44 protein-coding genes are annotated in these 46979 nt (G+C 72.1%); 21 read left to right on the top strand and 23 right to left on the bottom strand.

Going from position 1 to position 46979, the window contains the following annotated elements:
* Positions 1-117: 117 nt before the first annotated feature.
* The gene (locus ACFVX6_RS17075; RefSeq protein WP_389692175.1) at positions 118-735 is read right to left on the bottom strand and encodes a flavin reductase family protein; all 618 of its coding nucleotides are present in this window, start codon (positions 733-735) and stop codon (positions 118-120) included.
* A gap of 115 nt (positions 736-850) precedes the next feature.
* Between ACFVX6_RS17075 and ACFVX6_RS17070 the strand changes: the two genes are divergently transcribed.
* Positions 851-1744, top strand: coding sequence for a hypothetical protein (locus ACFVX6_RS17070; RefSeq protein ID WP_389692165.1), 894 nt, complete (start codon positions 851-853; stop codon positions 1742-1744).
* On the opposite strand, the gene ACFVX6_RS17065 is transcribed toward ACFVX6_RS17070, so the two are convergent.
* Both ACFVX6_RS17065 and ACFVX6_RS17060 read right to left on the bottom strand, forming a co-directional pair.
* On the bottom strand, positions 1675-2676 hold the full coding sequence (locus tag ACFVX6_RS17065) for a GlxA family transcriptional regulator (RefSeq protein ID WP_389692163.1): 1002 nt from the start codon (positions 2674-2676) through the stop codon (positions 1675-1677). The two genes, ACFVX6_RS17070 and ACFVX6_RS17065, sit on opposite strands and share 70 nt — an antisense overlap.
* On the bottom strand, positions 2664-3314 hold the full coding sequence (locus tag ACFVX6_RS17060; RefSeq protein ID WP_389692161.1) for an HD domain-containing protein: 651 nt from the start codon (positions 3312-3314) through the stop codon (positions 2664-2666). Before ACFVX6_RS17060 ends, ACFVX6_RS17065 begins: the two co-directional genes overlap by 13 nt.
* Before the next feature lie 251 nt (positions 3315-3565).
* Here ACFVX6_RS17060 and ACFVX6_RS17055 point away from each other — a divergent pair, with 251 nt between their 5' ends.
* Complete coding sequence (locus ACFVX6_RS17055) at positions 3566-4351, top strand: VOC family protein (RefSeq protein ID WP_389692159.1); 786 nt, start codon at positions 3566-3568, stop codon at positions 4349-4351.
* A 66-nt stretch (positions 4352-4417) separates the two neighbouring features.
* On the opposite strand, the gene ACFVX6_RS17050 is transcribed toward ACFVX6_RS17055, so the two are convergent.
* From ACFVX6_RS17050 to ACFVX6_RS17035, 4 genes are all read right to left on the bottom strand, one after another.
* Positions 4418-5221: an enoyl-CoA hydratase/isomerase family protein gene (locus ACFVX6_RS17050; protein ID WP_389692157.1), complete on the bottom strand. Its 804-nt coding sequence runs from the start codon at positions 5219-5221 to the stop codon at positions 4418-4420.
* Positions 5222-5767: 546 nt separating this feature from the next.
* Complete coding sequence (locus ACFVX6_RS17045) at positions 5768-8002, bottom strand: acetate--CoA ligase family protein (RefSeq protein WP_389692155.1); 2235 nt, start codon at positions 8000-8002, stop codon at positions 5768-5770.
* A 324-nt stretch (positions 8003-8326) separates the two neighbouring features.
* The gene (locus tag ACFVX6_RS17040; protein WP_389692153.1) at positions 8327-8668 is read right to left on the bottom strand and encodes a DUF5713 family protein; all 342 of its coding nucleotides are present in this window, start codon (positions 8666-8668) and stop codon (positions 8327-8329) included.
* Positions 8669-8780: 112 nt separating this feature from the next.
* On the bottom strand, positions 8781-10019 hold the full coding sequence (locus ACFVX6_RS17035; protein ID WP_389692151.1) for a flavin-containing monooxygenase: 1239 nt from the start codon (positions 10017-10019) through the stop codon (positions 8781-8783).
* Between the two features lie 192 nt (positions 10020-10211).
* Here ACFVX6_RS17035 and ACFVX6_RS17030 point away from each other — a divergent pair, with 192 nt between their 5' ends.
* A complete protein-coding gene (locus ACFVX6_RS17030) occupies positions 10212-10676 on the top strand; it encodes a Zn-ribbon domain-containing OB-fold protein (RefSeq protein WP_389692149.1) in 465 nt (154 codons plus the stop codon).
* A gap of 217 nt (positions 10677-10893) precedes the next feature.
* On the opposite strand, the gene ACFVX6_RS17025 is transcribed toward ACFVX6_RS17030, so the two are convergent.
* Positions 10894-11571 (bottom strand): pyridoxal 5'-phosphate synthase, encoded by a 678-nt coding sequence (locus ACFVX6_RS17025; protein WP_389692147.1) that lies wholly within the window; start codon positions 11569-11571, stop codon positions 10894-10896.
* A gap of 91 nt (positions 11572-11662) precedes the next feature.
* Between ACFVX6_RS17025 and ACFVX6_RS17020 the strand changes: the two genes are divergently transcribed.
* Positions 11663-12169: a hypothetical protein gene (locus tag ACFVX6_RS17020; RefSeq protein ID WP_389692145.1), complete on the top strand. Its 507-nt coding sequence runs from the start codon at positions 11663-11665 to the stop codon at positions 12167-12169.
* 161 nt (positions 12170-12330) lie between these two features.
* Here ACFVX6_RS17020 and ACFVX6_RS17015 read toward each other — a convergent pair whose 3' ends face one another.
* Both ACFVX6_RS17015 and ACFVX6_RS17010 read right to left on the bottom strand, forming a co-directional pair.
* Positions 12331-13266 carry a D-alanyl-D-alanine carboxypeptidase family protein gene (locus tag ACFVX6_RS17015; protein WP_389692143.1) on the bottom strand — a complete coding sequence of 312 codons (936 nt, stop codon included), beginning with the start codon at positions 13264-13266 and terminating at the stop codon, positions 12331-12333.
* 95 nt (positions 13267-13361) lie between these two features.
* Entirely contained in the window at positions 13362-14573 is a 1212-nt protein-coding gene (locus ACFVX6_RS17010; RefSeq protein WP_389692141.1) for an acetyl-CoA acetyltransferase, read from the bottom strand.
* 294 nt (positions 14574-14867) lie between these two features.
* On the opposite strand from ACFVX6_RS17010, the gene ACFVX6_RS17005 reads away from it, so the two are divergent.
* Together ACFVX6_RS17005 and ACFVX6_RS17000 are read left to right on the top strand one after the other, a co-directional pair.
* Positions 14868-16106 (top strand): acyl-CoA dehydrogenase family protein, encoded by a 1239-nt coding sequence (locus tag ACFVX6_RS17005; protein WP_389692139.1) that lies wholly within the window; start codon positions 14868-14870, stop codon positions 16104-16106.
* Positions 16106-16579, top strand: a complete 474-nt coding sequence (locus ACFVX6_RS17000) for a nitroreductase family deazaflavin-dependent oxidoreductase (protein WP_250742710.1) — start codon at positions 16106-16108, stop codon at positions 16577-16579. Before ACFVX6_RS17005 ends, ACFVX6_RS17000 begins: the two co-directional genes overlap by 1 nt.
* Positions 16580-16699: 120 nt before the next feature.
* On the opposite strand, the gene ACFVX6_RS16995 is transcribed toward ACFVX6_RS17000, so the two are convergent.
* Positions 16700-17347, bottom strand: coding sequence for a TetR family transcriptional regulator (locus tag ACFVX6_RS16995; protein ID WP_250742709.1), 648 nt, complete (start codon positions 17345-17347; stop codon positions 16700-16702).
* Positions 17348-17647: 300 nt separating this feature from the next.
* On the opposite strand from ACFVX6_RS16995, the gene ACFVX6_RS16990 reads away from it, so the two are divergent.
* Positions 17648-18448 (top strand): VOC family protein, encoded by an 801-nt coding sequence (locus tag ACFVX6_RS16990; RefSeq protein WP_389692136.1) that lies wholly within the window; start codon positions 17648-17650, stop codon positions 18446-18448.
* A 52-nt stretch (positions 18449-18500) separates the two neighbouring features.
* On the opposite strand, the gene ACFVX6_RS16985 is transcribed toward ACFVX6_RS16990, so the two are convergent.
* From ACFVX6_RS16985 to ACFVX6_RS16975, 3 genes are all read right to left on the bottom strand, one after another.
* Positions 18501-20033, bottom strand: a complete 1533-nt coding sequence (locus ACFVX6_RS16985; RefSeq protein WP_389692134.1) for a hypothetical protein — start codon at positions 20031-20033, stop codon at positions 18501-18503.
* A gap of 159 nt (positions 20034-20192) precedes the next feature.
* Positions 20193-21671, bottom strand: a complete 1479-nt coding sequence (locus ACFVX6_RS16980) for a hypothetical protein (RefSeq protein WP_389692132.1) — start codon at positions 21669-21671, stop codon at positions 20193-20195.
* A gap of 279 nt (positions 21672-21950) precedes the next feature.
* On the bottom strand, positions 21951-23498 hold the full coding sequence (locus ACFVX6_RS16975; protein ID WP_389692130.1) for a hypothetical protein: 1548 nt from the start codon (positions 23496-23498) through the stop codon (positions 21951-21953).
* Positions 23499-23818: 320 nt separating this feature from the next.
* Between ACFVX6_RS16975 and ACFVX6_RS16970 the strand changes: the two genes are divergently transcribed.
* Both ACFVX6_RS16970 and ACFVX6_RS16965 read left to right on the top strand, forming a co-directional pair.
* On the top strand, positions 23819-26275 hold the full coding sequence (locus ACFVX6_RS16970) for a PQQ-binding-like beta-propeller repeat protein (RefSeq protein WP_389692128.1): 2457 nt from the start codon (positions 23819-23821) through the stop codon (positions 26273-26275).
* A 101-nt stretch (positions 26276-26376) separates the two neighbouring features.
* Positions 26377-26871: a peptidylprolyl isomerase gene (locus ACFVX6_RS16965; RefSeq protein WP_389692126.1), complete on the top strand. Its 495-nt coding sequence runs from the start codon at positions 26377-26379 to the stop codon at positions 26869-26871.
* A 103-nt stretch (positions 26872-26974) separates the two neighbouring features.
* Here the strand turns inward: ACFVX6_RS16965 and ACFVX6_RS16960 are convergent, their stop codons facing one another.
* Both ACFVX6_RS16960 and ACFVX6_RS16955 read right to left on the bottom strand, forming a co-directional pair.
* Positions 26975-28393, bottom strand: a complete 1419-nt coding sequence (locus ACFVX6_RS16960) for a BTAD domain-containing putative transcriptional regulator (protein WP_389692124.1) — start codon at positions 28391-28393, stop codon at positions 26975-26977.
* A gap of 287 nt (positions 28394-28680) precedes the next feature.
* Positions 28681-29100, bottom strand: a complete 420-nt coding sequence (locus ACFVX6_RS16955; protein ID WP_389692122.1) for a MarR family winged helix-turn-helix transcriptional regulator — start codon at positions 29098-29100, stop codon at positions 28681-28683.
* Positions 29101-29256: 156 nt separating this feature from the next.
* Between ACFVX6_RS16955 and ACFVX6_RS16950 the strand changes: the two genes are divergently transcribed.
* The 10 genes from ACFVX6_RS16950 (at position 29257) to ACFVX6_RS16905 (ending at position 38432) form a co-directional block, all read left to right on the top strand.
* Positions 29257-30717 carry an MFS transporter gene (locus ACFVX6_RS16950; RefSeq protein ID WP_389692120.1) on the top strand — a complete coding sequence of 487 codons (1461 nt, stop codon included), beginning with the start codon at positions 29257-29259 and terminating at the stop codon, positions 30715-30717.
* 471 nt (positions 30718-31188) lie between these two features.
* Positions 31189-31509, top strand: a complete 321-nt coding sequence (locus tag ACFVX6_RS16945) for a hypothetical protein (RefSeq protein ID WP_389692118.1) — start codon at positions 31189-31191, stop codon at positions 31507-31509.
* A gap of 28 nt (positions 31510-31537) precedes the next feature.
* Positions 31538-32749, top strand: a complete 1212-nt coding sequence (locus ACFVX6_RS16940) for an acyl-CoA dehydrogenase family protein (protein WP_389692116.1) — start codon at positions 31538-31540, stop codon at positions 32747-32749.
* The gene (locus tag ACFVX6_RS16935) at positions 32746-33663 is read left to right on the top strand and encodes a hypothetical protein (RefSeq protein WP_389692114.1); all 918 of its coding nucleotides are present in this window, start codon (positions 32746-32748) and stop codon (positions 33661-33663) included. The genes ACFVX6_RS16940 and ACFVX6_RS16935 overlap by 4 nt, the downstream gene beginning before the upstream one ends.
* Positions 33660-34667 carry a HesA/MoeB/ThiF family protein gene (locus ACFVX6_RS16930; RefSeq protein WP_389692112.1) on the top strand — a complete coding sequence of 336 codons (1008 nt, stop codon included), beginning with the start codon at positions 33660-33662 and terminating at the stop codon, positions 34665-34667. The genes ACFVX6_RS16935 and ACFVX6_RS16930 overlap by 4 nt, the downstream gene beginning before the upstream one ends.
* Before the next feature lie 31 nt (positions 34668-34698).
* The gene (locus ACFVX6_RS16925) at positions 34699-35727 is read left to right on the top strand and encodes a TauD/TfdA family dioxygenase (protein ID WP_389692110.1); all 1029 of its coding nucleotides are present in this window, start codon (positions 34699-34701) and stop codon (positions 35725-35727) included.
* A gap of 12 nt (positions 35728-35739) precedes the next feature.
* Positions 35740-35994 (top strand): acyl carrier protein, encoded by a 255-nt coding sequence (locus tag ACFVX6_RS16920; protein ID WP_389692108.1) that lies wholly within the window; start codon positions 35740-35742, stop codon positions 35992-35994.
* Positions 35991-37217, top strand: coding sequence for a beta-ketoacyl-[acyl-carrier-protein] synthase family protein (locus ACFVX6_RS16915; protein ID WP_389692106.1), 1227 nt, complete (start codon positions 35991-35993; stop codon positions 37215-37217). Before ACFVX6_RS16920 ends, ACFVX6_RS16915 begins: the two co-directional genes overlap by 4 nt.
* Positions 37214-38203, top strand: a complete 990-nt coding sequence (locus ACFVX6_RS16910) for a beta-ketoacyl-ACP synthase III (protein WP_389692104.1) — start codon at positions 37214-37216, stop codon at positions 38201-38203. Before ACFVX6_RS16915 ends, ACFVX6_RS16910 begins: the two co-directional genes overlap by 4 nt.
* Positions 38204-38228: 25 nt before the next feature.
* A complete protein-coding gene (locus ACFVX6_RS16905) occupies positions 38229-38432 on the top strand; it encodes a hypothetical protein (protein WP_389692102.1) in 204 nt (67 codons plus the stop codon).
* Positions 38433-38541: 109 nt separating this feature from the next.
* Here the strand turns inward: ACFVX6_RS16905 and ACFVX6_RS16900 are convergent, their stop codons facing one another.
* Positions 38542-39102: a hypothetical protein gene (locus tag ACFVX6_RS16900; protein WP_389692100.1), complete on the bottom strand. Its 561-nt coding sequence runs from the start codon at positions 39100-39102 to the stop codon at positions 38542-38544.
* A 77-nt stretch (positions 39103-39179) separates the two neighbouring features.
* On the bottom strand, positions 39180-39521 hold the full coding sequence (locus ACFVX6_RS16895; protein WP_389692098.1) for a putative quinol monooxygenase: 342 nt from the start codon (positions 39519-39521) through the stop codon (positions 39180-39182).
* A gap of 111 nt (positions 39522-39632) precedes the next feature.
* Between ACFVX6_RS16895 and ACFVX6_RS16890 the strand changes: the two genes are divergently transcribed.
* On the top strand, positions 39633-40241 hold the full coding sequence (locus ACFVX6_RS16890) for a hypothetical protein (protein ID WP_389692096.1): 609 nt from the start codon (positions 39633-39635) through the stop codon (positions 40239-40241).
* 26 nt (positions 40242-40267) lie between these two features.
* On the opposite strand, the gene ACFVX6_RS16885 is transcribed toward ACFVX6_RS16890, so the two are convergent.
* From ACFVX6_RS16885 to ACFVX6_RS16870, 4 genes are all read right to left on the bottom strand, one after another.
* The gene (locus tag ACFVX6_RS16885) at positions 40268-41902 is read right to left on the bottom strand and encodes a hypothetical protein (RefSeq protein ID WP_389692094.1); all 1635 of its coding nucleotides are present in this window, start codon (positions 41900-41902) and stop codon (positions 40268-40270) included.
* 102 nt (positions 41903-42004) lie between these two features.
* On the bottom strand, positions 42005-42805 hold the full coding sequence (locus tag ACFVX6_RS16880) for an enoyl-CoA hydratase/isomerase family protein (protein ID WP_389692092.1): 801 nt from the start codon (positions 42803-42805) through the stop codon (positions 42005-42007).
* The gene (locus ACFVX6_RS16875; protein WP_389692090.1) at positions 42802-43314 is read right to left on the bottom strand and encodes a Zn-ribbon domain-containing OB-fold protein; all 513 of its coding nucleotides are present in this window, start codon (positions 43312-43314) and stop codon (positions 42802-42804) included. The genes ACFVX6_RS16880 and ACFVX6_RS16875 overlap by 4 nt, the downstream gene beginning before the upstream one ends.
* Before the next feature lie 24 nt (positions 43315-43338).
* Positions 43339-44490, bottom strand: coding sequence for a lipid-transfer protein (locus ACFVX6_RS16870; RefSeq protein ID WP_243339290.1), 1152 nt, complete (start codon positions 44488-44490; stop codon positions 43339-43341).
* Positions 44491-44582: 92 nt separating this feature from the next.
* Here ACFVX6_RS16870 and ACFVX6_RS16865 point away from each other — a divergent pair, with 92 nt between their 5' ends.
* A complete protein-coding gene (locus ACFVX6_RS16865; protein WP_389692088.1) occupies positions 44583-46265 on the top strand; it encodes a FadD3 family acyl-CoA ligase in 1683 nt (560 codons plus the stop codon).
* A gap of 58 nt (positions 46266-46323) precedes the next feature.
* Here ACFVX6_RS16865 and ACFVX6_RS16860 read toward each other — a convergent pair.
* A partial coding sequence (locus ACFVX6_RS16860; protein ID WP_389692086.1) for an MMPL family transporter occupies positions 46324-46979 on the bottom strand: 656 nt, incomplete at its 5' end.

Raw genomic sequence — 46979 nt, 5'->3', positions numbered from 1 at the left:
GGTGGGCTGCTTCTGTTGTGTATATCTCACTGGTTCTTACAGGGGGGGCGCGGCCGCGAGCGGGGCCCCGGCCGACGGCCGGGGCCCCTCTCGCGGTGGGGCGGCCACCGCCCCGGGTCAGTCGGTGAAGCGGCCGAAGCGGCCCTTGTGGAAGAGGAGGGGCTCGCCCTCGCCGGCCGCGCCCATGGCCTCGACCCTGCCCACGACGATGAGGTGGTCCCCGCCGGTGTGCACGGCGTGGATCCGGCAGTCGATCCAGGCGGGCACCGCGTCGAGCTGCGGCGAGCCCGTGGCGGGGGCCGGGGTGTGGGCGACGCCGGCGAACTTGTCGGCGCCGCTGACCGCGAAGGCACGGCACAGATCGCCCTGTTCGGCGCCGAGGATGTTCACGCAGAACACCCCGGTGCGCGCGATGCGGGGCCAGGTGGTCGACGTACGGGCCACCATGAAGGTGACCAGCGGCGGGTCGAGGGAGAGCGAGGCGAAGGACTGGCAGGCGAAGCCGGCCGGACCGTCCTCGCCCTCGCCGGGCGGCGAGGTGATGATCGTGACCCCGCTGGCGAAGTTCCCCAGTACGGCGCGGAATTCGGCGGGGCTGACGGGCGCGCGCTCGTGTTCGCCGACGGCCCGCAGATCGGGGCGGGGCAGTGCTTCGACGGGCTCGGCCCCGGGCTCCGCGGCGGCGGAGGGGAGGGATCCGACTGATCTGAGGTATCGGACGACGGTGGCCGCCATCCCTGCGTGTCCCATCACATCTCCGATTGAAGCTGACGGTTCGTCAGATAGGAAGAGGAGTGTAGGGTCCACATCAATTGAACGCGTTCAACCGATGTGGATGTGGGGGTCCGCCGTGTCGAACCACGTGTTCGTCGGGCCCCGGAGCAAGCGCTCCTGGAGTGGCATCGCGCCCGGTGCGGAAGCCGTCGCCGGTGCACAATTCCTGGTCGCGACGGTGTTCTGGTGGGTCTCCCCGTGCGAGGGCGACGCGTACGGCGTGGGCTACGGCACGTTCGCCATCGGCCTGTTCCTCGAGGTGGCCTTCGCCTGCGTCTTCCTTCCGCCGCTGTCCTTCGCGGCGGGCTGGGTGCACGGCACGCTCTTCACCACCCCCGTGATGGAGCTCTCGCACGTCGTGGGCGTGCGCACCCGGATCCCCGCGCACCGGTGGGCCCCGCCGGTACTGGTCCTGCTCGCAGGCCTGTACGCGGCCCCGGTGGCCCTGCTGGTCCGCACCTCGTACGTCGCCACCTGGGGCTGGATGGCCGCCGCCGGGGTGCTCCCCGTCGGGGTCGCGGTGTACGCGCGGATGCGGCAGCGGACGAAGCTCCGGATGCGGCTGTGGACGCTGGCGGCGACCCTGATCGCGGTACCCGCCGCTCTCGTCGCGGGCTTCCTCATGCCCCCGTACCAGCCGCCGGTCCTGGAGCGCGCTGACTACGTCGGCGTGTGGACCGGCGGCGGCGTCGACCTGGAACTCGACGCGCAGGGCGCGGCGACGGCCGAGGGCCTGCCGGTGGACGACGGATTCGGCGAAGCGGGCCGCTGTTCCGGGCGCGGGACCTGGGAGCACGCCGCCGGTTCGGCCGGCGGCTACGGGCCGGGTGTGGTCCTGTCCGTCGCGGAGTGCGACGAGGCCGCGCTGTACTGGCAAGTGGTGGGCACGGAGGAGGCGCCTCAGCTGTTCGTGCTGATCGGCGACCCGGACGGCGGGGACGTGCGCGTACTGCGGAAGCGGGCGCGGTAGGCGGTCGGGGCGAGGTCCAGGGTCTGCTGGAACACGCGCCGCATGGTCTCGGCGGAACCGAAGCCCGACTGCGCGGCCACCGTGTCCACCGGGTCGTCGCCGGAGTCCAGGAGGGCCCGGGCGGCTTCGAGGCGGACGGATTCCAGGTACTGCCCCGGCGTCATCCCGGTCTCCGAGCGGAAGAGCCGGGCGAGGTGGCGGCCGCTGACCCCGGCGTCCCGGGCGGCCTCGTCGAGCGCGAGCCGGGGATCGGCCCCGATGGCGTCCATGACCGTGCGCAGGACCGGATGTCCGGCCTCGCGCGGGGTCAGGCGGGCGCTGTACTGGGACTGGCCGCCGGGCCTGGCCATGAAGACGACCAGCTCGCGCGCGACCTCCCGGGCGATCGCGGCCCCGTGGTCCTCCTCGACCAGGGCGAGCGCGAGGTCGATGCCCGAGGTCACCCCGGCTGAGGTGACGACGTGCCCGTCCTGGACGAACAGCGGATCCGCCTCCACCCGCACCAGCGGGTACGCCGCCGCGAGCTGCGCCGCGAGCCGCCAGTGCGTGACCGCCCGCCGCCCGTCGAGCACCCCGGTCTGCGCCAGCACGAAGGCCCCGGCGCACACCGAGGTCACCCGGCGCGAGCGGCGCACGAGCTCGGCGACCAGACCCGTCAGGGCCGGATCGGAGACGGCCCGCCGCCAGTCGCTCCGGCCGGGGACGACGAGCGTCCCGGGCCGGGCCGGCAGGTCGTCCGGGCCACCGTCCGCGCCGATGCGTACGCCCGAGGAGGTGCGCACGTCGGCCCCGTCCGGGGAGACGATCCGGACCTCGTAGCGGGCGCCGTGGACATTGGCGGTACCGAACACCTCGGCGGGACCCGTGACATCGAGCAGCTGCACGCCGTCGAAGGCGACGATGACGACGGGGTGGGCGGCTACTCGTCCCACGGGGAGTCCAGGACCACGCGGACGAAGTCCCCGCGCTCGAAACCGGGCACGTGGTGCGCGAGCACGTCGGCCTTGATGTTGCCGAAGGTGGTGCCGGGCTTGGGTGCCACGCCGTCGGCGAAGGCGCGCAGGATGCGCTCCTTGAACCGCGGGCGCGGGTGCAGGGCGACGACCGCCGCGCGGTCCGCCTCGGCGAGGTCGTGATAGCCGATGCCGAGCACGTCGTACTCCACGCCCGCGGTCACCAGCGCCACCTCGGGCTCCATGTGCTCCGGGATGCCCGGGGTGGTGTGCAGGGCGATCGCCGTCCACACCCGGCGCACCGCGTCCTCGGGGACCCCGTGGCTCCGCAGGAACCGGCGGGCCTCGTCGGCACCGTCCACCTCGAAGCGGCGGCCACTGGCACGGAAGGGCTCGGTGAGGCCGAGGTCGTGGAACATCGAAGCCACGTAGAGCAGTTCGGGGTCCGCCTCGATGCCGAGGCGGCGGCCCTGGAGGCTGCCGAAGAAGTACACGCGGCGGGAGTGGTCGTAGAGCAGCTCGCTCAGGCCGTCCCGGACGAGCTCGGTCGCCTCCTTCGCCAGCCGTGAGTCCGGTACCCGGATCGTGTGCGCGAGTGCGTCGCCGGTCGTCGTCATGGTCTGCTCCCTCTCCTGGGGTCCCTGCGGGTCGACTCCAGTCTTCGGGGCCCGCACCGCCTCCCGCCATGGCCATCGGGCCACACATCCCACAGATACGGACACGGGCGAGGGCTCGGCGCGGCCGTACGGGTGATTCCGCCGCCGTGCGGAGTCCCCTGGGGCGCGGGCCCCGTACGGGCTCGGCATCGTGGCGGGGGACCGGAGACAGGCCCCCGCCGCAGCAGCGGCGCACGCACAGGAGGACCCTCATGCTCGGCACCGAATTCCGCAAGGGATCGCCCAACTGGCTCGACCTCGGGAGCCCCGACACCGACGGGGCCGTCTCGTTCTACACCGGCGTCTTCGGGTGGGAGTACGTCTCCCTCGGCCCGGAGGCGGGCGGCTACGGCTTCTTCCAGGTCGACGGCAAGACCGTCGCCGCCCTCGGACCGCTCACCGAGGAGGGCGCCACCCCGGCGTGGATGCTGCACTTCAACACCCCCGACATCCAGGAGACGACGGCGGCCGTCAAGGCGGGCGGCGGAGTGGTGCGCATGGAGCCCGGGGACGTGATGGGGGAGGGCTGGCTGGCGCAGTTCACCGATCCGCAGGGCGCGGAATTCGCGTGCTGGCAGCCGGGGAAGACGGCCGGGCTGGGGCGGGCTTCCGAGGTGAACACCCTCATCTGGGCGGAACTGCACGTACCCGACCCGGTCGCGGCCATCGAGTTCTACGCCGGCCTCTTCGGGTGGCGCTCCGCCGAAATGGAAGCCCCCGGGATGACGTACCGGGTCCTGAGCATCGCCGACGGGGACCAGGAGGACGGCTCCTTCGGCGGGGTCGCACCCCAGGGCGACGGCGCGGGTGACGAAGTACCCCGCTGGGTGCCGTACTTCAACGTCGCCGATGTGGACGCGACCGTGGCCGCGATCCGGGGCGGCGGGGGCTCGGTGCTGATGCCCGCCGCCGACGTCCCGGAGGTGGGGCGGATGGCGTGGACGGCGGACCCGACGGGAGCGGTGTTCGCGCTGCTCACGCCGGACCCGCGGATGTAGGTGCGGGGGCGCGGGTGCGCGGGTGCGCGGGTGCGCGGGCCCGCGGATGGAGGTGCGGATGCGCGGCTACCGGCCGAGGTACTTCGGGGTGCGGCGCTCCACGAAGCCGGCGACCCCCTCGTTCGCGTCGGCCGTGGTCATGTTCAGCTCCTGGGCGGTGGCCTCGGCGGCGAGCGCCGTCGCACGGTCACCGTCCAGGGAGGCGTTGACCAGCTGCTTCGTCAGGGCCAGGGCGCGGGTGGGGCCCTGCGCTAGGCGCTCCGCCCACTCCCGGGCGGTCTCCTCCAGCGCCTCGACGGGGACCACCTTGTTCACCAGCCCGAGCCGCTCGGCTTCGGCCGCCGGGACGGCGTCCCCGAAGAACATCAACTCCTTCGCCTTCTGCGGTCCGACGAGGCGGGGGAGGAGGTACGCGCCACCGCCGTCGGGGACCAGGCCGCGGCGGACGAACACCTCGATGAAACGGGCCGGTTCGGCGGCGATGACCAGGTCGCAGGCGAGCGCGAGGTGGGCGCCGATGCCGGCGGCGGTGCCGTTCACGGCGGCGATGACCGGCTTCTCGCAGTCGAGCACGGCCGTGATCAGGCGCTGCGCGCCGAGCCGGATCATGCGGGCCACGTCGCCGACGACCCGCTCCGCCGGTGCGGCCGGAGCCCCGCGCAGGTCGGCGCCCGCGCAGAAGCCCTTGCCGGTGGCGGTGATGACGACGGCCCGCACGTCGGGGTCGGCGGAGGCTTCGGCGAGCAGCCCGATGACGCGCTCGCGCTGGTCCCAGGTGACCGCGTTCATGGCCTCCGGGCGGTTGAGGGTGATCCAGGAGACGCCGCTCTCGAAGCGGTGGAGGACTTCGTCCTCCGGGGTGCCGGTCATGGTGGAACTCCTGTTCGTGGGTGGGTGCGGCGCCGTTGCCGGGGACCGGTCCCCGGGCCCCTGCGCCTCAAGCGCCGGCGGGGCTGGGTTGTGGTCGGGGTCTGTGTGTACGTGGACGTGGTCGTGCGCCGGCTGCGGAGGGTGGGTCGGTGCCGGGGCCGGGGTGGGGTGTCGGCCTGGACTGCATGATTTAGGCGCCCCGTGCCCTACGTGGACAGGGTGCGGGGTGTTCTCGCGCCACAAATCACGCTTTACGTCCCGGCCGACACCCCACCCCGTCCCCGTCCCCGACCCGGGCCGCCTCCAGCCCCGTCGGCGGGCATTTCAGCCCCGCCGGGGTTTGACCTTTCAGCCGTCCGGCGTTTGAGGACCGGGGTCTGGGGCGGAGCCCCAGGGCCTTTCGGGGTCCGGGCAGCGCCCGGGGAACGGTGGAAGGGCGGGTAGGGGAACTCCGCCCCGCGCAGCGGGGGGACTGGGCGCGGGCCCCGGGGACGGTGGCGGCGCGCCCGGATCGGCGCGGAGCGAGGACGGCTGGGTCACCGGAGGTCAGCGGCAGATGGCGAGGGCGTCCAGGGCGACGGCGCCCTGGCCTCGGGGGAGGACCATCAAGGGGTTGATGTCCAGCTCCGACAGTTCGTCGCCCAGTTCCATCGCCATCCGCTGGACCCGGAGGATGACCTCCACCAGCGCGTCGACGTCGGCAGGGGGCGCCCCCCGTACCCCCTCCAGGAGGGCGTGTCCGCGCAGTTCCCCGAGCATCGCCCGCGCCTGGTCCTCGCCGAAGGGGGGGACCCGTACGGCCACGTCGTGCAGGACCTCCACCAGGACCCCGCCCAGGCCCACCGTCACCGTGGGGCCGAAGAGCTCGTCCTGGGTGACGCCGACGACCATCTCGACTCCGCGTTCCACCATCTGGCAGACGAGGATCCCGTCCAGCGGGACGTTCTCGTAGCGTGCGATGTCCGTCAACTCGCGGTAGGCGTCCCGGATCTGGCTCGCCGAGGTCAGGCCGATCTTGACCAGGCCCAGTTCGGTCTTGTGGGCGAGCTGGGGGCCCGAGGCCTTCATGACGACCGGGTAGCCGACCAGTCCAGCGGCTCGTACGGCCGCTGCGGCGCTGGTCACCAGCTGTTCCCGGGGCACCCGTATCCCGTAGGCGCGCAGGAGCTGCTTCGCCGCGTGCTCGCTGAGCTGCTGGCCCGGACGCATGAGGGCCTGGGCCTTGCGGAAGGAGGGTGAGGTGGTGCGCGGGGCGTCCTCGAAGGGGGAGCGGTAGGCGGCGGTGAAGCGGTGGTGGCCGAGGTAGGCGCGGACGGCGGTGATGCAGTTGCCGAAGGTGCGGAAGGTGGCGACCCGGGAGGAGCCGAGGAGCGTGGTGCGGTAGGCCTCCTCCGTGCCGACGGGGGAGCCCCAGATCACGCAGATGAGTTTGTCGGTCTGTTCGGCCGCGTCCACCAGGTCCTGCGCCAGTTTGTCGCTCATGGGAGGGAAGGGGCCTGTGATCGGGCAGATCAGGACGCCCACGGACGGGTCCGCGAGGATCGCGTCGATGATCTTGCGGCCGCGCCAGTCGCCGACCGGGTGGCCGCCGTTGTCCACGGGGTTGGAGACGCCCAGGTACTCCGGGATCCACTGGTGCAGCTCGTCCTGCTTGGCCTGGGAGAGGGTGGGCAGACTCAGCCCCGCCTCGGTCGCCAGGTCGGAGAAGTGGGCGCCGGTCCCGCCGGAGATGGAGTACACGACCACCCCGTCGGCCAGTGGCTTGCGCGCCCGGGCCAGCAGTGCGGCGGTGTCCTGGAGTTCGTCGAGGCCGTCGACCCGGATGACGCCGAACTGCCGCATGGCGGCGTCCACGACGGTGTCCGCGCCGGTCAGCTTCCCGGTGTGCGAGGCGGCCATGCGGGCGCCGGTCTCGGTGCGGCCGACCTTGACGGCGACGACGGGGACGCCGTTGCGGGCGGCCCGGTCGGCGGCGAGGAGGAACTGCCGGCCGTCCTTGAGGCCCTCCACGTAGCAGGCGATGGCCCCGACCTCGGGCTGCTCGGCGAAGTAGGAGATGAAGTCGGAGGTTTCGAGGTCGGCCTCGTTGCCGGTGGGCGCCCAGTGGGAGAGGCGGATGCCCAGCTCCTGGAGGGTGTAGACCGGGCGGCCCTGGTGGCCGGACTGGGTGATGAGGGCGATGGCCGGGCCGTCGAGGTCCTCGCGGAACTTCTCGAAGGCGTTGAGGTTCGTGTTGGGGCCCAGCAGGCGCAGGCCCGAGCGCCGTACGGCGGCGCCCAGGCGGGCCTGTGCGGCGGCGCCCTCGTCGCCGGTCTCGGCGAAGCCGGAGGCGAAGGCGACGGCGAACTTCACCTTGGCTTCGGCCAGTTGCTCCACGACCGGGAGCGGGTCGGCCACGAGGAGGACGGCGAGGTCCACCTGTTCGGGCAGGTCGGCCACGGAGGCGTGGCAGGGCAGCCCGAAGACCGTGGCCCGGGTGGGGTGCACGGGGTGCAGCCGGGCACCGACGCGTTCCGCCCAGGCGATGAGCTGGCGGGTGATGCCGGTGTTGGGTCTGCCGTCGGCGTCCGAGGCGCCGATGACCGCCACGGACTCGGGCCGGAAGAACCGGTCCAGGTCGGGAGCGTCGGCGTGCAGGGGCCGACCGCTGACGTCCAGCGCGACCGTGTCCTCGGCGGACGGAGCCGCTGTGGAGTGGACGGCCGTCCTGGGGGTCTCCCCGCAGGCCTCGACACGTGCGCGGAAGTCGGTGGTGAGGGTGCCGTGAGTAGATCCAAGCATCGTTCCGCCCGCTCCTGCTCGATGAACCTCGACGAATCTCAATAACTGACGCGTAGTCAGATTACTGAACTGACGTGCCGTCAGGAACAGGGATGCACAGGAAAGCTGGTGGAGGTGCTGTGTGGAGCGGTCGCGGACGACTCCCGGGCACGTCCCGGACCGGCTCCCGGGAGGGTGTGCGGGACGGTTCGCGGGGCCGTCCAGGGAACGGTCTCAGATCGCGGGGGTCCGGTCCAGACCAGTATTCGGCCGAGGTCAGAGGGCCGGGACGGCCGTGCGGGGCGGCCGCTCCGGCGGGCCGTGGCCCCGCCGTTCCCCGGGCGCTCACCACTCCCGGGGGGCGATGAGCTCCTCGATGTCCGCGTCCGAGAATCCGTACGCGGAGGCCACGAAAGCGAAGTCCTCGGCTATCTCCTCGCGCGCCACGGTCTCGATCTCGCTCCCCGCCGCCTCGAACTCCGCTTCCAGTAGGTTGAACTCCTCGGTCGCCGCGCCCGTCAGCACGTACAGCCCGGCCAGGTCCGAGGGTCGCTCGGCCTCGATGCGCGCGCACAGCCGGAGCAGGATGCCCCGGCCCTTGTCGAGGACGTGATCGGGGTAGTACGCGTCCCCGTAGAGCTGCTCCAGGAAGGAGCGGGCCGACACCTGCTGGTTCGTGATCGACATGGTGATCCCCCTGTTCCGCCGACGGCCCGGCGGGTCCGACGTACTGCCGATGCTGCACCAGGCCACTGACAACGGGCCCGATGCTGTGGGGGGATCGGTGGGTGGAGGCCGGCTACGCGCCGACCGTGCGGGCGATGCCCTTGGCGATCTTCTCGGCGTCCAGGGCCAGTTCGCGGAGGTTCCCGCTGATGGGGTTGGTGAAACCGGTGAAATAGAGCCCCGGGGCGTCGGGCGGGGTCTCCGCGCCGTGCGTACGGGGGCGGCCGCGGTCGTCCAGTACGTCGAGCCCGCCGACCAGACCCTCCAGAGCGCGGCGGTAGCCGGTGGCCGCGATCACGGCGTCCGGGGTGATCCGCGAGCCGTCCGCGAGGACCACCTCGGCTCCGTCGAGGGAGTCGACGGCGGCCACGGGCTCCACCCGGCCCGTGCGGACCGCGTCGATCAGGCCGACGTCCTGGATCGGGATCGCCCCCTGCTTGACCCTGCTGTACAGGCCGGTGGTGGGGCGCGGGAGTCCGTACGCGGACAGGTCCGGGACCGAGGCCTTGCCGACGATCGCGCCGAGCCGGTCGACGAGCCGGACCGGGAGGCGCCGGACCAGGATGCCGGTCCGCTGGGAGGGCCAGCCGGCGGTGGAGCGGCGCAGGATGTGCGGGGCGGTGCGCACCGCGAGCCGGACCCGGGCGGCGCCGCCTTCGGCGAGGTCGACGGCTATCTCGGCGCCCGTGTTGCCGACGCCGACGACCAGGACGTCCAGGCCGGCGTAGGGGGCGGGGTTGCGGTACTCGGCGGCGTGGGCGAAGGGGCCCGGGAAGGTGTCCCGGCCGGGCCAGTCGGGGACGAAGGGGGTGTGGTTGAAGCCCGTCGCGACCACGACCGCCCGGGCCGCCATGACGCGGCCGCCGGTGGCGTGCAGGGTCCAGCCGGGGGCGGCGGGGCTGGTGGGGCTGGTGGGGTCGTCGAGGCCGTCGGGGCCGTCGAGGCCGTCGGGCCGGGAGTCCGTGACGGGCTCGATGCGGGTCACCTCGATGCCGGTGGCGATCTCCAGCTCGTGGAACTCGGCGTACTTCTCCAGGTAGCGCACCACGTTCTCGCGCGCCACCCAGCGTCCGAAGCGGCGCGGCATGGCCAGGCCCGGGAGGGCGGAGAGGCGGCGCGTGGTGTGCAGGTGGAGGCGGTCGTAGTGCCGCCGCCAGGAAGCGCCGACCGACTCCGACTTCTCCACCACCACCGCGCGGATCCCGCGGGCGCGCAGCGCGGCGGCGACGGCGAGGCCGCCGGGGCCGGCGCCGATCACGTAGACCGGGCGGGGCTGGGTGGACAGGTCGGGTGCTGCGGGGACTCCGGGCATGAGGTGTGAGCGTATCGCCGTACGGGGGCGGTGGGTCTCGGACGAGGAGGGAATCGGTTGCGGATCGATTACGGGGAGTGGTGGGGGGCGGTGGTGGTGGGGGCGGGCGCTGTGGGCGGGGGCTTGTGGGATGGGGTGGGATCCGGTGAACTGACGGTACGTCAGATGGGTCCGCCCCGGAGGAGTGGTGTCGTGAGTACTGGAGCCGGTACGGCTGCGCGGTTCGACCTGCCGGAGATCGACGACTTCACGCGGCCCTACTGGGACGCGGCCGCGGAGGGGCGGCTGTTGCTGCGGCGCTGCGGGGAGTGCGGCAAGGCGCACCACTACCCGCGGGAGTTCTGCCCGGCCTGCTGGGCGGGGGAGGACCGGGTCACGTGGGAAACGGCGAGCGGGCGGGCCACGCTGTACACCTGGTCGGTGATCCACCGGAACGATCTGCCGCCCTTCGGGGAGCGGGTGCCGTACGTGGCGGCGGTGGTGGATCTTGCGGAGGGGCCGCGGATGATGACCGAGGTCGTGGGTGGGGCGGGGCGGGAGTCGGGGCCGGGGCTGCCGGAGTTGGAGCTGCGGGTGGGCATGGAGTTGGCGGTGACCTTCCGGGAGGCGGCGGAGGGCATCTGGGTGGCGGTCTTCGCTCCGCGCGTGGCCGCCTGACCGGCTGCGGGTGGCTCGGCCCTGCGGGGCTGTCCCCTATCCGCCCTTCCACCGTTCCCCGGGCGCTGCCCGGACCCCGGTCCTCAAGCGCCGGACGGGCTGAGGAGGCGGGTGCCGGGCTCCGCCCGGGCCCCTTGGGGCTCCGCCCCAGACCCCGCGCCTCAAACGCCGGACGGTTGAAAGGACCCGCACGCGTCGGACGGCTGGGTTGGTCGGGTCAGGGCCACAGGAGGTGGTGGGTCCAGGGGGTGGTCGGGGTGCGGGTGTAGTGGAGCCGGGTGTGGAGGCGGGATGCGTCTCCCTGGAAGAACTCGATCTCCGTGGGGGAGAGGACGTACCGGGTCCACGTGGGCGCCGGGGCGTCCGGCTCCGCGCCGGCCCGTTCCCAGGACACCGCCGCGGCGGCGGCCAGCTCCTCCCGGGAGTCCAGCACCTCGCTCTGGCGCCCCGTCAGCGCCGCGGCCAGCGCCCCGCGCGTGCGGGCCGCCAGGTCGGCGCGGCTCTCCACCGCATCGCACGCCGTGACCCGGCCCCGGAAACGGATCTGGCGGGCCACCGCCGGCCAGTAGAAGCCCAGCGCCGCCGCCGGCTGCCCGGCCAGCTGCCGACCCTTCGTGCTGGTGGAGTGCGAGGCGAAGTGCAGGCCGCGCTCGTCGGCGTCGTGCAGCATGACCGTGCGTACGTCCGGGCGCCCGTCCGCGTCCACTGTCGCCAGGCTCATCGTGTGCGGCTCGGGCTGTCCCGCCTTGGCGGCGTGCGTGAACCACTCCCGGAACAGCTCGAGCGGCTCGGCCGGTGCGGTGGCCGTGTCGAAGGAGGGCAGCGGGCCGTCCCAGACGCGCAGGGAGTGCAGGGTGGTGTGGAAGTCGCTCAAGTCGCTGGTCTCGCTCGTCATTCCCCAATCGAACACCACGCGGCTTGGCGGTCACTACGATGTGCGGGTTTTACGTGCTTTACGTGAGTCGTGAGCGTGGGGAGACGTAGGAATGGATAACAGCAGCGGCGTCAGAGTCGGCGGCATACGAAGAGCCCTGGTGGCCCTGGTCGTTGCCGGTGTCGCGGTGGCCTGCGGGCCCGCGCCGGGGGGTGGCGGGGCCTCCTCCGTCCCGTCCGGACCCGTGTCGGCAACGGCCGGCGCCACCACCTCCGCACCGGCGACCTCGCCGCCGCCCACCTCCGCGGCGCCGACTCCGACGCCGACTCCCACGCCCACGCCGACGCCGACGAAGGCTCCGCCGCAGACCCGGGCCCCGGCACCCGCGGACCCGAAGCCGGCCCCGACTCCCAGCCGGAGTACGGCGAAGCCCCCGGTCGCCACCAAGACGCCGCAGGAGCCCCCGAGCGGGGTCTGCGAGATCGTCTCCAACGCCGGGAACTGCTACAACGCCGGCCAGTTCTGCCGCAAGGCCGACCTCGGACGCTCCACCCACGCCGCGAACCGGCGGATGATCTACTGCCGGATGGACGGCACGCAGCCCCGCTGGCAGTACTAGCAGTACCAGCAGCAACGCGGAACGGGGGCGCTCCGCCCGACCTGTTCGGTCGGGGGGAGCGCCCCCGTGGGTGTCCGAATGCGTCCGGAGTGCGTCCGGAGTGCGTCAGGACGTCAGGACGTCAGGACGTCAGGACGTCAGGACGTCACGGCGTCACGACATCAGTCGAGGATGTCCGGGATGGGCTCGGCGGTGGTGCTGCGCTTGAGCGTGGCGGCACCGGCGGCCGGGCCGAGGGCCCAGTCGGTGAGCTTGATCGCGTCCGGGTAGCGGTCCGTGGTGTTCAGCAGGACGCCGACGATGGTCTTGCCGTTGCGGGTCACGGAGAAGACGAGGCACTGGCCGGCAACCGAGCCGCTACCCGTCTTGACGCCGATGGCGCCCGGGGTCTGGTACGGGTGGCCGGGCGTGATCAGCAGGTTGGTGTTCGTCCAGGTGGCGGAGGTGGAGGTGCCGCCGGTGCTGTACGAGGTGGTCTTGACGATCGCCTTGAAGGTGGAGCCCTTCATCGCGGCGCGGGTGAGCTTCGCCAGGTCGCGCGCGGTGATCTTGTTGTTGCCGTGCTGCGAGATGCCGTCGAAGGCGTCGTAGTACGTGTTGGTCATGCCGAGGGTCTTCGCCTTGGCGTTCATCTTCGCGATGAAGTCCAGGATGCGGGCCGACCGGCTCGAGCCCGAGCCGAAGGTGTCGGCGAGCGCGTAGGCCGCGTCGCAGCCCGAGGGCAGCATCATCCCGTAGAGGAGCTGGCGGACCGTGGGGGTGGCGCCGGCCTTCAGGCGGGCCGTGCTCGCGCCCTCGCGGACGACGTAGTCCAGGTACTCCTGCTGGACGGTGACCTTCTTGTTGAGGTCGATGCCCGGCGAGGTGAGGACGACCAGGGCCGTCATGATCTTCGTGGTGCTGGCGCCCTCGAGCTTGGTGTCGCCGAGCTTGTTGGCGATCGTGGCGCCCGTGGTGCCGTCCATGACGAAGGCCGACTTGGCGAGGGTCGGCGGTCCGGTGACTGCCTGGGCGGGCGAGGCGACCGCGACGAGGGCGCCGGTGGCGACGGTGATGGCGAGAGCGGCGCGCGAGCGCCGCAGCAGGTTCGATATCAAGTCAGTTCCCGTGATGGCTGGAGATTCCCCGAAGGGGCCGTGGGCATCGAGGTGCCGGCCCCTCCGGGAGCTTACGCAGCCCGACCGACAAGGAGTCAGTCCCGTCCGAGAATGATCGTGCCCGAGGAACAGAACCAGCCGCCCGTGCCCGAGGCGAGGGCCACTTGTGGGAGGTTTCCGCCTGGTTTGCGGACCTGGCCGGCGCCCGCCTCGCCGCGCAGTTGGCGTACGGCCTCGACCAACAAGAACAGGCCGCGCATGCCGGGATGGCAGGCGGAGAGTCCGCCGCCGTCCGTATTGACCGGGAATTCGCCGTCCCGCAGGAGGCGGCCTTTCTCCACGAATGCGCCGCCCTCGCCCTTTGCGCAGAAGCCCAGGTCCTCCAGGGTGACCAGGGTCATATAGGTGAAGGCGTCGTAGATTTCGGCGAGGTCGACGTCGGCCGGGGTGAGCCCGGCGCGGGCGAAGGCCTGGCGGCCCGAGACCGCCGCGGGGGAGACGGTGAAGTCCTCCCACTCCGACATCGTGGTGTGCGAGACGGCGGTGCCGGAGCCGAGGATCCAGACGGGCTCCTTGGCGGTGTCCGGTACGTAGTCCTCCGCGGCCAGCAGGACCGCGCAGCCGCCGTCCGAGCGGATGCAGCAGTTCAGCTTCGTGAAGGGGTCCGCGATCATGCCGGAGGACAGGACGTCGTCGACCGTGATCGGGTCGCGGAACATCGCGTCCGGGTTGGTGGCGGCGTTCGCCCGCGCCTGCACCGCCACTTCGGCGAGCTGCTCCAGCGTCGTGCCGTACTCGTGCATGTGGCGGCGCGCGGCCATCGCGTACTTGGAGACCAGCGTGTGCCCGTACGGGACCTCGAACTGCAGCGGTCCCCGCGCCCCGAAGGAGAGGTTCGAGGTCCGGCGGCGGGCCTTGATGTCGGCGCGTGCGGTGGATCCGTAGACGAGGAGGACCGCGTTGGCGTGGCCGGCCGCGATGGCGTCGGCGGCGTGGGCGGCCATGACCTCCCAGGTGGAGCCGCCGACCGAGGTGGAGTCGACCCAGGTGGGGCGCAGGCCCAGGTACTCGGCGACCTCCACGGGCGCCAGGATGCCGAGGCCGGCCGAGGCGAAGCCGTCGATCACCGACCGGTCCAGGCCGGAGTCGGCCAGGGCACGGCGGGCGGCCTGCGCGTGCAGGGCGTACGGGGTGGGGCCGTCCACCCGGCCGCAGTCCGAGAGGGCGACGCCGACGACGGCGACCCGGCGGGGCCGGGCCTGAGGGCCGGCGGTGGCGGTGGCGGAGGCGGTGAGGGGTCCAGGCATGAGGAGACGGTACAACTGACGGAGCGTCAGATGCTAGGGGGGTGAGGCGGGGCGGGGTGGCGGGGAGGCTGTCGGGTCGGCGTGGGGGCGGCCCCGGACGGTCGGGAGCATGGCCCAGCTCCGCCGGGTCTTCGGGATCGCCACCCGCTTCTGAGGGGCGCGTGCGCGCGATGGGTCGGGCGGCCGGCTCGGGCGATCGGCTTCTGCGATCGGCTTCGGAGGGTCCGCCCCCTGTGCTTCTGGCGTCGCTCGCCCTAACATGACGGCCCGTCAGATACGGGGAGGAGCCCGACGATGGATGCCGCCTTCACCGCGGAGCAGGACGAGATGCGCCGTACCCTGCGCGAGATCCTGGGCAAACGCTGCGGCCCGGACGAGGTCAAGGCCGCCGTCCGCACCGCCGCCGGACACGACCGCGAGCTGTGGCAGCAGCTCGCCCGGCAGCTCGGACTGCCGGGCATCGCCGTGGCCGAGGAGTACGGGGGCGTCGGCTGCGCCGCCGCCGACCTGGTCCTGGCCTGCGAGGAGACCGGGCGGGTGCTGCTGCCCTCGCCACTGCTGGCCACCGCCGCGCTCGCCGTGCCGCTGATCACCGCCCTGGGGACCGGCGACCAGCGCTCCACCCTGCTCCCGCCGCTCGCGGCGGGCGGGCTCACGGCCACGCTCGCCGTACCCGGCCCGGCCCTGGCCACCGCCCTCGCGCTGACCGGGGACAACGCCCCGGGCGAATGGGCCGGCGGCGGCCGGGCCGGCGGGGTGCAGGCCCGCGCCGTGGACGGCGGCTGGCGGCTGTACGGGGAGGTCGCCCAGGTGCTCGACGGGCACAGCGCCTCGCTGCTGCTGGTCGCCGCGCACGCGGGAGGGTTCGCCCGCAGCCGCACGCTGCTGTTCCTCGTACGGGAGGACGCGCCCGGCCTCGTACGGGCGCGGCAGACCACCCTGGACGAGACCCGCCCGCAGGGCCGCATCGAACTCCGCGACGTCGAAGCGGAGTTGCTGGGAGCCGAGGACGCCGACATGGCCGGAGCCCTCGCCGCCACCGGACGCGGCGCCGCGGCGGTCCTGGCCGCCGAGGCGGTCGGCGCGGCCGGGCAGGCGCTCGCCCGCACCGTGGAGTACGTACGGCAGCGCGAGCAGTTCGGCCGGGCCATCGGCTCGTTCCAGGCGGTCAAACACCGCCTCGCCGACCTCTACGTACAGGTCCAGGCGGCCCGCTCCGCCGCCTACTACGCCGCCTGGGACCCGGAACAGGGCGGACTCGCCCTGGCCCAGGCCCTGGAAGCGCTGCGGATCACCGCAGGCGAAGCCATCCAGCTGCACGGCGGCATCGGCTTCACCTGGGAGCACGACGCACACCTCTACTTCAAGCGGGCGGCCGCCGACGAACTGCTCTTCGGCCCCGTCCACCGACTGCGCGCCCACGCAGCGGAAGCCGCCGGGCTGTTCGCCCCCGCGGCCCCCGCATCTGCATCCGCATCCGTACCCGCACCAGCCCCTGCCCCCGCCCCACGGAACGAGAAGGTGGCCGTCTGATGGCGCCCGGAGTCAAGCTGATGCAGAAGGTCTCCTCGACCATGCTGTTCGCCAAGATCGCACCGCACTTCATCCCCGCCATGGACAAGGCGGTGCACAAGCTGACCCGCGGCAAGGTCATCCTCAGCGCCCAGATGCTCCCCGGCGTGATCCTGACCGCCAAGGGAGCCAAGACCGGCGAACCGCGCACCACCCCGCTCGCGTGCATGCCGGAGCAGGACGGGGTGAGCTGGCTGCTGATCGGCTCGAACTTCGGCCGCCCCGGACACCCGGCGTGGACCGGGAACCTGCTCAAGAACCCTGACGCGGACGTGAGTTGGAAGGGTCAGGACATCGCCGTACGCGCCCGCCTGCTGGCGGGTGAGGAACGCGCGGCGGCGTGGCAGGCGGTGCTGAAGTTCTGGCCGCCGTACGCGACGTACCAGGCGCGCATCGAGCGCGAGATCCGGTTGTTCCGCCTGGAGCGTCGCTGATCGCGGCGGAAGTCCCGTGGTCGAAGTCCCGTGGCCGAAGTGCCGTGGCCGAAGTCCCGTAAGGGCGGCGGCTTGAGCGGCGGCCCCGAAGGCGCGGCGGACCCGGTGGGGGTCCGCCGCCTACTTCGTCGGCTTCTTGCCCGTGATGCCCAGGTGGACCAGGAGCGCCAGGTTCGGCTTCAGCTCCGCCTGCTTGACGCCCCAGGTCTGGAACCCCTTCTGGTGCGAGGCGACCGCCGCGAGCATGGCGACCAGCGAGCCGGCCATCGCCGCCGGGCTCACGTCCTTGTCGACCTTGCCCTTGGCCTGGAGCTCCTTCATCGACTCCGTGAGGGAGTTGGTGACGGAGTTGAGGATCTTCATGCGGATCTTGTAGAACCGCTTGTCGCCCTCGGCCGCACCGAGGTCGACGACCCGCAGGATGGCGTCGTTGCGCCGCCAGAACTCCAGGAAGCCGTCCACGAGTTCCTCGGCCGCAGCCCAGCCCGCCTTGCCGACCCACGCGCGCCCCTCGACCAGCGAGGTCAGCTGTGCGCCCTCGTTGGCCATGCGCTCCGCGATCTCCAGGACGGCACCTTCGACGTCCGGGAAGTACTGGTAGAAGGTCGCGGGGGAGGTACCGGCCTTGCGGGCGACGTCGATCACTTTGACGTCGCGGTACGGCGAGGAGCTGAGCATCTCGCTGAGGCAGTCGAGCAGCTTCTGCCTCGTCGCCTGACCGCGCCGGCCGGCAACGCGGCCGTCGACGGTGCGTACTTGTCCTGTCATGCCGTCAGCTTACCGAGGGGTGATCGGCGCGCGATTCGGCCGCCTGCAAATGGGGTTACGGGACGCCTGGCCTGGGCGTACGCCCGCCCCGGCCCGTCACCACGACCGATTCCGGCCGCGCCCGCCCCCTGGGCGCGCCGTCCGGCTTCGAACCCTATCCCCCGAATAGTCTTATCAACAGGCTGTGGACAAGTTTTCGGGCACATCATGATCCGGAGGACATGGCTGGCGAGCGAGGCGGAACGTGCGCGGAGGGTGCACACCCTTGCACACCCCCGCACAACGGAAGGAACCGGGCTCATGGCCGCATTCGCGGAAGGCTCACCCTGCTGGGTCGACGCCTCCCTGCCGGACGTGGAAGCCGGCAAGCGCTTCTACGGTGAGCTCTTCGGGTGGACCTTCGCCGACAGCGCGGGAGCCGAGTACGGCCACTACACCCAGGCCTACAGCCGCGGCCGCAACGTCGCCGCCCTCGCCCCCAAGCCCGACGGCCGGATGCCGACCGTCTGGGGGATCTACCTCTACACCACCGACGCGTACGCCTGCGCCCAGCGCATCCGCGCCGCCGGCGGCCAGATGGTGATGGACCCGATGCCGGTCGGCCCCTACGGGACCGCCGCGATGGCCGCCGACCCCGGTGGGGCCGTCTTCGGCCTGTGGCAGCCCGGCACCCACCACGGTTTCGACGCCCAGAACGAGCCTTACACGTACTGCTGGTCCGAGGTGTACACCCGGGCCCGCGACGCCGTGGACGTCTTCTACGCCAAGGTCTTCGGCTACGTCCCCGAGGACCAGAACGACGACGAGTCGGGCATCGAGTACCGCGTCTGGTCCCCGCCCGGCAAAGCGCCCGGCTCGGAGACCGCCGTCCTGGGGCGCAGCCTGATCACCGACGCCTTCCCGGAGATCATGCCCGCGCACTTCCTCGCGTACTTCGCCGTCCCGGACTGCGACCAGTCCGTGGCGATGGTGCAGCGCCTCGGCGGCCGGGTCACCGCCGACCCCTTCGACACCCCGTACGGGCGCATCGCGGTGGTCGCGGACAACCAGGGCGCGGTCTTCGGGCTCCTCTCGGAGCCGCGGACGAGGACGGGCGGCTAGGCCGGGCGGCTGGGCCGGCCGTACGGGGCCCCGTACGAGGCCGTCCGCCGGGTCAGCCGGTGACGTCGACCGAGTCCACGCGGCTCTCGGCACGCACCCAGGAGGAGTCCATGGACGTCACCGCCTTCCAGTCGCCACTGCGGTCCGCGACGAACGCCTTCTTGAAGGCGCCGCGGGCATCGGTGGTCGTGGCCCCGACCCGGATCCACTCGCTGCTGCCCGTCGCCCGGAAGAAGACGCCGACCGTGGCGCGGGCGACCGGCGTGGCCGGGCCGTTGAGCTCGTTCAGCCGGCCCTGTACGGTCAGCTGCCCACCGCGCTTGACCGGCTCGGGATGGGCGTTGAATTCGGAGAACGTGGGCACGACGCGAGTGATTGTGAGGACTTCCGAGGTGCTCTGCGGCATGTCCTTGCCCGCGTACCGCAGTCGCCAGTACCCGCGCTCCGCGGGCACGGTGTGGTCGAAGCGGGCGTCGAAGGTGGCCACGAAGGTCTTACGAGTGGTCCAGACCTTGCCGTCCGGCGAGAACTGGATCTCGACGGGACCGCCGGTCGGTAGCTTCGGGCCCGAGTGCACCTTCGTGTGGTACAGAGTCGCGTACTGGTTGAACCGGACCGTCCACGGGATCCCCCGCCCGTACTGTTCGGTGGGCTCCCCGGGGAAGTGCACGTCCGCGGGGACGTCGGCCACCACGGAGTCGGACGTCTTCTGGTCGAGCCAGATCTGACGACCCGTCGTGACCACGACCGTCCGGTCGTCATCCGCCTTGAAGCTGGTGGAGAAGCGGCCGTCCGCGGTGCTCTTGAACGGGGTCATTGAGTTGAGGGCCATGAGCGTCGCCACCGGCTTGAGCGTGCCGTTGGCCGAGACCCGCTTCACCGAGCCCTTGACCGGGACCGTGCCGTTCTCCGGCACGGACACGGCGTGGGAGCCCGGGTCCAGCTCGATCTTCACGGCCTGGGCCGCCACCGGGACGTCGGTCTTTCCCCAGACGGAGAGGCCGCTCGCGGTCGTGTGGTTCAGATGGACCTGGGCGTCGGCCTCGGTCCCCGTGAAGGTGATGGGCGCCTTGATGTGGCCCCGGCCGTCGGTGGTCGCGGTGACGGACCTCCCCGAGACCCCGACGTTGACCCGCGCGTTGACCAGGGGGACCTGCTTGCCGTCGCGCGGGTCGAGGCCCTGGAGGTCCGCCTCGACGGTAGTGCCCAGGCTGTCGAGGTTGACCGCCTTCGAGCTGGTGATGCCGCTGAGGACGGGCTTGAGGGCGTAGTTGAGGGTGGCCGCGTCCTTGAGCACGAGCTGCTCGCCCTCGGTGCCCCAGTACTCGACGTCGACGGTGTAGAGCCCGAGCTTGTCGAGCTTCACCGGGCCGGAGGTGAAGGACCCCTCCGTCGACGACGAATCGCTCTCCGTGTACGAGAAGTCCTTGATGGTCTGGACGCGGGTCTGGGAGCCCTTCGCCCGCAGGTGGACCACGGGCCCCATGCCCTGGCCGCGGACCACATCGATCCGTACGCCTTCCGCGGTGGCCGTGATGTAGAAATCCTGGTCGGCGGCGTACGCCGTGCCCGGAGCGAGGAGCATGCCGCCGAGGACGGCGGCGGTGACCGCGAGTGCGGTGGTTTAGCGCATGTGCTTCACAGGGTCCCCCCAAGGACTGGTTGCTCGCGACGATGACCGTCGAGCGGGCGGAACGGCTGCCGGTGCGAGTGCCGGCGAGCGGCCTGCTTACGGGGTCACGGGTTACGGGTTCACCGTGAGGTCGTCGCGGCGGCTCTCGGCGTTGAAGTGCTTGCCGTCGGAGTCGCCGTAGCGGACGATCCAGGCGCCGGTCTCGTCGGCGGTGAACGTCTGGACGAACTTGCCGTCCGCGCCGGTCTTGGCCTCGCCCCGGTAGACGTAGTCCTGGCTGCCGACGGGCTGCAAGTAGAACTGCACCGTCTGGCCCTCGTACGGCTTCGCCGGGGTCTCGTGCTGGAGAGTGCCCTTGATGGTGAAGGTCTGGCCCTTGCGGACCGGCTCGGGGGCGGCGTTGAAGTAGGTGAAGGCCGTCGCCGTCCGGGTCAGCCGGACCGGCTCGGTGACGGAGCCCTGCATGCTGGGCGCGGCGGCGTACCGCAGCCGCCAGTAGCCGTCGCTCTCGCCCACGCCCGGCAGCGTCTGGTCGAACCGGGCGGAGGCGAAGTCCACGGTGAAGACGTGGCGCGTCTTCCAGTCCGTCTTGCCGTCGGCCGAGTACTGCACCTCGAGGAGGGTGGGGGCCTGGCTGAGGGGCCTGTGGGCGAGGCCCCCGGTGAACTTCACGCCGGTGGCGTCGACGGTGGCCTTGACGTCCGCGAAGTAGCTGACCTCGACGACCTCGGCCTCCGTACTGGCGATCACGTAGTGCAGCCACGGGGACTTGCCGCCCGCCCACGTGGTCTTCACCGGGCCGCTGCGGGACATCAGCAGCTGTCGCTCGAACCGGCCGTCCGCCGTCGTCTTGGGCTCGCCGGTGAGGTCCGCGAGCATCGGCGTGCCTGCGGGGACGGGCTTGCGGGTGCCGTCCGCGGCGATCCTGACGGCCTGGCCCGTGAGCTTGGCCGTCGAACCGTAGCGGGCCTTGATCTTCCGGGACTCGGGGTCGAGGACGATCTCGGCCTTCTGGCGGACCGCGCGGGCGGTTTCCGTGCGCCCCCCGGCCTTGATGTCCGGGGTGTCCAGGACGTCGACGCGCACGTCGGTGTGGTTCTCGGTGCCCCGGAAGGTGAACGGGGCGGACAGGTGGCCCTGCGCGTCCGTGGTCGCCTCCTGCGAGGTGCGGTCGGCGGTGAGACGGACCTTGGCGTTCTTGAGCGGGGCGCTCGCCCCGGTCCGCGGGTCGAGGGTGGTGACGTCCGCCGACACGGTGGTCTTGAGGTTGTCGAGGGACACTCCGTCCGCCGCATCGACCTTGCTGACCACCGAACGCAGCCGGTAGTCGAAGTCCCCACAGCTGGCGGGGTCGGCTTCGGAGCCGACTTCGAGCGCGTAGATGCCGAGGGCGGCCGGCTTGAGCGGCTCCGAGACCAGCTGGAAGTCGGGGAAGATGCCCTCCGGGTCGGTCACCTTGCGGAACGTGTCGACGGTGGCGACGCGCAGACCCGTTTTCTTGTCCCGCAGGTGGACGACGAGGCCCTCGGGCACGCCCGTCCCGTCCTGCGCGCTGAAGACGCTGAGGGACCCGTCCTGGGTGGCGGACATGTCCGGCGGGCAAGCAGTGGCCGCGCCGGAGGCGCCGGCCGCATACGTTGCGATGGATGCATCCGATGCGGCATGCACCGACCCCGGCACGGCCAGGCCCGCGAGCAGCGCTGTGGCGACGACGACGGCTGAGGTCAAACGGTGACGCACGGATTCCCCCGGACTTTGACGAGCTGAACGGCTGTTAGACCCGCGACACCCCCCAGGGGTTGTACGCCTTTTCCCGCAGGTAAGGCCGGTCGGCCTTTCCTGCGGGGGGCGTCCGTACGGGTTAAGGGCTTACGGGTTGACGACGAGGTCGTCCTGGCGGCTTTCGGCGTTGAAGTGCTTGCCGTCGGCGTCGCGGTAGCGGGCGATCCAGGTGCCGGTGCGGTCGGCCTTGAAGGGGTGGACGAAGGTGCCGTTCGCGGCGGTCACGGAGTGGCCCTGGTAGATGAAACCCTTGCTTCCGGTGGGCCGGAAGTAGAACAGGACCGTCTGGCCGCCGTAGGCCTTCGCGGGGGTCTGGTGCTGGAGGGTGCCCTTGATGGTGAAGGTCTGGCCCTTGCGGACCGGTTCGGGTGCGGCGTTGAAGTAGGTGAAGGTCGTCGCGGTCCGGGTCAGGCGGACCGGCTCGGTCATCGCGTACTGGGAACTCAGCCGCCAGTAGCCGTCGGAATTGCCCGGCAGCGTGTGCGTGAACGGGGTGGAGAAGTCTGCGGTGAACGTCCCCCGCTTCTTCCAGCCCGTCTTGCCGTCCACCGAGTACCACGCGGTCACCGGCATGTCCCCGACAATCCCGGAAGGGGCGGGCTTGAAGCCGAGGACTCCCGTGAAGGTCACGCGCCGCGCAGAGTCGATCGCCGCCTTGTACTGGGAGAAGGAGACCTGTCCCGTGGTGTTGACCGTGATGGAGTGGTTCTTGAACTCCAGCCACGGGTAATACCTCCCGTTCGCCCAGGAGGTCTCCACGGTGTTCTGCCAGTCGACCTTGACCTTGCGCTCGAAGCGACCGTCCGCCTTCGTGACGGGTGCGCCGGTCAAGTCAGCGGTGAGGGGAGTGCCCTCGGGGACCGGCCTGCGCGTGCCGTCCGCGGCGATCCTGAGTGCCTGGCCCTTGACCGTCGCGATCGCGCCTAGGGGTGCCACGATCGGCTGTGAAGCGGGGTTGATGGCGATGACCGCCCTCTGGGGAACCGCGGGCACCTCGAACGATGCCCCCTTTCCGTCCATGTCCGAGGTGGCCTGCAGGCCGAAGCTCACGTGGCTCGACGTCTCCGTGCCCCGGAAGGTGAACGGGGAGGTCAGCTTGCCCTGCGCATCCGTGGTCGCCTCCTGGGTGACGGCCTCGTTCTTGATCGTGACCTTGGTGTTCGCGAGCGGGGCGGTCACCGCGGTCCGCGGGTCGAAGGTGGTGACGACCGCGGACACGGTGGTCTTGAGGTTGTCGAGGGAGACCTGGTCGGTCGCGGACATGTCCTTGACCTCCGTACGCAGCCGGTAGTCGAAATCCCCGCAGGTGACGTGGTCGGCCTCGGATCCGATCTCCAACCCGTAGATCCCGATGGCCGGCAGCTTGAGCGGCTGCGAGATGAAGGCGACCTCCCGCATGTCCTCGTGGCGATCGGTGCGGAACTCGGAGACGGTGGCCACTCGCTGACCCGTCTTCTTGTCCCGCAGGTGGACGACGGGCTTCCTGTCCGTTTCCATGGCGTCGATCACGAGGGATCCCTCGTGATCGGCGAACATCCTGCCGCTGGAGCAGAAACCGGGGCGGGTCTCCTCCGCCCCCGCGGGCGCGGCCAGCCCGCCGACCGCTGCCGCGGCGATGACGATGGCTGAAGTCAAACGGTGACGCATGTGTCCCCCGGGTGCCGATGAGTAGAACTGGTGGCTAGACCCACGAATCCCCCCTTCGGTTGTACGCAGTTCCCCCACCCCGTACACGACCACCCGCCGTGCCGGGGCCGGACCAGGCGCGGGCCTGACAGAATCGGGGGTGCGCGACCCGGGCCGACCCCCGGAGTGAGACGCTGCACGGGGCAGGGACCCGCGGCGGCTCGCGCGCATCCGGTGACATGACGGCGATGACGGCGATGCCACCGGCGATGGCTGGAAGAGCGGGGACCGCGAGGGACCCCGTACGGGGATGGGTGTGGAGGCGAGTGGTGGAGCAGCTGACGCAGCACGACCCGAGACGGATCGGCCCCTTCGAGGTGCTGGGACGGCTCGGCGCCGGCGGCATGGGGCTGGTCTATCTCGCCCGGTCGGCGTCCGGACGCCGGGTGGCGATCAAGACGGTGCGCACCGAGCTCGCCGAGGACCAGCTGTTCCGCGTCCGCTTCACCCGTGAGGTGGAGGCGGCCCGCGCCGTCTCCGGCTTCTACACCGCGGCCGTCGTCGACGCCGACCCGCGCGCGGCGGTGCCGTGGCTGGCGACCGCGTACGTACCGGCGCCCTCCCTGGAGGAGATCGTCCACGAGTGCGGGCCCATGCCCGCCCAGGCCGTACGGTGGCTCGCCGCCGGCATCGCCGAGGCGCTCCAGTCGATCCACGGGGCGGGTCTGGTCCACCGCGACCTGAAGCCCTCCAACGTGCTCGTCGTCGAGGACGGCCCGCGCGTGATCGACTTCGGCATCGCCAGCGGGGTCTCCAACACCCGCCTGACCATGACGAACGTCGCCGTCGGCACCCCCGCGTACATGTCGCCGGAGCAGGCCAAGGACTCGCGCAGCGTCAAGGGCGCCAGCGACGTCTTCTCGCTCGGCTCCACGCTGGTCTTCGCCGCCACCGGGCACCCGCCGTACCACGGGGCGAACCCGGTGGAGACGGTCTTCATGCTGCTCCGCGAGGGCCCGAACCTGGAGGGGCTCCCCGACGAGCTCCGCCCGCTGATCGATTCCTGCATGCAGATGGACGCCACGCAGCGGCCGACCCCGGCCGACCTGCAGGCGCAGCTCGCCCCGCACCTCTTCGAGGGCGGCGACGAGAGCGGTACCGCTTCGGCGTGGCTGCCCGAGCGGGCCGTCGCGATGATCGAGGCCCGGCGGGCCGGCCACCGCAACGCCGCGGCCGCTGCGGCTGCGGCCGCCGCGCCGAAGCCGGCGCTTCCCCGGGCCGGCGTCTCCGCACCCATCCAGAGCGTCGGTCCCGCATCCGGTCCCGCATCCGGTCCCGCGTCCGGTCCCGCATCGGGTCCCGCCACGCACCGCAGCCGGCGCGGCGGAGCCGACCCCTGGACCGACCCGCGGACCGGCCAGGCCGTCCCGCAGCGGCCCGAGCACCCCCCGATGGCACCCTCGGGCGAGCCCGTCCGGCTCGGCGGTTCCCCGGTGCCGATCGGCCCCGGCCCGCAGGCCTCCGCCTCGGCTCCGGCCGCCCACGCGGCCGCCGCGGACTCGGCGACCGGCTGGATCCGTCCGCCCGCCGGGACCCCGGTGGCGGGCCCCGCACCCTCGGTCCTCGTACCGAACCCCGGCCCGGCCCCCGACAGCGGCCGGTGGCGGCCCTGGCGGTTCCGGATGTCGAACGAGGTCTGGGGCACCCCGACCGTCGCCGGCGACCTGCTCTACGTCACCTCCTTCGAGGTGCACGCCCTGGACGTGGCCAGCGGCCGCCGCCAGTTCAAGACCCGGGACGTCGCCTGGTCCATGGCCGTCTCCGACGGGCGCATCCACGCCTCCGACGGCCCTTCCCTCTACGCCCTCGACGCCGGCGACGGCTCCGAGCGGTGGCGGCTGTCCGCCGATGCCTGGGTGTACGCCCTGCGCGCCGACCGGGGCACCGTCGTCACCGCCACGCGCGGAGGCGGCGTACAGGCCTGGGAGTCGTCCAGCGGGCACAAGTTGTGGGAGCTGTCCGGCGCGCAGAGCGAGTTCGAGACCGTCGAGGCGGCCCCCGTCCTGCACGATGGCACGGTCTACGTGTGGCAGGACGCCCGGCTGCGCGCCCTGGACGCCCGCTCCGGCCGCGAGTCCTGGTCCTATCCGGTCGGCGACGCCGGCTCCTGCGGGAACGTGCCCGTACGGGTCACCCCCGCCCCCGACGGCAACGTCTACGTCGCCGCCGGCACCCGGGTGATCTCCATCGACCGGGCCTCGGGCCGGGTCCGCTGGCACTTCGAGGCCCCCGCCGTGTTCCTCGCACCCCCGGCCTTCGCCCCCGGCGCGGCCGTCACGGGCGGCGGGGTCTACCTCGCGGACTACCTGGGCACCGTCTACGCCCTGGACGCGGCCACCGGCAAGGACCGCTGGCGCATCGCCACCGAGCCCCGGCAGTCCGCCGACCCGGTTCTGGTCGCCGCCGGCAACGTCCACCTGGCCGCGGGCAGCGCCGTGTACACGCTCGACGCGGTCACCGGCACCCCGAAGTGGCGGTTCGCGGCGGGCGGCGAGATCACCGGTTCCCCGGCGGTCGCGGACGGCCGCGTCCACTTCGGATCGGCCGACCACTGCCTGTACACCCTCGATGCGGCGGGCGGCCAGCTCCGCTGGAAACTGGCCACCGGCGGGGAGATCACGGGCGCCCCGGTGGCCGAGGCGGGCGTGGTCTACGCGTGCAGCAAGGACCGCTGCGTCTACGCGCTGGACGCCGCCAAGGGCACGGGGACCCGTACGGGCGGCTGACCCGGTCCGGCCGCCGTCTGAGCTGGGGCTGAGCCGTCCGGGGGCCCCGTCGCGGCCCCCTCGGGGTCGCGCACCGCACGAGGAGTGACAGGATGGACCCCATGAGCAACGTATTCTTCGACATCAAGATCGACGGCGCGGACGCCGGTCGCATCGTCTTCAACCTCTTCGACGAGGTCGTCCCGAAGACCGCCCAGAACTTCCGCGAGCTGTGCACCGGCCAGAACGGCTTCGGCTACGCCGGCTCCGGCTTCCACCGCGTCATCCCCCAGTTCATGCTGCAGGGCGGTGACTTCACCAACCACAACGGCACGGGCGGCAAGAGCATCTACGGCGAGAAGTTCGCCGACGAGAACTTCACCCTGAAGCACGACCGCAAGTACCTCCTGTCGATGGCGAACGCCGGCCGCAACACCAACGGCTCGCAGTTCTTCATCACCACCGTCCTCACCCCGTGGCTCGACGGCAAGCACGTCGTCTTCGGCGAGGTCGTCGAGGGCCAGGAGATCGTCGACACGATCGAGAAGCTCGGCTCCCCCTCGGGCTCCACGAAGGGCAAGATCGAGATCGCGGCGTCCGGCGTCGTCGAGGCCTGATCCCCACCCCGCCCGCAACGGCTGGCCGGCCCCGCCCCCTCAGGGGGACGGGGCCGCCGTCATGTCGGGGGCCGGGGCGGGGGTGAGCGGGCCGGAGCGCGTGTCAGACCATCACGGTGGTCGACCAGGGCACGGCCGCGTTCCAGCCCGGCCAGAGGCGATCGGGTGCGGCGCGGGCGGTCAGCACCACGAGCAGCGGGGTGCGCCCCGCCTCGCGGATCACCTCGCCGACGCAGTCCGGGACCGCGCCCCGTACGAGGTGCAGGTTCTCGGCGACCACCACCAGCGGGCGGTGCGGGGTGGCGCGGCGCAGGGCGGCGCGCAGGTCGTCGCCGAGTGCGGCGCCGTCCGGGCCGGTGCGGACGTGCCAGACGGTGACCTGGCCGTCCTGGTGGAGCCGGCTCGTGAGCTCGGAGAGCAGCCGGCCGTGGCCTCCGGCGATGCCCGCGCCGGTGACTCCGGTGACTCCGGTCGTTCCGGTGAGCGTCACGACGTGCGGGCGCTGCTGGCGCTGGACGAAGGCCAGCAGGGCGAAGAGCAGGTCGAGTTCGGGGTCGGGCCGCGAGCTGAAGTCCAGATCGTGGCCGTCCGTGCCCGCGGCCGGGAGCAGGGCGGGGTCCTGGTTGATGATCGCCTGGTGCAGGTCCCGTACTTCGCGGCCCGGCTGGACGCCGAAGTCCCGGCTCAGCTGCTGCTGGAGCCGTTCGTACGCCCGCAGGGCCTCGGCCTGGCGGCCCGCGCGGTAGAGGGCGAGCATGAGCAGGTGGCACGAGCGCTCCCGGGAGGGCTCGGCGGCCGTCGTGGCTTCTAGGGAGCGGATCACCTCGTGGTGGCGTCCGTTGCGCAGTTCGGCGTCGCAGAAGTCTTCGAGGGCCGCGGCCCGGGCGCTGTCCACCATCGCCAACTCGGGCCAGTCCACGCCGGATTCGGCGAGTTCCTGTCCGGCCCGGCCCCGCCACAGGCCCAGTGCGGCCCGCAGGGAGCGGGAGGCGCTCTCGGGCTGTCCGGCGGCCAGTGCGCTGCGGCCCCGGTCGGCGAGGATCCGGAACCGGGCCAGGTCCAGGGCTTCCGGTGCCATCCGGAGCACGTAGCCCGGGGCCTGGCTGACCAGGGAGGCGACGTGGTCGGGTATGTCGCCGCGGGCCAGTACTCCGCGCAGGGCCGAGACGGTGTTCTGCAGTACCTTGCGCGCCGTGGGCGGGGCGTCCCCGCCGGGCCACAGGACCTGCATGAGGTCGCCGGTGGCGACCACTTGGTTGGCGTGGAGCAGTAGGAAGGCGAGGACCGCGCGCTGGTTCATGCCGCGCAGCGGGAGCGGTCCGGCGGCGGTGACGATCTCCAGCGGCCCGAGGAGCCGGAAGGAGACCTTCGGGTCGACCGCGGTGCCCGGGCGGACCGCACCGGGCGGGCCGGTCCTGGCACGTGTCAGTACTGCGCTGCGTGCGCCGGGCTGGGCCGCCACGCGCGGCCGGTGGGCCGGGTGGCTGCCGGAAAGCGTAGGCGGCCTCGTCTGGTGGAGCATGTTTTCCCCCGTATCCAACTGCCGTCGGCGCGGGCGCGGCGGGCCGTGGTGCGGCCGCGCGTGCCCGAGCTTCCTGAGGGGGTGTTCGGGACGGGCCCGGCGCGCAGGTATCGCGCGCACATGCAGGGCCCGCCCGATGACGGCGACCGCGTGGCCGCCCCCTCCGGTCGGCCGTCTTCGGTTGTCCTTAGCTCATATCCGTAGCTCGTTCGGACAGAAGATTCGCGGCTGAGCCGGGACGCTACCAGGGGGATCGACGGCGTCAGCGGATGCTTTTGCTACTTCGGCTAGTCCGCCTGGTGGGTGGCGGAAAGGCCGATAACGTTGCGAACGTCCTCGCTGCTTTCGGTCATTTCGCGCAGGATCGTTTCCATGGTGGAGGAGGACTGAGAGAAGAGTTCCCGGCCGGCCGGTGTGAGCTGGGCGTCGAAGCCCCTCCGGTCGTTGGAGCACGGCCTTCGCTCGACATAGCCGGCATTGATCATCTGGGCCAGCAGGCGTGAGACCTGTGGCTGGCTTCTGGAGGCGCGGGAGCTGAGTTCACCGGCTCGGATCCAGCCGTCGGCGCGCATCATCACGTCCATGATCTCGAAGGCGCTGGCGCACAGGCCGTGGTGCTCGGCCAGGACGCGTTCGGCGGCCTGATTGATCTGCGCGCAGGCGCGGGCCACGGACACCCATCGATCGGTCAGAGCTGTTTCTGTCACCCCCTCATCGTAGGTTCGCGATCCGCTCTTGTCGATGCAGGCGCATGAATGTACTGTGCGGATCAAGATCGATGCATTCGCATACATCTTTTACTCGTTTCGCGAAGTTCCACCCAGAGATGCACCCAGAGCTACACCCCAGACGAAGGAGACGTGGTGACCGAGCAGACGCTGGCACCCCAGACAGCCGGGCAGGACGCGGAAGAAGCGCCCGCCCAGGCCCCCGGCAAGGCCCCCTGGACCACCCTCGTGGTGGTCGGCGTCGCCCAGCTGATGGTCATGCTGGACTCGACGGTCGTGAACGTGGCACTGCCCTCGATCGGGGCCCAACTGCCCGCCGATCCGACCGCCCTGCAGTGGACCATCAGCGCGTACGTCCTGATGCTCGGCAGCCTGCTGCTCTTCGGCGGCCGCGTCTCCGACGTCTTCGGCCGCCGCCGCACCTTCGTCACCGGCCTCTCGGTCTTCGCCGTGGCCTCCGTGCTCTGCGGCATCGCCGGCAATCAGGAGCTCCTCGTCGCGGGCCGCGCCCTCCAGGGCGCCGGAGCCGCACTGCTCTCCGCGGCCGCCCTCTCCATCATCCTGGCGGTCTACCAGGACGAGGAGCAGCGCAAGATCGCACTGACCGCCTGGAGCGGCCTCGGCGTGATCGGCGCGACCATCGGCGTGGTCCTGGGCGGTCTGATCGTCACGGCGATCAGCTGGCGCTGGGCCTTCCTCATCAACATCCCGGTCAGCATCGCGGCCCTCATCGGCGCCCTGCGCGCCATGCCCGCCCTCAATACGAGCAACGGCCGCAAGCTGCGCCTGCCCTCCGCGATCGTGTCGACCGCCGGGCTCGCGGCCCTGTCCTTCGGCCTGATCCGGCTGCACGAGGGGTTCGGCGACCCGACCGCCTGGAGCAGCATCGGCGCCGCCGTGGTCCTGCTCACCGTGGTGACCTTCATGGAGATCGGACAGGCCGACCCGCTGCTCCCGCTGCACCTGCTGCGCAAGCCCACCTACTGGCTGTCCAGCGTCGGCCTGCTCCTGGTGGCCAGCGTCATGATCAGCAGCTCCTTCCTGGCCAGCATGTACTTCCAGCGGGTCCACGAGATGAGCGCCTTCGTCACCGGCCTCTCGCTGCTCCCCATGGGCCTGGCGGCCCTCGTCGTCGCCATGGTCGCGCCGGCCCTGGCCAATGCGCTGGGCCTCGGCGGCATGTACGTGCTCGGCGCCGCCCTGCAGCTCGTCGGTACGGGCATCCTGGCGACCGGCAGCGACAGTGTCGCGCTGACCATCGTCGCTCTGGCGGTCATCGGCGCCGGCCTGCCGGCCTGCTTCGTCCCGCTGTTCGGCATCGGCACCTCGCACGTCAAGCTGGAGGAGTCGGGCGTCGGATCCGGGCTGCTGAACACCTTCAACGAGACCGGCGCCGCCCTCGGCATCGCCGTCATCGGCACCATCCTCATGACCTCGGTGGACAGCGGCCTCGACGGCGGGGATTCGGTCGCCGACGCGACCACCGCGGGCGTCGGCAACGGCTTCCTCGCCCTGACCGTGTGCTCCGCCGTCGCCATCGTGATCGCCCTCGCGCTGAGGTCGCTGACCCGCGCCCCGCAGGGCGCCGACGCCTGACCCGGCCCCGGCCTCGGCTTCGGCTTCGGCCCCGGCCTCGGCTTCGGCTTCGCGAAACTGGATAGTTCCCCCTGAACGTGGGCTTGCAGCCTCCCCCGCCTGCAAGCCCACTTCGCGTTTCCCGGCCAGGGCGGGCCGGCTTTTCCGTGTATTCGGATCAGGGAATTCCGCCCCCGATGGACATCCGGTTACCGCCCGCTGGAGGACGGATTCCACTCCTGTGGAGGGGCGGTTGAATTCGTGGACAGGGTCGGTCCGGGGTCGGTAGCTTCATGATCAACCGGTTGTCCGGTGCTGCGAAAGAGGAAGCCCCGACGGAATTCCGGACCGGACCTCTCCGGTCCGTCCCGCATTCCGCGCGGACGTGATTCCACCGGTCATCCGGAGAGGGTCCGCAGCGCAATTCGACGCCTGCACGGCAACCGGTGCCCCTACGTGATCCCATTCCCCCACGAACGCGAAGGACTTCGCATGGCCATGTCGCCCGAAGAGATCCCGAACACCCTGTCCGCGGCGGCGAAGGCCGCCCCCGCCTGGCAGGCCGCGGGCGCCACCGTCCGCTTCGTGATCTCCGAGCCCGGAGCCGAACTCACGCTGGACCCGCAGGGCGCCCTGACGGAAGCCGATCCCACCCACGTGTTCGGCATCAGCTACGCCGACCTCGACGACCTCGCCGCGGGCCGCCGCACCTTCCTGCGGACCGTCACCAGTCGCCGCGTCTCCGCCCGCGGCCCCGTCATGCAGACGTTCGCCGTCGGGCAGGCCTTGACGACCTTCGCCCTCCCGCGCTGAACGCCCCGTCCACCAGCAAGGAACCACGATGACGTACACGCACAACCCGGCCGCCCACCCGCTGCTCGACCCCTTCGAGGCCGACTTCCTGAACCAGGTCGTCGCCTTCGCCCGTGACGAGGTCGCCCCCGGTGCCGCCGAGCGCGACCGGATCGAGAAGGGCCACCTCGACTGGGACACCGTCCGCAAGGGCCACGCCCTCGGTCTGCTCCGGATGGCCATCCCGCGCGAGTTCGGCGGACTCGGCCTGAGCCAGCTCGCCCTCGCGCTGACCCTGGAGGAGCTGGCCTCCGCCGACCCCGGCATGGCACTGGTCTTCGGTGCCACCGGCCTGTTCCAGACCCCGCTGCTGATCTGCGAGAACCCGGCGCTCCAGGAGAAGTACCTCCCCGCCTTCCTCGGCCCGGAGCCGGTCCTCGCCTGCAACGCGGTCGCCGAGGAGCGCAACGGAACCGACCTGGTGCTGCCGCAGCAGGCGCCCTACGCCCAGGACATGACGGTCGCCCGCCGCTCCGGCAGCGAATACCTGCTGACCGGCACCAAGCGCTACATCACCAACGCCCCGGTCGCCACGTACGCCACGGTCATGGCCAACCTGGACGAGGGCCAGGGCTCGACGGGTCTGACCTGCTTCGTCACCGAGCTGGAGCAGGACGGCGTCACCCGCGGCGAGATCCACGACAAGGTGGGCTACCGCACCGCCCCCGCGGGAGAGCTGATCCTCGACAACGCCCGGGTGCCCGAAGAGAACGTCATCGGCGACGAGCGCGGCGGCTGGGACCTCAACGTCGCGATCGGCAACCTCACCCGCGTCACCTGCGCCGCCGTCTCCACCGGCATCGCACGCCACGCCCTGGACCGCGCGGTCGCATGGGCCGGCACCCGCCGGCAGGGCGGCCGACTGCTCTTCGAGCACCAGATGTCCGCCCGCAAGCTCGCCGACATGTCCGCCCGGGTCTCCGCCGCCCGCGCCCTCTACCTCGACGCCGTGCTGAAGGCCGACACCGTCATCCCGACCCCGGCCTACGAGCCCGCCGTCGCGAAGCTGGTCGCCGACCGCGCCGCCATCGACAACGCCGACGCCGCGATGAGCCTCATCGGCGCCGCCGCCTTCCAGCGGGAGGACGGCATGGACCGGGTCCTGCGCGACGCCTACGGCCCCCGCATCTACGAAGGCAGCCCCGAGGCGCTCGCGCTGGTCATCACCGGCGAGTTGTTCGGCGTGCCGGAGGTCCGGTGACCACCGCCACCCCCACAGCGACCGCCGCCCCCACGGTCTCGCGTCACGGCGCCACCAAGGCCTCGTACCGGGAGAGGACGCTGCGCGACGCCGGTGCGATCGCCCTGCCCGACCTGGACCACCACGTGGACGGCGAGCCGCTGTTCCGCTCCGCCAGCCCCGAGGGCCTGCTGACCCTGACCGTGCGCGGAGACCAGCTCCCCGCCGCGTACCTCGACGACGTCTACCGGTTCCGCCTGGCCCAGTACCTCAAGCGCGGCTGGCTCAACGAGGAGGTCGCGGCCGCCGCCGACCTCACCGCCGAGCCGTACGACGACCACGCCCTCCGGGACCAGCACACCCTGGTCGTCGAGGAGGAGACCGGCCGGCTGCGCGGCTACGGCACGCTGGCCCACACCCGCAGCCCCGTACACACCCTGCTCGGGGACGCCGCCCACCTGCCGTTCGTCGTCGAACGCGACTACGGCCTGCGGCTCGCCGACGAGCTCGGCGCGACCACCCCGTCCCACCACGTGTGGGAGGGCAAGCGGCTCGTGCGCGACTACGCGATGGCCCGCTCCCAGGCAGCCGTGTCCGTTCCCTGGTGGGTCTACCGGGGCTGGGCCGAAGGCTGCCTGCGGGCCCTGGCCGAGGACGGAGCGGCGATCGTCGGAGACGGCAAGCCGGGCGGAGCCGTCCTCCAGCTGTCCCTGCTCGGCTTCCACACCCGGATGCTCGACGTGCCCGCCAACCCGGCGGACGCCACTGACCTGTTCGCACCCATGTGGGACCAGCAGCAGCGCTCGTACCCCTTCGTCCTCACCGACGCGAACGCGCTGCGACCCACCCTGTCCCACCTCGACGCGATCCTCGCGTCCGGGGAAACCGGGTCGGTCGCGGCCCGGCTGACCGCGTTCAAGGAGCAGAGGGCATGAGCCGCCAGTCCGACCGGAGCAGCCAGTCCGACCAGAGCAGCCCGCCCGACGTGGGCACCCCCGCGGAAGCCCGCGAGCTGGACGAGGAGCTCTACTACGCCTCCCTCACCCAGCGGAACCGCGGCCTGATCCCCGCGGCGCTCCAGGAGCAGATCCGGCACACCCCCCTGCTCATCGCGGGCTGCGGCTCCATCGGCGGCGCCACCGTGCAGCCGCTGGGCCGGATGGGGTACCGGGACTTCGTCCTCGCGGACGTCGGCACCTACGAGCTGAACAACCTCAACCGCCAGCACGCCACCGTCGACGACCTGGGCCGCAACAAGGCCGAGGTCGGCGCCGACGCCCTGCGCGCCATCAACCCGCACGTCCGGGCCGAGGTGGTGCCCGTGGGCATCACCCCCGAGAACGTACGGGAGTTGGTCCGGCGGGCCGAGGTCATCGTGGACGGGGTCGACGTGACCACCCCGTCCGGCCTGCGCGCGAAGATCGCCCTGCACCAGGAGGCGTGCCGCCAGCGCAAGCCCCTGGTCACCGGCTGGGACATGGCGGGCATGCTCGCGGCCCAGTGCTTCGACTACCGGCTGGTCCGGCGGATCTTCGACGGCCAGCTGCTGGCCGAGGACGCCGACGTGCTGAGCACCTGGGAAGTGATCTTCCGCATCGCCCCCCGCTCGCACATCCCCGGCGAGATGTACCGCGAACTCCGCCGCGGGCTGGGCCGCCCCGACTACAGTGTGCCCCAACTCACCGAAGCAGCAACCCAGTTCGGATCGCTCGCGGTCCACATGGTCAACCGGATCGTGGCGGGCGAGGACGTGCCGCGCACGGTGGCCGTCGACGTCCACCACATCGCCCTGACCCCCGTGCGCCGGGTCGCGGACCGGGTCGGCCGCCACTGGGAGAAGGCCCGTTTCCTGAACCACCTTCCGCGCGAGCAGGCCTGGCGCGGATTCAGCCCCGCCGCCGTATACCGGCTCGGTCGCCGTTCCGCACCGGCCGCATAGAAGGCCGGCCGCACAGAAGGAAAGCCCCCACATGAGAAAAGAATTCACCTACGCCGACGCGCGCGCGACCGGGATCCTGCTGAGCGAGACCGAGTCCGAGATCATCGAAGCCGCCGCGCTGAGGATGGCCGCGCAGTACGCGGCGTACTCACTGCACAGCAGCGACCTCCTGCACGCCGTGGAACTCGCCGCGGCCGCACTGCCGAGCGAGGTCCGGCGCGCGCTCATCTCCTTCCGCGACCAGGGCAACACGAGCGGCACCCTGCTGCTGCGCGGCCTCCCGCTGGGCAGCCTGCCGGCCACCCCCGACCGCCCGGAGGACGAGCCGGACTGGTCCGAGGTCTCCGTGGCCACCCTCAGCCAGCTGATGGTGATGTCGGTCCTGGGCCGCGCGATCTCGTACAGGGACGAGAAGAACGGCAACCTGGTCCAGGACGTCAGCCCCAAGCGCGGCGCCGAGACCCGCCAGGAGAACAGCGGCTCCATCCTGCTCGAACTCCACACGGAGGACGGGTTCCACCCCGCCGCCCCGCACTTCCTGAGCCTGATCTGCCTGCGTGGCGACCGCGACGGGCGCGCCGCCACGGTGACCGGCGGGATCGGAGACGTCCTGCCGGAGCTCGACGAGGAGATCGTCGCCACGCTGCGCCGGCCGGAGTTCAGGACCAAGTTCAGCACCTCCTTCGTGCACGACACCGACGAGGAGGTGCTGACCCCGCCGGTGCCGGTGCTCTCCGGCACGGAGGCCAACCCGGACCTGCGGGTGGACTTCCACGGCACGGTCGGCACCACGCCGGCGGCCCGGGCAGCGCTCGCCGCGCTGGAGGACGCCGTACTCGGCTGCCTGCGCGGCATCGTGCTGGAACCCGGCGAGCTGATCATCCTCGACAACCGCCGCACCGTGCACGGGCGTACGGGCTTCAGCCCGCGCTACGACGGCGCGGACCGCTGGCTGCGCCGCTCCTTCGCGCTGGCCGACCTGCGCCCGGTCCTCCACGACCTCGGCGAGGGCCGCATCCACAACGCGATCACCGCGTCCCCCCTTTCGTACGCCCCCTGACGGAGGAACACCATGTCCGCAGCCCTGAGCGCCACCCTGACCCGGATCGTCGTCGAGAACCTGGAGGCCGACGCCGACGCCCTGACCGACGAGGCCACCCTCGCCGCCCTCGACCTCGACTCCCTCGCCATCGCGGAGCTGATCCTGCTCATCAAGGAGGAGACCGGCGCCGACCTCAGCAGCGAGGAGACCAGCCTCGGCGAGCTCACCATCCCCGCCCTCGCGCAGCTGGTGACCACGACGCTGGACAGCGAGAAGCCCGCATGAGCGCACCGGCACCGGCACCGGCCGTCGTCGTGACCGGCACCGGCATGATCACGCCGGTCGGTACCGACACGGACTCGACCTGGGACGCGGTCCGGCGCGGCGAGTCCGGCGCCGGGCTCGCCCCCGCCCCGGGGGTCTCCCGGGACCTGCAGTGCCGCACCGTGGCTCCGTTCGGCGCCGAACTGCTGCCCGGCCGCGGCACCGCGAACCTGGACCCCTTCATCCGGTTCGCGCTCGTCGCCGCCGACCAGGCCATCGCCGAGGCCGGCCTCGACCCCGCCGCCTGGGACGGCAGCCGGGTCGGCATCGTCGTCGGCTGCGGCCTCGGCGGAGCGGCCACCCTGAGCACGGCGCACGGCCGGCTCGCCGAGCGCGGACCCGACGCCGTCTCTCCGTACGTGCACCCCCGCTCGCTCATCAACATGGCCGCCGGGATGCTCGCCATCCGCCACCACGTCACCGGTCCGAGCCACACCGTCGTCGCGGCCTGCGCCTCCGGCGCCGTGGCCGTCGGGGTCGGCCGCGACCTGATCCGCAGCGGCGCCTGCGACATCGTGATCGCCGTCGGCACGGACGCCGGGGTGGTCCCCGTGATCGCGGCGGGCTTCGCCGCGATGGGCGCCCTCACCGACAGCGCCGCGGACGACGCCTCGCGGCCGTTCGCCGCGGACCGCTCCGGCTTCGTACTCTCCGAGGGCTCGGCCGCCCTCGTACTGGAGCGGGAGGACGGGGCGCGGGAGCGCGGTGCCACCCCGCAGGGCCGCATCCTCGGGTACGCCTTCACCACCGACGCGCACCACCCGGTCGCCCCGCACCCCGAGGCCGTCGGCGCCGAGGCCGCGGTACGGGCCGCGCTGGCGGACGCCGGGCTCACCCCGGCGGACGTGGACCACGTCAACGCGCACGGCACCTCGACCCCGTACAACGACCGGAGCGAGGGGAAACTGATCAACCGCCTCTTCCCGCACCGGCCGAGCGTCACCGCCAACAAGGGACTGCTCGGGCACAGCCTGGGCGCAGCGGGAGCCATCGAGGCCGTGCTGACCCTGCGGACCCTGACCACGGGCATCGTGCCGCCCACCGCGCACACCCCGGCAGTGGACCCGGAGCTGGCGGGCCTGGACCTGGTGGTGGACAAGGAACGGCACCAGAACCCCGCGGTCGCGGTCAGTCACTCCTTCGGTTTCGGCGGCTCCAACTGCGTCCTGGTGATGGGCGCATGAGCAACCTCAAGATCCCCGCCGTCCTAGCCGGCCTGGGCACCTGCCTGCCCGCGCGGACGGTCACCAACGACGACCTGGCACAGCGGCTGGACACCTCGCACGAGTGGATCCACAGCCGTACCGGAATCGCCCGGCGCCGCGTCGCGGACCCCGGCACGGGCACCGCCGAACTGGCGGCGGCCGCGGGTTCCGCTGCCCTGGAATCGGCCGGCCGGGCCTCCTGCGACCTGGTCCTCGTGGCCACGACCACCCCGGACCGGGCCTGCCCCGCGACCGCCCCGCAGGTGGCGTCCGCCATGGGTCTGACCGGCGTCGCCGCCTTCGACCTGTCGGCCGTCTGCTCCGGCTTCGTGTACGGGCTGTCCGTCGCCGCGGCCATGATCGGCGCCGGTACGTACGCGAGCGTCCTGGTCATCGGCGCGGAACGCTATTCGGCGATCGTCGACCCCGAGGACCGTGGCACGGCCGTCATCTTCGGGGACGGCGCCGGCGCGGTGCTGCTCGAACGCGGCCGGGAGCCGGACGGGCAGGGAGACGGCCGGGGAGTGGTCCTGCACACCGAGCTGGGCAGCGACGGCACCGGCATCGACCTGATCACCGTGCCGCCCGGCGAGCGGTACCTGCGCATGGAGGGCCGCGAGGTCTACACCCGGGCCGTGCCCACGATGGTCCGGTCGGCGCGCAGCGTCGCGGAAGCGGTCGGCTGGCGCCCCGAGGACATCGACGCGTTCGTCGGCCACCAGGCCAACCTGCGGATCCTGGAGTCGGTGGCCAAACGACTCGGTCTGCCGCCCGAGCGCGTGATCGCCAACATCGAGGACGTCGGGAACACGGCCGCCGCGTCCATCCCGCTGGCCCTGGCCTGGGCCGCGGACCGGGGCCGGCTCACGCCCGGTGACCGGGTGGTCCTCACCGCCTTCGGCGGCGGCCTGACCTGGGGCTCGGCGGCCCTGCTGTGGCCGGACGTACGCCCGGTCCACCGCTGACCTCCCGACGAAAGGCACCACGACCGTGACGACCACACCCGCATCCGCATCGGCGGACCGCTACACCCGCTACCGGATCTCCCTGGGCTCCGGCGCCGGAGCATCCCAAACCCTCACCCAGTGGCTCCCCCTGGCCGCCCTGGCGGCCACGAACGACGCCCTCCCCACCCCACCCCGCCGCCGCCGGACCCGAGCTCGGGCGGGCAAAATCAGCCCCTCCGGCGTTTGAGGAGCGGGGTCCGGGGCGGAGCCCCGGGGAACGGTGGAAGGGCGGGTAGGGGACAACCCCGCAGGGCCACCGGCCGCACCCGCCCACCAGACCTGCCCGCCCCGAGGCGCTACGAGTGATCCTGCGGCGGGGGTGGCCAGGCCGACGGGGTCGGGGGATGGGCGGGGTCCTCGACCGGCTCCCGGTACGGCTCGCGGTAAGGCTCCTGGGACGGCTCGGGGACCGGCTCCCGGGCGACCCGGTCGCGGCGGCGGGGGCGGCCGCTCATCACGGCCGCCGCGAGGACGAGCAGGGCGCCGGCGCCGAAGGCGTTGGCGAGGCCGTCGCCGAGGCCCGTGCCGTCGCCGCCGACCGAGAGGCTCCCCGCGGCCTGGCCCTGGCGGACCATCCACAGCACGGCGAAGCCGAGGACGACGACCCCGGAGAAGGCCATGAGCAGCCGGGAGCGCAGCACGATCGCGACGAGCGCGAGCAGGGCGGCGAAGAGGAACGGCAGCAGCAGCGAGCCCAGCAGGGCGGCCTTGTCGTCGGTGATCCCGGCAGAGCCGAAGAGCTCCTCGATGCGGTAGTCGCGTCCGTGACGGCCGTCGTACCAGGCACGGAAGGGGCTCCAGACGGCGGCCGTCGCTCCGATCAGACCCAGGAGCGAGCCGAGTACGTTGCGGATCATGCCCGGCCCTCCGGGGGAGTGGGTCTGGATCTCGATCCCGACGCTACGCCCGCCCCCGGAGTCCCGCACGCGGAGGTCTACGAGGGGAGCGCCGGGGGAAACACCCGCAGCACCGGTGCCTCGGCCAGCAGGGCCGCCGTGCGCGACAGGGCCCCCGCCAGGTGCGGGGAGGCCAGGTGGGCCTCCCAGGACGCGCCGTCCGCCCACTCCTCCAGGATGACCCAGGCACCCGGAGCGCTCGGGTCCTCGTAAGCGCGGTAGGAGATGTTGCCCGCTTCGGCCCGGGTCGGCGCGACCAGGGACAGGGCCTGCGCGCGGACCTCCGCCTCCAGACCCGGCCGGGCCTGGAGGCGGGCGATCGCCGTGATGACGCCGGCGCCCGTGGCGTCGCTGGTGGTGGCCGTGGTCTCGTCGGTCATGGTGTGTCCCCCCGGGAGCGATGGTGACTGGTGGCGGCCACCGTACCGTTGCGTCTTTCTCGCCTCCTGATAGCGTGCCGCCCGTTGTTCAACGGGGGAGGGGTTCGGACCATGGTGGTCACGGGACGGCGGGTCAGGCTCACGGCGGTGCTGGTGGGCGTGGTGCTCGCGTTGACGGGGTTCTCGTCGACGGGCGGCAGCGGCGGCAAGAGCAAGAGCAAGAGCAGCGGAGGCGGGTGCTCCAGCTCCAAGAGCAAGTCGAAGAAGAAGAGCTACAGCGGTACGAGCGGGAGCGGCGGCGGCTCCACGGCCACGCCCACCGAGACCCGGCCGCTCGCGCACGCGGAGGTCGTCACCTGCGCCGGCCCGTCCGCGGCGAAGGCCACCGTCAAGGTCACCTCCGACGCGGCGGCCGGGCACACCTTCCGCGTCCCGCTGGTCTTCGAAGGCGCCTCCGGCCGGGTCGACTCCGGCTCCGTGGAGCTTGCGCTCAAGGCGGGCGAGAGCCGGACGGTCGACGTGCCGATGACGAGCGCGGCCGAGGCGCCCGAGGTCACGCGCTGCACGGTGGGCCCGATCCAGACCCTGTCGACCGCGTCGCCCACCCCGACGTCCGGCTCCGGGAGCAGCGGGTCGGTCACCACCGGCGGCAGCACGGGCGGCAAGACCCCGGGCAGCACGGGCAAGCCGAAGCCCAAGTCCACGAGGAAGACCCGCTGACCCGCTGACCCGCCGGGCCGTACCGGCTACGGGGTGACGACGACCTCGTCCACGCGGCTGACGGCGTTGAGGTGCCGGTTGTCCGCGGTGTCGTAGCGGGCCTGCCAGGAGCCGGTCCGGTTCGCGGTGAAGCTCTTCCTGAAGGTGCCGTCGGCGGCCGTCGTGGACGAGCCCATCCAGGTCCAGGCGGTGCTTCCGGCGGGCTGGAAGTAGTAGACGACGCTCTGGTTGGCGAGGGGCTTCCAGGTGGGGTCGGCGTGGTTGAGCTTGCCGGTGACCGTGATCGGCGTGCCCTTCTTGGCGGGTTCGGGCGCGGCGTTGAACTCCGGGATGGCCGTGTTGGTGCGCTCGAACCGGACGGCGGGCGTCACGGAGCCGGGGATGGAGGGGGTGCCGGCGTACCGGAGCCGTACGTAGCCGGGGCCCGTGTAGGGCAGCTTCTGCTCGATCTTGTAGCCGCCGGCGTTCCAACCGGGCTTGGTGGGGACGGCGACGCTCTTGCGGCTGGTCCAGCCGGTCTTGCCGTCCGCCGAGTACTCCACGTCGACCTTGAGCGAGGTGGTTCCCTCCGGGAACTCGCCGCGCCAGAACGTGCTCGACACGTAGACGTACCTGTCCGCCCCGGCCCCGGCCGTGAAGCCCTGGAAGAACGTCCCGGGCGTGACGTCCACCTTCAGGGTCGCCTTGGAGCCGAACCAGACCGAGTGGGGCTTGACGTCCAGGATGCCGTCCTCGGTGAGCCGCCTGACGAGGGTGAACCGGCCCGCCGCGTCCGTGCGGCCGGAGCTCCAGTTTCCGGCGACGATCGGCATCGTGGTCGGCAGGGGCTTCCACGTGCCGTCGGCGGACTTCCACGTGGCGGTCCCGTTGACCTTCGCGCCCGCGCCGTAGGCGCCGGTCACGGTGGGGGTGTCCAGCTTGAGGTCGGCTTCGACGGGCGCCACCGGGACCGTCACGGACGCGCCGTCCCGGCTGCCGTTCAGCTCGGTGGCGAGGTCGAACTCCATCTGGGCGCCGTCCGGGGCCTTGAGGAAGTCGGTGTGGGTGATCCCGAACTTCGCTTCGAAGTGGCCCTTGGCATCGGCGGTCCGCACCGTGGTCTCGGAGCCCCTCTTGGCGGTGAACGTGGCCCCCGGGTACGGCTTGGACGAGCCGTCGACGGGGTTGTAGACCGTGAGGTCACCGGAGACCACCGTGTCGAGGTGCTCCACCGATACCGGGCTCGACTTCACGTTCGAGAAGGCCGGCCGCACCAGGTACCTGAGGGTCCCGCTGTCGTTGTGGACGACCCTCTCGCCCTGGGTGCCCGTGTATTCGAGGTCGATGGTGTACTCCCCGAGCTCGGGGAGCTTCACCGGGTCGCTCTGGAAGAACGAATTCGGGGGTTCGCTCCCGCAGTCCCGCTGCGAGCAGTCGTCCGCCCGGCGCGTGAACAGCGTGAGGGTGGTGATCGGTTCGGACGACCCCTGCTTGCGCAGGTGCGCCTTGAGACCCTTGGGTACCCCCAGATCCCAGTCCATGGTGGAAACGATGACGCGCTCCTGCCACGAGTACGCGTAGACGTCCGGGTACGGGTCGGCGGCCCGGGCGACCGTGGGCACCGCCCAGACGGTACCCACGGCCATCGCCGTGCTGAGGACTGCACTGACGCGCTTCTTCATCTTTCCCCCTGGTGACTCGGCTGCTCCGATCACCTCAGAGACCGCCCACCGGGGCCGATGGTTGTACGGGAAGCGCCATGCGGGAAGCGCCGTACGGAAACGTCAGCGCACCCGCGGCTCCGCCCCGGACCCCCCGCGCCGCCCGGCGAACAACTCCGCCTGCCGCTCCGGCGGCAGGTTCCCGAGCGCGATCAGTCCCGGAGCCTGCGCCAGCGCCTGCTGGAGCGCGGCCTGCTTCGCCGCCCACAGGGACCGTACGGTGCCCTGCACGCCCTCCGTCGGGAAGCCGGCCAGCGTCTCGGCCGCCCGCAGGGCCGCCGGGAGCAGCGCCTCGGGCTCCGCCAGCTCGGAGACCAGGCCGATCTCGTACGCCCGCTGCGCGGAGAGCCGTTCCGCCGTGCCCATCAGGGACATCCGGGCGGCCTCGCCGAAGGGCATGCGCTGCGCCATGTAGATCGCCTCGTAGGCGCTGACCATCCCGTAGCTGGTGTGCGGGTCGAAGTACGTCGCGGACGCGGAGGAGATGATGAACTCCGACTCGCCCAGCAGGTAGAACGCCCCGCCGCAGGCCATGCCGTTGACGGCGGCGATCACCGGTTTCCACAGGTCGTTCGCCTTGGGCCCGATGGCGACGAGCGGGTCGTCCACCGAGTACGGCGAGGACGGCTGCGGCACCTCCACGCCCCGGTCGATTCCGGTGCAGAAGGCCGCCTGCCCGGCGCCCGTCAGGACGATCGCCCGCACCTCGTCCTCGTAGCGGAACTCCCGCCACACGCGCGCCAGTTCGGCTGCCGTCCCGAGGTCGATCGCGTTGTGCTTGCGCTCCCGGTCCAGGGTGACGACCGCGACCCCGGTGGTCTTGTCCCGCTCCACCCGCAGTCCCGGGGTCCGGTCGGCCGTCATGACTTCTCCAGCACCCAGCGGGGAACCGCCGGCCCGCCCGTCTCGGTGAACACCACCTGGACCCGCGCGCCGATGCGCAGCCGCGCCGGGTCCATCGAGTCCAGCGGGGCGTCGGCGGAGGTGACGAGGTTGCCGACGAGGCGGATCTGCGGGGCGTCGGCCAGCTCCACGAGGATCACGTTGTACGGGGCCTGCGCGGCGTACGCGGGCAGCAGCGGCGGGTGCGGCCGTACGTACGACCAGATCCGGCCCCGGCCGCTCATCTGGCGCCACTCGGAGTCGAAGGACCGGCAGTGCGGGCAGCAGGGGCGGGGCGGGAAGCGCAGCTTCCCGCAGGTGGGCGCGGCACAGGCCTGGATGCGGAGTTCGCCCTGGGCCGCGTACTCCCAGAAGGGGGCCCCGTCCTCGTCGGGGACGGGGAGGAGGAGCTCGTCCGCGGGAGGAGGGGAAGTCGGGGGTGTCGGGGGCGTCGGCGGCGTCGGTGGGGTCACGGGCGTGGTGGTGGTCATCGTCCTCTTCAGCTCCTCGGGTCCTCAGGCTCGCAGCAGGATGGCGGACGTCGGGACACCCTCGCCCGCGGTCACCAGGCAGGTCGCGGCGTCGGGGACCTGGGCGGTGGAGATGCCGCGGAGCTGCTTGACGCCCTCGTTGATCAGGTTGAAGCCGTGCACGTAGGCCTCGCTGAGGCCGCCGCCGCCGGTGTTGATGGGGAGCCGGCCGCCGATCTCCAGGGCGCCGCCCTCGGTGAAGGAGGCGCCCTCGCCGCGCCCGCAGAATCCGTAGCCCTCGAGGGAGAGCGGGATCAGGGGGGTGAAGGCGTCGTAGATCTGGGCGACGTCCACGTCCTGGGGGCCGAAGTCGGCTTGCTTCCACAGGTGTCGGGCGGCGGTCCAGGCGGGGCCGGACAGCGGGTCGTCGTTCCAGTAGTTGACCATGCCGTGGTGCTGGGAGGGCAGGCCCTGGGCGACGGAGTGGACGTAGACGGGCTTCTGGCGGCAGTCGCGGGCGCGTTCGGCGCTCACGATGACGCAGGCCAGGGCGCCGTCGGTCTCCAGGCAGTTGTCGAACAGGCAGAGCGGGTCGCTGATCATGCGGGCGGTCATGTACATCTCGCGGGTCAGCGGGCGTTCGTACATCATCGCGGCCGGGTTCTCGTTGGCCCGGTTGCGGCAGGCCATCGCGACGTTGAAGAGGTGGTCGCGGGTGGCGCCGTACTCGTGCATGTAGCGGCGGGCCAGCATGCCGATCTCGTCGGCGGGGCGCAGCAGGCCGAAGGGGCGGGTCCACTGGCCGGGGGTGGGGAGCTGGACGGCCGTGTTCTTCCACGGCCGCGGTCCCGAGCCGCGCTTGCGGGAGCGCCAGGCCACGCCGACGCTCGCCTGGCCGGTGGCGACGGCGGCGGCCAGGTGGCCGACGGTGGCGCAGGAGCCGCCACCGCCGTAGCCGATCTTGGAGAAGAAGGTGACGTCGCCGGCGCCGATGGCTTTGGCGACCTCGACCTCGTCGGTCTCCTCCATGGTGTAGGAGGAGAAGGCGTCGACCTCGGACGGGTCTATGCCCGCGTCGTCGAGCGCCGCGAGAATGGCCCGGCAGGCCAATTCCTTTTCGGACTGCGGCAGTTGTTTGGCAAAGGCGGTCTGCCCGATGCCGACTATCGCCGTAGCGTCCTTGAGCGTTGCCGCCATCGCCACCTCCGGGGTGCACCAGTACTGACAGCCGCGAAGGCTACAGCTAATCTGACGGATAGTCAGCTACTGGTATCGCGGGAGGGCGGACGATGGACGAGGACGAGGGCGCGCGCGGGGGCACGGACACGGCGGATGCGGCGGCGGTGGCGGCCGCGGCGGACGCGGCGGAAGACGGACGGGCCGATCTCGCCTGGACCAGCATCGGCGGTCTCGTCCGGGATGCCGCCGCGCGCTATGCCGACCGCGAGGCCGTCGTCGACGGGCGGGTCAGGATCGACTACGCGCAGCTCGGCGAGCGCGTCGAGCGGGCCGCCGCGGCCTGCATGGCCGCCGGCGTGGAACCGGGGGACCGGGTCGCCGTCTGGGCTCCCAACACCCTCGAATGGATCGTCTCCGCCCTCGGCGCCGTCTCCGCCGGAGCCGTCCTCGTCCCCCTCAACACCCGCTTCAAGGGCTCCGAGGCCGCCTACGTCCTCCAGCGCAGCCGCGCCCGGCTCCTCTTCGTCACCGGCACCTTCCTCGGCACCTCCTACGTCGCCTCCCTGCGCCGCGCAGCCGCCGAGGGCGAGGGCTCCGGGCCGCTGCCCGGCCTGCCCCACCTGGAGCAGGTCGTCGTCCTGTCCGAGGACGCCCCGGACTCCTTCCGCACCTGGAAGGAGTTCCTGACCGGCGGCGACTCCGTGACCGCCGAGGCCGTCCGGGCCCGTACGGACGCGATCCCCGCCTCCGCCCCCTCGGACATCATCTTCACCTCCGGCACCACCGGCAGCCCCAAGGGCGCCGTCATCTCGCACGCCCAGTCCCTGCGCTGCTACGAGGTCTGGAGCGAGCTCGCCGGACTGCGCGAGGGCGACCGCTACCTGATCGTGAACCCCTTCTTCCACACCTTCGGCTACAAGGCAGGGGTCATCGCCTGCCTGATGCGCGGGGCCACGATGGTCCCCCAGCCCGTGTTCAACGTGGACACCGTCCTCGCCAACATCGCCGCCGAGCGGATCTCCGTACTCCCCGGCCCGCCCACCCTGCACCAGTCCCTCCTTGACCACCCCCAGCGCGACCACCACGACCTGTCCGCCCTGCGCCTGGTCGTCACCGGCGCCGCGGTGGTCCCGCTCCAGCTCGTCGAACGGCTCCGCGGCGAACTGCACATCGGCACCGTCCTCACCGCGTACGGGCTCTCCGAGGCGAGCGGCATCGTCACCATGTGCCGCCGCGGCGACCCGGCGGAGATCATCGCGTCGACCTCGGGCCGGGCCATCCCCGGGACGGAGGTCAGGGTCGTGGGCGCGGACGGCGGGCCCCAGCCCACGGGCCGGGCCGGGGAGGTGTGGGTACGCGGCCACCACGTGATGCAGGGCTACTTCGAGGACCCGGCCGAAACCGCCGCGGCCATCACCCCCGAGGGCTGGCTCCGCACCGGGGACGTCGGCGTCCTCGACGCCGCCGGGAACCTGCGCATCACCGACCGGATCAAGGACATGTTCATCGTCGGCGGCTTCAACGCCTACCCCGCCGAGATCGAGCAACTCCTCGGCCTGCACCCCGACATCGCCGACGTGGCCGTGGTCGGCATCCCCGATCCGCGGCTGGGCGAGGTCGGCAAGGCGTACGCGGTCCGCCGCCCCGGCGCGGTCCTCACGGCCGACGACCTGATCGCGTGGTCACGCCGGGAGATGGCCAACTACAAGGTCCCGCGGGAGGTGGAGTTCGTCTCCGAACTCCCGCGCAACGCGAGCGGCAAGGTCCTCAAACGAGAACTCCGCACCCGCTGAGGGCGGGTCGGCTGCCACGGCGTCACCGTCGAGAGCCTTGTGCCAGCGGGCGCGGTGCCTATTGGGGGACGGCCGTCGACGCGTTCTCGGTGAGCCCGAACCGGGCGTGCAGGGCGCGCAGCGGGGCCGGGGCCCACCAGTTGGCCCGGCCCGCCAGCCGCATCGAGACCGGCACCAGCACCGCCCTGATCAGCGTGGCGTCGATGAGGATCACCGCGACCATGCCGATGCCCAGCATCTTGAGGAAGACGATCCCGGAGGAGGCGTACGTGGCGAACGAGGCCGCCAGGACGACCGCCGCCGAGGTGATCAGCGGGCCGCCGCGCTCCAGGCCGAGGGCCACCGCGGCGATGTTGTCGCCGGTGCGGTCGTACTCCTCCTTGATCCGCGACAGCATGAACACCTCGTAGTCCATGGAGAGTCCGAAGGCGGTGCAGAACATCAGGATGGGGATGCTGGGCTCGATGGAGCCGCTCGGCGTGAAGCCCAGCACCCCGGACAGGTGGCCCTCCTGGAAGATCCAGACGAGGAGTCCGGCCATCACTCCCATGCTGAGGGCGTTGAGCAGGATGGCCTTGGCCGGGAGCAGCAGGCTGCCGGTCATCAGGAACAGAACGAGGAAGGTGGCCACCAGGATCAGCCCGAGCACCAGGGGGAGCCGGTCGCTCAACCCGGTGCGGAAGTCCTGTAGTTCGGCGGGGTAGCCGCCGAACC

Origin of the sequence: Streptomyces sp. NPDC058289 (assembly GCF_042880975.1) — a bacterium.
Classification (GTDB): Bacteria; Actinomycetota; Actinomycetes; order Streptomycetales; family Streptomycetaceae; genus Streptomyces; species Streptomyces stoeckheimensis.
Note: the sequence above shows the minus strand (reverse complement) of the source record. Positions and strands in the feature narration are given on the sequence as shown.

What these genes read in the sequence shown, in the direction of transcription:
- ACFVX6_RS17075 (WP_389692175.1), bottom strand. Translation starts at nt 735, where the DNA reads ATGGCGGCCACCGTCGTCCGATACCTCAGATCAGTCGGATCCCTCCCC.
- ACFVX6_RS17060 (WP_389692161.1), bottom strand. Translation starts at nt 3,314, where the DNA reads ATGACGACGACCGGCGACGCACTCGCGCACACGATCCGGGTACCGGAC.
- ACFVX6_RS17055 (WP_389692159.1), top strand. Translation starts at nt 3,566, where the DNA reads ATGCTCGGCACCGAATTCCGCAAGGGATCGCCCAACTGGCTCGACCTC.
- ACFVX6_RS17050 (WP_389692157.1), bottom strand. Translation starts at nt 5,221, where the DNA reads ATGACCGGCACCCCGGAGGACGAAGTCCTCCACCGCTTCGAGAGCGGC.
- ACFVX6_RS17045 (WP_389692155.1), bottom strand. Translation starts at nt 8,002, where the DNA reads ATGCTTGGATCTACTCACGGCACCCTCACCACCGACTTCCGCGCACGT.
- ACFVX6_RS17040 (WP_389692153.1), bottom strand. Translation starts at nt 8,668, where the DNA reads ATGTCGATCACGAACCAGCAGGTGTCGGCCCGCTCCTTCCTGGAGCAG.
- ACFVX6_RS17035 (WP_389692151.1), bottom strand. Translation starts at nt 10,019, where the DNA reads ATGCCCGGAGTCCCCGCAGCACCCGACCTGTCCACCCAGCCCCGCCCG.
- ACFVX6_RS17025 (WP_389692147.1), bottom strand. Translation starts at nt 11,571, where the DNA reads ATGACGAGCGAGACCAGCGACTTGAGCGACTTCCACACCACCCTGCAC.
- ACFVX6_RS17020 (WP_389692145.1), top strand. Translation starts at nt 11,663, where the DNA reads ATGGATAACAGCAGCGGCGTCAGAGTCGGCGGCATACGAAGAGCCCTG.
- ACFVX6_RS17010 (WP_389692141.1), bottom strand. Translation starts at nt 14,573, where the DNA reads ATGCCTGGACCCCTCACCGCCTCCGCCACCGCCACCGCCGGCCCTCAG.
- ACFVX6_RS17005 (WP_389692139.1), top strand. Translation starts at nt 14,868, where the DNA reads ATGGATGCCGCCTTCACCGCGGAGCAGGACGAGATGCGCCGTACCCTG.
- ACFVX6_RS17000 (WP_250742710.1), top strand. Translation starts at nt 16,106, where the DNA reads ATGGCGCCCGGAGTCAAGCTGATGCAGAAGGTCTCCTCGACCATGCTG.
- ACFVX6_RS16995 (WP_250742709.1), bottom strand. Translation starts at nt 17,347, where the DNA reads ATGACAGGACAAGTACGCACCGTCGACGGCCGCGTTGCCGGCCGGCGC.
- ACFVX6_RS16990 (WP_389692136.1), top strand. Translation starts at nt 17,648, where the DNA reads ATGGCCGCATTCGCGGAAGGCTCACCCTGCTGGGTCGACGCCTCCCTG.
- ACFVX6_RS16985 (WP_389692134.1), bottom strand. Translation starts at nt 20,033, where the DNA reads ATGCTCCTCGCTCCGGGCACGGCGTACGCCGCCGACCAGGATTTCTAC.
- ACFVX6_RS16980 (WP_389692132.1), bottom strand. Translation starts at nt 21,671, where the DNA reads ATGTCCGCCACCCAGGACGGGTCCCTCAGCGTCTTCAGCGCGCAGGAC.
- ACFVX6_RS16965 (WP_389692126.1), top strand. Translation starts at nt 26,377, where the DNA reads ATGAGCAACGTATTCTTCGACATCAAGATCGACGGCGCGGACGCCGGT.
- ACFVX6_RS16960 (WP_389692124.1), bottom strand. Translation starts at nt 28,393, where the DNA reads ATGCTCCACCAGACGAGGCCGCCTACGCTTTCCGGCAGCCACCCGGCC.
- ACFVX6_RS16945 (WP_389692118.1), top strand. Translation starts at nt 31,189, where the DNA reads ATGGCCATGTCGCCCGAAGAGATCCCGAACACCCTGTCCGCGGCGGCG.
- ACFVX6_RS16940 (WP_389692116.1), top strand. Translation starts at nt 31,538, where the DNA reads ATGACGTACACGCACAACCCGGCCGCCCACCCGCTGCTCGACCCCTTC.
- ACFVX6_RS16930 (WP_389692112.1), top strand. Translation starts at nt 33,660, where the DNA reads ATGAGCCGCCAGTCCGACCGGAGCAGCCAGTCCGACCAGAGCAGCCCG.
- ACFVX6_RS16925 (WP_389692110.1), top strand. Translation starts at nt 34,699, where the DNA reads ATGAGAAAAGAATTCACCTACGCCGACGCGCGCGCGACCGGGATCCTG.
- ACFVX6_RS16920 (WP_389692108.1), top strand. Translation starts at nt 35,740, where the DNA reads ATGTCCGCAGCCCTGAGCGCCACCCTGACCCGGATCGTCGTCGAGAAC.
- ACFVX6_RS16915 (WP_389692106.1), top strand. Translation starts at nt 35,991, where the DNA reads ATGAGCGCACCGGCACCGGCACCGGCCGTCGTCGTGACCGGCACCGGC.
- ACFVX6_RS16910 (WP_389692104.1), top strand. Translation starts at nt 37,214, where the DNA reads ATGAGCAACCTCAAGATCCCCGCCGTCCTAGCCGGCCTGGGCACCTGC.
- ACFVX6_RS16900 (WP_389692100.1), bottom strand. Translation starts at nt 39,102, where the DNA reads ATGATCCGCAACGTACTCGGCTCGCTCCTGGGTCTGATCGGAGCGACG.
- ACFVX6_RS16895 (WP_389692098.1), bottom strand. Translation starts at nt 39,521, where the DNA reads ATGACCGACGAGACCACGGCCACCACCAGCGACGCCACGGGCGCCGGC.
- ACFVX6_RS16890 (WP_389692096.1), top strand. Translation starts at nt 39,633, where the DNA reads ATGGTGGTCACGGGACGGCGGGTCAGGCTCACGGCGGTGCTGGTGGGC.
- ACFVX6_RS16885 (WP_389692094.1), bottom strand. Translation starts at nt 41,902, where the DNA reads ATGAAGAAGCGCGTCAGTGCAGTCCTCAGCACGGCGATGGCCGTGGGT.
- ACFVX6_RS16880 (WP_389692092.1), bottom strand. Translation starts at nt 42,805, where the DNA reads ATGACGGCCGACCGGACCCCGGGACTGCGGGTGGAGCGGGACAAGACC.
- ACFVX6_RS16875 (WP_389692090.1), bottom strand. Translation starts at nt 43,314, where the DNA reads ATGACCACCACCACGCCCGTGACCCCACCGACGCCGCCGACGCCCCCG.
- ACFVX6_RS16870 (WP_243339290.1), bottom strand. Translation starts at nt 44,490, where the DNA reads ATGGCGGCAACGCTCAAGGACGCTACGGCGATAGTCGGCATCGGGCAG.
- ACFVX6_RS16865 (WP_389692088.1), top strand. Translation starts at nt 44,583, where the DNA reads ATGGACGAGGACGAGGGCGCGCGCGGGGGCACGGACACGGCGGATGCG.